Source organism: Staphylococcus sp. HMSC071G07, from assembly GCF_001811435.1.
Lineage (GTDB): Bacteria > Bacillota > Bacilli > Staphylococcales > Staphylococcaceae > Staphylococcus > Staphylococcus pettenkoferi.
On the sequence record NZ_KV804756.1, the window covers coordinates 54,747 to 112,417 of the forward strand.

Sequence of the window (57,671 nt, forward strand, 5' to 3'; positions counted from 1 at the left end):
AGCTTCAGAAGGCGCGATTTATAAGTTAGCTGAGGTGGACTCTGTTGAGCTCGACGATAGTAAAGGGTTCGCACATGTCCAATTGAATAAGCCTTTAAGTGACCGTTTCCAATATTCTACCAAGCGCATGGTGGCTTCCTGCTGTGGTAAAAGTCGTGAATTCTACTTTCAAAATGACGCAGCCGTCGCGAAAACATCAATGTCTCACATTCGCCTGCACCCTGAACAAATTCTTACGATGATGGATAACTTGCAAAGTGCCAGTGAAGTCTTCAAACAAACGGGTGGCTTGCACAATGCGGCGATTAGTGATGGGAATGATTTCTTTGAACATCGCCAAGACATCGGTAGACACAATGCCTTAGACAAATTATATGGTTATTGCCTCCAACAACATATTCCCGTACGTGATAAAGTATTAATCTTTAGCGGACGTATATCGTCTGAAATTCTAATTAAAGCAGCTAAAATTGGTGTAGGTGTGATCCTGTCTAAATCGGCACCGACCACTCTAGCAGTACAGTTAGCCCAAGATCTCAATATCACTGCAGTCGGCTTTATTCGTGATGGCAACTTTAATGTGTATAGTCATCCCGAACGTATTGAAATACCAGAAACGTGATTGAGAGTATGAGGGAACCTTGTAGATTTCGACTTTTTTCTCGTGAGAAGCGCTAGAATTCGAGAAAGCTCACCGCGCACTCTCGTTCATCGCCTCATTCGGTTACCTTCCCAATCCTCAATAAATTAAGCAGCCCGTAGATGCTAATCATCCATCTTCGAGCTGCTTATTTTTACTCTATTCAATTTCTTATTCATCCATTGATTCTTTCAAAGCTTGATACATGTAGCTTAGAAAGACGTAGCCTTGTTTCACATACATATCTTTCGCTGTGTCCTCACCATCTGCGACGAGTATCATCGTGCGCCCCTCTGCTAAACGTGCAATTTCTCGTTGGATGGCGCGGCCTATCCCTTGACGTTGGTGAGACTCAAGCACTCCGAAACCATCTAATTCCACAGTGGAAGGAGTGAAGATTAAATCCACAATGCCGAGGGGTTGCTGCTCGACATACGCCACAAACCGAGAGGGCGGCTCTTCTTCGTAATTCTCTCTTAGCTCTCGAATACTTTCTTCAGTAAATTCGTGACCAAACGGTACTAAGAATTCACGATAAACATCGATATAATCTTCCAGCGTTGTTTTATCCACTTGCATCAATTGAACCTTCTTTTGAGAAGGATTAAGTTCTAGAAACGTATCAGGTTCGACTGCATAAAGTTCCAGAATTCCGAGCTGAAACCCTTCTTTCTGCAATACATCTTTCCATGTAGCATCGAGCTCACAATTTTCAGGAAAGCTAAAGCTGAGATGTGACGAGCCTTGCCGTTGGTGCATGCGCTGCTGATCATCTCGATCCCTCTTCCATGTATCAAGGTCAGGCATTTCATGATAGACCCAAGTATTTTTATAAAATGTATGCGGCGTACTAGGCGTTAAATAAATCGTTCTACGCGCATCTTGATCAACAATCGTCCCATCGTTAAAGATGTCACGCATCGTAATCGTCGTCATATCGCTCACGTCTCCTCATATCATTGACGTTTAATGAGTTGTTGGAAACGACTATGGTTGAGTAGTATGTTACCGATTAAAGCAGCGAGTATCGCTTTAATTATGTCCCCTGGCATAAATGTCAGTGATAGATAAATCGCTTTGCCTACAGGAATGTGAGTAATGATACCCATCACAATCGCTCCTACTAAGTCCAATAATACAACACCAAATAGGAGGATGGTAATCAATAACACCAAGAAATTGATACGCGTTAAGAACATATCACGGATAAAACCAATAAGGTACGCGCAGACTGGGTACATAATCAAGAAACCAACGGATGGTCCTTGAAACACACCAATACCGCCACGTCCTCCTGATAACAGTGGCATGCCAGCTGCTACGAGTAGTAAGAAGACGATAACGCTAAGCGTGCCGTATTTACGTCCCAGTAGTACAGCGGCTAAGAAGATACCTAAATTCTGTAACACAATCGGTACAGGAATAAAGGCTAGTGGAATGGGTGGCACCATCCCTAATACAGCTATAACAGCAGTCATCAATGCTGTATAAACTAAAAATTTCGTAGACATATGTAGTTCCTCCTCAATCTCAATACTGGTATTATAGCACAATTGTAAACCTGTAAAAATATCTAGTTTACAATACTTCCAAGAAAAAGCTGAAATGCGAGCGTGCTTACCACTTTCTGCACATTTCAGCTACTGATAACATCATTTTCATACTCAATTTATTATTTTAAGAATTTCTCTTTTAAATCTTTGCGCATGTAATCAAGTGTATACGGATCGTTGTACCAATAAGTTTCAGCTTGAACTTTAATCACGTGGTTGTCTTTAACAGCTGATAAGTTGTTCCAGATATTTGTTTTTTCATATCCTGGCGCTGCTTTACCTTCACTTGTAGACACGATGTAGTCGCCAGCGAAGTCAGAGATTTTCTCTTGTTTTACTTCAGTCCAGCCTTCTTTTTTCACTGCTTTTTCTAATTCAGTTGGCATTTTCAATCCGAATGCTTGGTAAAGGACTTCTCCACCACGACCCCAGTTTGGTCCGTAAGTGTAAAGTTTTTTGTCGAACTCGTCAAAGATTGAAACAGTTTTGTCTGCACCAATTTTATCTTTGATTTCTTTACCATCTTTTTCAGTTTGAGATTTCCATTCTTTTTCCCATTTTTTCTCTTGATCTTCTTTGCCTACGATTTTAGCCAATTCACGTTGTTGCTCAAGGTATTTATGTTTACCGTAATCGAAGACGATCGTTGGCGCGATTTTTTCGTATTTTTTGATGTTTTTATCTGTTGAGTAAACGATGATTAAGTCTGGTTTCGCTTTTGTCACTTTTTCAACGTCGTTATCTCCAATTTTCGTTACGCCTTTGAACTTGTCTTTCAATAATTTGCTTTGATCGACTTGTTTGTTCACAGCTACGATGTTAGCTCCTAAGTATTTCAAACCACCAGCGTATGTAGGTGCGACAACTGCGATTTTTTGAGGATCTTTAGGAATGTCGATCTTTTTACCACTATCAAGTGTATATGATTTCGTTTCTGCTTTGCCTGTTTTGCCTGAACCGTCGTCTGATTTATTGCCACAAGCTGCTAAGACTAGCATTAACGCGATGATCGGTATTAATAATTTCTTCATATCTTTTCTCCTTCGTTGAAAATGATTATCATTATTGATATTATATTTCGTCCCGCACATTTCTGCAATACTTTTTTGAAGCGATTGTTCATTTTTTTCGAGTAAAATGATTAAATTCTTAGCAAGGCTTATAACCCACCTGTTTTCAATGTCAATACTTTATTGAGACAGAAATCTCCGATCATTACTTTAATTTTTAACAAAGAGAAATCAACTCAAATAAATCAGCTACTACACTATCTATATTTATGAATAACTCCCCTTATCATAACGTTTCACCTTTTACCTCTTTTAATACGTCATCTTTTAGGATTAAACTCTTTTCAGAAATAAGATAAATACTAAAAAAAGCCCTCCCTACCCTCGTACAGATAGGAAGCGCCTTCGCATTATCTCAAACGGTCTACTATAGACCTAATAATATTCAACTAAATTCGACCTAAAATTGACTTCGCAATATTCGTATAAGCCATATCTTCCATCGGTGGATTGTGAAGACCTGCACGCATATCGCGATAATAGCGTTGTAATGGACGTTCCATTTCAAGACTCTTCGCACCAACGATTCGCATCGCTAAGTCAATCACTTCTATACCTTGATTCATAACGAGCACTTTGCTTGCTGAAGTTTCATTCCAAAGCAGCGCGTCCTCAACATCTTCGTGATACATACGCGCAGTGCTCCATAAGAAATGACGTGCAGATATTAATAGTGATTCCATTTTACCTAAATTCTGTTGAACCGTAGTCAAATCGCCAATGGTACCTTCAATACTATTGGGACTGTATTCTTTCGCAAAGTCTACAGCGTAATCACGTGCGGCTTGTGCGATGCCTAAATACGTACTTGGTATGTGTAAGATCCAGCCATTCGGTTTCTTACCTCTTGCACCGCGAACCTCGACAAAGTTCTCTTTCGGTATTTGCACGTCGTTAAGTACGAGGTCGTGGCTCTCCGTCGCTCTCATACCTACCATATTCCAGTTGTCTGCGATTTCGACACCCGGCATATCTCTTTCTACTAAGAAGAAACCAACGTCTTGGTCGCTTTCAGAATAGGCACTCACGATATAATGCGTTAATCCTTTACTCATAGATGTAAAGGTCTTCACACCATTCAATAGATAGCCTTTTTCATTCTCAACTGCATGCGTACCTGGACGTCCGCCACGTGTAGGACTGCCTGTTTCCGCTTCACTCACCGCACGATTGACTAAAGCGCCTTGCTTCACTTGTTCGGCAAAGCGGTCAAGCATAGATTGTTCCCACATTTCTTGTTCAAATAATTGACCTACGACGCTCAAGTGCCATCCGATAGATAAAGCTGTCGCACCATCAATACTTCCAAGATAGGACTGTAGCACGACCATATCTTCAACCGTACAACCTTCACCGCCATATTCTTTCGGCAATGTTAATAATGTGTAACCTTCTTTCACAAGCCAGTCAATATTCTCATACGGAAAACGAGAGTGTAAGTCATTGTATTCCGAATGTGATTGAAATTCGTCTTTCACGCTTTCTAATTTCGCCAACCATTTACGTTGGATATCAGATTGAATTAATCCCGATTTCATTCCTTGGTTCACCTCGTTGTTAATAACTTCATTCTTAGTTTAACACTCAGCTTTACCGAATAAAAGTAGCAGCATTGTCTAATCCCTACTTTACCGATAAGAATTATTGTGGTAATTTAACCTTAATGAACTTGAGGAGGGACTTCCATGATATCAGTAGAGAATATCATCCATTATTATAGCGACAAACGTATACTCGATAACGTAAGTTTCACGCAGGACACTGGGACTGTCACTGCGATTATCGGGCCAAGCGGATCGGGTAAGACAACATTACTTAGAACGTTGAATGCTTTGACGATGCCAAAGTCAGGCGTAATTCAAATCAACGATCAACGTTTCGATACCGCTCAACATACGAAGAAAGACATCTTGAGATTGCGTCAATCCTCTGCCATGGTCTTTCAGAACTACAATCTTTTTAAAAATAAAACGATTATCGACAATATTACCGAGGGATTGGTGTATGGTCAGAAGAAATCGAAGAAAGAAGCGCGCGACATCGCACGTGACTATCTCCAACGCGTAGGCATGCTTGAGCATCAAGATAAATACCCTGCGCAACTTTCAGGTGGACAAAGTCAACGTGTCGGTATCGTTCGCGCACTCGCACTGAACCCTGAAGTCTTGCTGCTTGATGAACCGACTTCAGCACTTGACCCCGAATCGATTCAAAGTATCTTAAATCTCATCAAATCGATTGCACAAGAAGGCATGACGATGGTACTCGTTACACACGAAATTCAATTTGCGAAGGCAATTGCAGATCAAATTCTCTTTATGGACGAAGGGCAAATCCTTCATCGCGGTACACCTTCAGAAGTATTAGATCATCCAGATTCTGAACGTGTGAGCCGCTTCCTCAATAAAGTTGGAACTGAGGTGAAAGAGTGATGCGTTTGAAATCAGTCACTTATCTACTCGTGCTTCTTGCAATCATGGTTGTAGTCACTGGCTGCGGTACATCCTCTACTTCTCAGAAAGCGACGGCCAAACATCCTCGTGAAGTGAAAGTTGCTTTATCTGCAGAGGTGAACCCACCCTATCTTTATACTAATAAAAATAATGATTTCGTCGGTTTAGATATGGATTACATGAAAATGTTAGAGAAGAAATTACCACAATACAAATTTAAATACGAATTGGGTGAAGAAGAATCCAATCTCGTCGGTTTAGGTGCAGGTAAATTTGATATGGCAGTGAACTGGTTCTTCAAAACTCCAGAACGTGAGAAACAATTTCTGTATCAAGATGAACCTTATAGTTACGCCTTACCTATGCTTGCCGTCAATGAACATAATAACGATATTCATGAATTAAGCGATTTACCAGGTAAACGTCTAACACCTATGGCACCAAGTGGTGGTTTGTATTCTATCTTAACTCAATATAACAAGACACATGACCCTAAGATTTCGATAGATAAGATTCAAGAGCCTTCTAATGGCGATAACTTGAAAATGTTAAGTCAGAATCGTCGTGATGCTATGATTATCAACTGGAATACGTATAAAGCGATTCAAGAACAAATTCATACGAAAACTAAAATTGGTGGTATCGTCAAACGCGAACCGTTACATGTCGTTTATAACAAGAAGAATAAAAAGTTGCATGACGATATTGATAAAGCTACCAAAGAATTGAAAGAAGAAGGCAAACTTCAAGACTTGTCTAAGAAATATTTCGATATCAACGTCTTTGAAGATATTGATCAATTGAATAAACATAAAGATCGATTGGAGGTTGACCGTTAATGAAGACAGATTGGCCAGATTTATTCCAACAGGTATTACAAGCGCTTCCGTTAACGCTATTAATGATTGTCATTGCGCTCATCTGTGCAATCATCTTAGGACTGGTGCTTGCTATCATTCGTATTCAACGCACACCGATATTGTCACCGATTGTACGCGTATATCAATCCTTTATTCGTAGTACACCCTTACTATTGCAATTATTCCTAGTTTACTTCGCCTTACCGCAAGTGTTGATGTTAATACATATTGATATCAACCATTTTAGTCGTCTCTTCTTCGTCATCTTAGCATTTACTTTACACACAGGTGCTTACTTATCAGAAGTGATGCGTGCGGGTTACTTATCAGTGGATTATGCGCAAATTGAAGCAGGTCTCACAGTAGGCCTTTCCTATCGCCATATATTAACGCATATTATTATTCCACAAGCATTGCGCAATAGCTTACCGAACTTGACGACACAAATCATTGAACTGGTAAAAGATACATCTTTAGCCTTTACTATTGGACTCGTTGACATGATGGGTCAAGTTCAACTCATTATCGGTAACAACTACGGTTTAGGTATGCTACAAGTTTATGTTGTTATTTCAATTATTTATTGGATAATCGCACTAATTATTCAAGGTACTTTGGCGCTTGTTGATAAAAAAGCACAAAAACCTTATCAAGCTTAAGGAGGTTCCAGCATGTCATTTATACTGCATACGATATGGGAAGTGCTGAAAGGTGTACCTAACACGATAATCATTTCTATCGTCGCCATGATTATTGGACTCGTGGTAGGTACCATCTTAGCGATGATACGTTTAGCCAAGATTCCTGTATTGTCTCAACTTATCGTTGTTTACAATTCATTTATTCGAAGCACGCCGTTAATCGTGCAATTATTCGTCTTGTATTATGGTTTACCAGCTCTATTAATCTTTTTTAATGATCAATTACACACACACTTTAATCCCGATGCTTTATCGCCTCTAACTATCGCATGTATCGGTTTCTCGCTACATGCTATCGCTTATCTTTCAGAGAGCATGAAAGGTGGCTTGCAGTCTGTTGAATATAGTCAGATTGAAGCGGCAAAGACCATCGGATTGTCGAAATTTGATACGTATCGTCGTATCGTCTTACCACAAGCATTCGGCTATGCGTTACCGAATATTGAGAATCAATTTATTATGCTCATTAAAGGGACATCGTTAGCCTTTGCAGTACAAGTGACTGAGATCATGTCAGTCAGTCACGTTATCGCTAACGAAGGCTATCGCTTTATTCCTGTATATTCAGTAGCCGCGGTCTTCTATTGGTTATTAGCTATCGTGCTCGAGCTCATCTTTAGTCGATTGCAACACCGTACCGTTCGTTACTTAAAGCCATCTTCATAAACTTTGTATGATATAGATAAAAAGTGTCTCATATCACGTTGCAACTCCTCCACTCACTTTGAGGGAGCGTTACAGTGTGACGAATGAGACACTTTTCTTCTGACTTAGAACAATCAATCTATGAAATATTGTAAATCTGTAAGCAACGATTGAATCATGATGCGTTGTTCGTCTGTCACTTCAATATATATTTGACGTTGATCTATTTGACTTCTCTTTTTATCCAAATAACCTTTATCTTTAAGCTTTTGAACCGCTTTACTTAAAAAGTACGGTTTCAAGAATGATCGTTGTGCAATGTGGCGAACTGGGATGGTATTCTCATCACTTTGTGCAACGTAGTATAAGACGCTGATTTCTTCGTAAGTGAGTTGGCGTTCTTTCTTAACTCTACGGTAGAAATCTTTAATTGTCGGTGTGATATGAATGAGCTCATCCAAGGTATATTCTTCAGTCTTAATCATGTGCATCCTCCTGCTAGTCTAGTCTCGTTGCTTTAATTTAATTATAAACTGTAATGAAAATAATTCAATATCTGAAACGTTAAATTCTCAAAATTTCTTCTTATCAGAAATTTTTACTAGTTAAATTGTCAGTGTTGTTCTACTAAGTAAAAAATCGACAATTAGCAATTAACAAAAAAACTCATTTTCAATGCTTTAACTCTCGCTTGCTTGGGAGAAACACAGAAATCTTTGATTTCGTAGTGTTTCCCCCATAAAGAGAGCTAGGATTCATAAGAGTTGAACCTCTTATGAATCCAGATCTCTACTGTGTAGGATCACATTCAACTAATTTCTGTCGCTTTCCGCGCTCCAGAAATGGATTTTTATTGCAGCCATGTTCCCTCAAGCGTCTCGAGTTAGCATTGAAAACGAATCAACCAAAAGTACTGTAATTCGTATAATATTGAATTTTAAATCTAATCATTTCTTAAAAGTAAAGATAGACAATTTCTGTTTAGAACTTGATAAGTATCATCTTCATTAATAAAGAGAACGAATGTGAGAGGGAATAATTGCATTAACTATTAGAACAAATTGAGTAGATTAAAGAACTATCGCAATACGAGTGAAAAAGAGGTAGTGCGACTATTAAGCGCAGTGACAATCTATTTATAGCTTGCAACAAGCGTTATGAATTAATTGAACGTGACCTTAATAAAGCACTTAAAAAGCCCGCAGATGAACGTTAATCATTCACCTACGAGCTCACATTTAAGACGTTATTACGTCCTTATTTTTACACAAAACTCAGTGTTCTCTTATTTATCTTTCTTGCAATTTAAAGTATCTAAGAAGCTTAATGCAGCTAGTCCGCTCACGTCCATCGCATGTTTCGCGCCTTCTTTACCGTGACCTGCTTGGAAGTGTTTGAAGATAGCGCCACCGAGCACACCTAAAGTGATAAGTGAAGCTAAACGTGAAATCTTCTTGCTTGCGAAACTGAATACGAATAATACTGAACTGATTGCTTCAGCTGCACCGATGATAGGTACCATTTTAGAAGGTAAACCAAATACATTCTCAAATGTATCTTTCATGCCTTGGTCACCTTTCAATTTAGGTTGTGAAGCGTTAAATAATTCTTTAGCTACCTTTAAGTTTGTTAAATAACGTAAAATCATTCTACATACTCTCCTTACTATTTATCCTCAAAATATTTATCTACTATAGGCTTTACCCGTTTAGCGAAAAGTTTAATACTTCGTAGCGTGCGTTCATGTGGTATCGAACCTACGGGTGTGTGCAACATAAAGCGTGAAAGTTCTAGTGTTTCTACTGTTTCAATAATCTTCTTAGCTACAGTTTCAGGACTTCCTACATAAAGTGCACCATGTGGTCCCATTTCGCGATGATAAGCATTTAAGTCGTACGCAGGCCATCCTCGTTCTTTCGCAAGTTGATCATGGCTAACTTTAACGGCGTGATAGAACTCACGCTCTGCCTCTTCATCTGTTTCGGCTACATATCCCCACGAATGTGTTGCCACTGATAGTTCATTAGGATTGTGACCGTTAGATCGAGCCATCGCACGGTACATTTCAACGTTACGAGCAAAGCGTTTAGGATCACCACCAATTATAGCATACGTAATAGGTAAACCGAGCGCACCTGCTCGTAATGATGATTCTGGCGTACCACCTGTCGCAATCCAAATCGGAAGTGATGTTTGTTCGGCTCGAGGGTATACTGCTCTGCCGTCAATCGAAGGTGTTAATCGTCCTTCCCAATGCACGATTTCATGTTGATTGATGCGTAGTAAAAGCTCTAACTTTTCCTCAAAAAGCGCCTCATAATCATTGAGTTGATAACCAAATAATGGGAAAGATTCGATAAACGAACCACGTCCAACCATGATTTCTGCCCGACCATTTGACAGTGCATCAAGCGTGGCAAATCGCTGATAAACACGCACGGGATCATCCGACGACAATACTGTCACTGCACTTGAAAGTTTGATATGTTCTGTCGTTCTTGCTGCAGCCGCAAGTACTGAAACTGGATCTGAAACAGCGTAATCTTGACGATGATGCTCGCCTAATCCATAAATATCCAACCCATATTGGTCTGCTGTTTCAATTTCTTCTACTATATTACGAATACGCTCAGCTTTACTAATGGCTGGTTGAGGGCCCTCTTCTGTTTGTATTGCTGTATTGTCAGCAAAGGAAGTTAACCCTAGCTCTATTTTCATATTTATCACTTCCATTTTTATACTCGGTATAACTTTTATACTGTAAATATAAAGCTTTCTCTTTCTAAAGTCAATATTGAAAGCTCAGCATGAGATCATTTTTTAAATTATGCCTTCTTACATATCAATGAACTTCCACTCTATAATGTCTACTCCGCCACTCAGTGTCCTGCAATATAAATATTCAGTTTTATTACAAATCTGTAATATTTCGAAATTCCTTGCTTGAAAGAGAAGTCTCATAAGTGCTTTAGCTATCGCATTTCATTAGATAAAAATATTAATGAATTGACATTGTCTTTAAAAATAAATTGTTAGAGCTAAATTACAAATCGTTAACAAACCACACAAACGCAATATTTTCTGGTAGAGTAGAACGCGTCAAAAAACTTTCACTTTGCAACTAAGTACAAATGAATTTATCGTCTGGGTTCTCGATCTTTTCAAGACGAAGATGGTAGTTCAACTTTATATAACAATACTTATTGGAATATTAGGAGGATATTTTTACAATGAAAAAAATCTCTACAGCTACAATCGCTACTGCAGGAATTGCTACATTTGCATTCGCACATAACGATGCGCATGCTGCCGAGGATCATCAAGGAGGATATAATCCTAACGACCCAACATCTTACGAGTACACATATTGGATAGATGCACAAGGCAACTACCACTACACTTGGAAAGGTAATTGGAATCCAAATCAAGTAGAAGGTCAACAATCTTACGGAAACTTTGCTAACTACGGTTACGCTAACAATAACTATTCAGGCTATACTGCTAACAATAATTCAAACTATGGTCATTACAGCAACTACAGTGCGCCATCTTACACAAGCTACCAAACTGGCGGACGTGGTGCAGCACCAACAACTTCAACTTCTAGCCACAACGTACATGTAACAACTACAGCAGCACCTTCAAGTTCTGCTAACTCTATCGTACGTACTTCTGGTTCATCTGCAAACTACTACACTGCTGGTCAATGTACATACTACGTGTTTGATCGTGTAGGTGGTAAGATCGGTTCAACTTGGGGTAACGCGAACAACTGGGCTAACGCAGCAGCAGCTTCAGGTTACACTGTAAACAACCGCCCATCAGCAGGTGCAATCATGCAATCTTCAGCAGGTGCTTACGGTCACGTAGCATACGTTGAATGCGTGAACAGCAACGGTTCAATCCGTGTATCTGAAATGAACTATGGTCACGGTCCTGGTGTTGTTACTTCACGTACAATCTCAGCTAGCCAAGCAGCAAGCTACAACTTCATTCACTAATAGAGACATTTTATTTAAGCTTTAGCCAATACTTCAGTGTTGGTTAAAGCTTTTTTATATTTTCACTCAAATATTTCTAGATATAAAAAATGTTTTCAATGCATTGTTTCTCGCTTGCCTGGGAGAAACACAGAAATCTATGATTTCGTAGTTTTTCCTCCGAAAGTTGACTAGAGTTCGAGACAGCGATAGCCATCTCGAATTCAGACAACTACTGCGCAAGGCCACGCTGCATTGAAATCTAGCCATCTTCGTAATCAAAGCACTATGAAATTCAATAAATGATCCTATACAAAAAACAGTTTTGCATTGCAAAATCGCTACAAAAACACAATACAAAACTGTCTCCAAATAGATAATAGAAGGATATTTAATTATTATCTACATGACGCGAGATGACTCGCTCTCCGTTATAGTAATACCACTACTTATATTACTATGTATCGTCATCTCAACGTCTCTACTATACTTTATCCTCTTACTACTATTTTAAACTTAAATACTGCAAATCTATTTAATTTTTTATATAACCTACACACCAGTCACTCATACCGTTAATTACCACAATTTCAATTTTGAAATTTGTCCATATTCTATAAAAAAGGATTGAAGTGAAATGCCCTCACATTTACCTCAATCCCTTATTTTAATTTCATACGTTTATGCTTCAGAACCTTGTGAAGCCTTGTCTTGTTGTTTCACTTTTTTAATACCTATACCTGTAAAGCCGTAAATTAATGCGAAGGCGATACAGAGGTAACATGGTACTGTCCAAATGAAGAATTGGTCGAATGACACACCCAATTGCTTAGTATAATAAATTCCGGATGTGCCCCACGGTATCAATGGAATAATCATCGTACCAGAATCCTCTAGTGTACGTGATAGGTTCGTACGGTCAAGATTCATTTTATTATACATATCCATCATTAAGACGCCGACCATGATGATCACGACGGAAGCCACACCTGCTGCAAGCACCATCATCAAACCGCCAATGACGGTCGCTAGGATGAGCTGACCGACAGAGTGAATGTTGCTAGAAATCTTGTGCAGAATCACATCGAGACAGCCCGAACGTTCCACGATACCTGCGAAAGCGTAACCACAGAAGATGGTAACGATGATTTCAGTCATACTCATCATGCCACCCTGCTCAATCAAGGTCGCTACCTTGCCTGATACGTGGTCGTTACTGCTTACCATACCTTTGGTAAAACCATCAAATGTCGCTTTGAAACCATCGACAATATTAAAGCCATTGTTCGCCCAACCGATGATGATTGCGCTCAAGCTTGAAATGAGCATCGCTGGAACGGTATCAAATTTAAGTAATAAGCAAGCAATAATAACGATGACCGGTACCCAAGTAAAGAAGTTGATGTGATAAATGGTACTCAGTTCATGTAGCATTTCGTTAATCTGTTTCGATCTCGCACTTCCACCGAATTGACGGCCAGCAAAGAACCACACGATAAGTCCTACGATAGATGCAGGGACTGTCGTCCATACCATCGCTTTAATGTGTGCGAAGATATTAACTTTCGTCACTAAAGCGGCTAAGTTCGTCGTATCTGAAAGCGGAGACATTTTATCCCCAAAGACCGCACCGGCAATAATCGCGCCAGCTGCCATACCTTCATGTATACCGAGTTGATGAGCAATCGCCATCAGGGCAATACCGCCAGTGGAAGCTGAGCCCCATGCGGTACCTGTCGCCACGGACGTTACTGCACAAATGACGAAGGCGGAGATGAGAAAGTAGTTAGGATTTAAAAATTCTAGCCCGTAATAGATTAAAGCAGGCACTGTACCTGAATACATCCAACTACCAACAATAATTCCCACAGATAGAATGATGAAGATCGCTGGCATCGCCGTAGCTAACCGCTTCGTAATCCCTTCTTCTAAATCTTTCCAATTCAATCCTACGCGTTTCGCGATAAATACTGCGTATGCAGATGATAATATCAATAATGCTTGTATTGGTATTTCAAACACAACGAATCCTACGATGACAATGATCACCATGACGATGATCGTGGATAATGCTTCGAGTAACGTTGGTTGTCGCTTCATACACATCCCCCTCGTATTGAATTAGTCTAAGCCAAGCTTCTCTAGTCCAAGTTCTTCTACTGTTAGTCCTTCTTCAAAGAAATCCCGTTCTAGAATCGTTGAAGCAATGACGATAATCGCATCTATATTAGGCGTAGACACCCCTATTTCACGTCCTAAACTAGACCACAGAACGAGGCCATATGCGATATCTTCAGTCAGATAACGATTCTTTACTTTATTTGGGCCCGGAATATGTGAGAAGACCGGACTCGTGTTAAACAAACGATTCAATGGTTCATCTTCATATTGTCGTTCAAGGTAACCACGTTCGATACGTGCTTCTTTCGCTGTAGACAATTCGAACCCGAGTTTACGTCCGAGTGAGAGACGTTCAAGCTCTACTGCATGAAGCAAACGTACAGTATGTTTCGTAATCCCTTCTTCATACAATCTAAATTCATCTGCGTAATCGATACGTCCAACATTAAGTAGTGTTGGCCCTGGATGCACTTCAGGGTTACCATTCTCAAGATTTGTCTTCATGAGACTTTCTTCTTTCACGATGTAAGGATAAATTGTTTCAATTTTATCAAAACTATCGCTTAAGTAATCCTTATCGTATGTTGAAAAATGAACTTTGCGCACATTTAATGAGAGATCTACGAGCGCTTTGTCAAAGTTCACGCGTGTACCATACGTGAGCGTGTTCGCTTCAGCAAACTTTGGCATCGTATCAATATGCATATCTTCAAGCACGTTGATAAAACGGATTGAACCCATAGCTGCAGCCATATTAAAGAAGATCAGCTGCTCGTTTGTGACAAACGGTGCCATCGTATAAGCATAATGTTCAATAAATGATGAAGGAATAATCACTTGAACAACTTCAGCTCCTTCAAGTACGTATTCCATGTCATCACTAATATCAGTGAACTCTACAAACTGTTCGTCTCCTTCGTTATTAAAGGTAAAGCCACCCTCTTCAAAGGCTTTATCAAATTTATGTAGCGATTGATTTCGACAGTAGAGTCTCACTTGATGTCCTTTCGTGTACATATCGAGTGCAGCAGTCACTGCCCCGTTACCAGAACCTACAATTGCAATCTTCATGTATTATTCCCTTCTTTCTTTATATATGGCAATAAAATATTTCACTATAGGTATTTACCTTTCTGACTTGAAGATTAAACCACCTATCTGATGTTGTTAAACATATGGGGTATTCTAACAACAAGTTCACCTCAACGTAAGTGCTTTCACAACATTTAACTTTCTAAATAGTTATACATAAATTCAGAGTCTTTTGGTATAGTTATAGTTACTACAACAGAAAGGATGGCAACAATGACAGAACAACAAGAAACTTCGCTTCAGAACGAGACTGATCGGAGCAAGCCTGGTCAAAGCAAGACTCAAAAACCTCAAATGCAACCTGATATTAAAGAACTACTCATAGGAGTAGACCTTTACTTATCAATTCTTGTCTTCGGCTATATTGTGATGAAGCTTTATAATAAAATGACTTATGTAGACACATCTTTAGATATGTACAAAGATTTTTTCATCAGCATTATCGTTAGTTTTTTGTCGCTTTTGGAATTTCTTTAGTGAGTTGGCTCTTTATTCGAAAGCATTCTACGTTCGTCAATCAAATTGGTAAGGCTTACTTTAATTTCTGTATCTCTATGGTTCTCTGGAACTTAATTATTATTTTAGCTTTAGGGCTAGCATTTTTAGCCGTTGGTAAAGTAATCGATACTCAAGAATTAGAGCCGAGTATCCTTTTTATCATATTCTCTGCGCCAGTTTTTATGTTGTTTTTCGTGTTTTTATTTTTGATATTTTCACTTATCGGTGCAGTCATGGCTGGTTTTGGAAAGGTATTTCAAGTGCCTATGTCTTTTAAAATACTGAGATAATATTTGAAATTCAAAAACACAGAGAGGAGAGCGTCTATGGCAAAAGTTCAAAATAACAAACAACAAGAAGAATTTGAGTTTTCAGTTCAACGTCCTACTAAAAGCGAGAAGTTCATAGCTCTAATATTTTATCTGCCTACTCTCTTAGTCCCTCTTGATTTCTTCGGCTTGGTTAACATGAATTATATATTACCTCAACTAAATAACCTTGGCGATTGGGTAATAATAGCTATATTTATAATATGGATAGCCTTACCTTATATCATAGCGATTGTAATTTGGTTCGTTATACGAAAGCGGTCAACCTTTATTAATGAAGTGGGTAAAGCTGCATTTAATTTCGGTTTTTCTTTTTTATTTTGGTTAACCATAATGATTTTATCGATATTTGCAGTTATGGTGATACTTAATAGAAATTATCATGCTGATGCAAACTTGCTTAGTATATTGATAGGCATACTGTTCTTGTTCTTTGTTCTTCCCTTTTGTTTACTTATCATATTTGGAATGACTATTGCTGGTATAATAATGACCCTTCAAGGTATAGTTCCAAAGTTCCCTTTACTCTTTAAATTTTTTAAATATAAGAACTAAACTTCTTAATTCACTCAATCTTTTACGCGTTTCGCTACATTCAAACGCTCAAGATTGAGTTTTTCATTTTATCCAAAAGGGTTAAATTGCAGTTTGCATAGGAATTTGAGAAAATAGCAAAGTTGGAAGAAGGAGGTAATTAAGATGCAATGGTTAAAAGTCTTTCTAGCTGGTCTCATCGAAATCATGTGGGTCACTAGTATGAATCATGCACATAATATACCAACGTGGATTGTAACGCTCATCTTAATTGCGTTAAGTTTCTATCTTATACTTTCAGCAAGTAAACACTTGCCTGTCGGTACTGCTTATACCGTCTTTGTGGGTATGGGCGCAATTGGTACAGTACTAGTCGACATTTTTATTCATGGCGATACCTTAAGTTTCAGTAAGGTCGTCCTTCTCATCTTACTCATCGTCGGCATATTAGGTCTTCAAATGACGACAGAACAGGAGGAATCATAATGGCTTGGATTTATTTAATGATTGCTGGTGTGTTCGAGATTATCGGTGTGGTTATTCTCAACGAAATCAACCGCACTAAGAAACAATCTTTAATCATCTTATTAGGTCTGGCCTTCATCTGTAGTTTCCTCATACTCAAGTTAGCGATGTATGATATCCCAATGGGTACAGCTTATGCGATTTGGACAGGTATCGGTACATGTGGCGGTGCGATTATCGGTATGCTCTTTTATAACGAATCACGCAGCGCGAAACGCATTTCCTTTATTGCTTTAATCATTGTAGCGGTTATAGGTTTAAAGCTCATTAATTAATGATAAATATATAGTAGAAGGCTTATTTTTTAGACTTTTCATCTACTCATGGTAAAAGTCAGTAGTGTAAACATCCGCTAGAGTCATTTTAAAATGAGCTAAAGTTAAAATGCATAAGAAAATCAACCCTGCATCACACGCGTTGAACTATGACTACCAACTAAATGCATTACTATAATTACGCTACAAAATATATTTCTAAACCAAAAACGCTGTGAAACAATATAGATTTATTTGTTTAATCAACAGGGTTTCGGTATACTTAACGGTAAAGGAAGTGATTATAATGGTAAAAGTATATATCGCAGGAGCCATTCCTCAAGAAGGCTTAGATCTTCTCCAAGACCAAGGGTATGAGGTCGATGTTTACGATGGAGAAGGTATCATTGATAAAGAGACGTTGAAAGAAGGCGTGAAAGACGCTGATATCTTAATCAGTTTATTGTCTACCAATGTAGATAAAGAAGTCATTGATGCAGGTAGTAACTTGAAGATTATCACTAACTATGGTGCCGGCTTTAACAACGTTGATGTAGATTATGCACGTGAAAAAGATATCGACGTTACCAATACGCCGAAAGCATCTACGGCTGCAACTGCTGAATTAACATTCGCACTTGTTCTAGCTTCAGCACGTCGTATTGTTGAAGGTGACCAATTATGCCGTACGAAAGGTTTCGACGGTTGGGCACCCCTATTCTTCCGAGGACGTGAAGTTTCAGGTAAGACAATTGGTATTGTAGGTTTAGGTGAAATCGGTGGTGCTGTTGCCAAACGTGCGAAAGCATTCGATATGAATATTCTTTACACTGGTCCACATCAAAAACCTGAAAAAGAACGTGAAATTGGTGCGAAATATGTAGACTTTGATACGCTCATCGAAAAATCTGATTTCGTGACAATCAATACAGCTTACAAACCAGAATTACACCATAGTTTCGATACAGAACAATTCAAGAAAATGAAATCTACAAGTTACCTCATTAACGCAGCACGTGGTCCTATCGTTAACGAACAAGCATTAGTAGATGCATTAAAAGCGAAAGAAATCGAAGGTGCTGCACTAGACGTGTTCGAATTCGAACCAGAAATCAATGACGAACTTAAATCACTTGATAACGTGGTCATTACACCGCATATCGGTAACGCGACATTCGAAGCACGTGATATGATGGCACGAATCGTTGCTAACGATGCGATTAGTAAGATGAATGGTGAAGAACCGAAATACGTAGTAAATAAATAATTGATTTCAAACGCTATTGAAATGATAAAAGACAGGTAAGGCGCAAATTCCTTACCTGTCTTTTTGTATCTTTATTTCGCTTTACTTTTATACAAGAACTTCGTCTGACGTGCACCATAGGAATTTGGTAACAACTTCGCGATAAAGTTACGCACGGCTACCACGAACGGATTGGTATGCTGCGCGAGTTTACCAATCTTTCTAGAACGCTTAATTACTTTCGCAGTATGACCCACGCGCAACTTGTTATACCGCTTTAAGCTCTCATTAAAGTCATAGTGTTTAAAGCAGTTCGTTAACACGATCGCATCTTCCATCGCTTGACCTGCACCCTGTCCCATATTAGGCGTCGTCGCGTGTGCTGCGTCACCGAGCAAGATCGTACGTTGATAGACGAAATCGTTCAACGGTTTCAAATCGTACATATCGTGTTGTAAGATGCCAGTTTCACTTTGTTTATCTAACACTTGGCGTACTTCATCTGGATAATGGTTAAAACGCGCTTGTAAATGTGGCTTTCCATAAGCACTCAACGCCACGTCGCGCTCTTTCGCATTGATCGAAATGAACCAATATGCTTGGTTATTTAGGAGAGGAACGATGCCTACGCGCCCTTTTGTACCCCAATATTCGCGTGCAATATGCGTATCCTCAAGTTGAACATCTTCAACCATGCCGCGGAACACAGTATAACCTTGGTAGTTCAGTTTCGCTTTCGGTGCGACTGTCTCACGAATGATGGAATGAATTCCATCTGCACCAATGCATAAATCGAACGTTTCTGGTTCTTGATTCGCAAAATGAAGCGTCACTTTCATATCGCTATTCTCCATTTTAGTAACACGGTGATTTGTATATATAGCGTGATCTGGTACGTATGAAGCAATCACATCGATAAGTGTTTGTCGCTTTAATGTGAGATTGACGCTATTCTTTTTCAACTCTACTGTAGAAAGTGGATGTTGTGCTTCATCGTAAATCGCCATTTGTTTAATAATTTGTCCCGCATTTTTAATCCCTTTAGCTAAATCATGATTGCCTAATTTATCTAAGACATTGTCACCTATACCGATACCGGCACCTAGCTCTTTGATTTCAGGCTCTTTCTCAAATACTTTAACCTCATGTCCTTGTTCATGAAACAGTGCTGCTGCAGTGAGGCCACCGATACCGGCGCCAACAATACCAATTTTCATATTCCAAACACCTCAATTAATATGTTCACTCACATTCTATCACAATCGCTCGCACAATTAGAGAGGGCAAAGCTATTTCGATTCACTATCTGCTGTAGCAACGCCCTCTCTGCTATATCACTTATTACTTTTTATAGTAATCTTTATGAATATGATCTTTCTTTATCCCATATTTATCATAATATCTCGCCATCAACTGAGCAATGTTATCATCCCAACCAATATCACTGGCATACTGATTTGTACCAGGATTCTGAGGGTTCCAACGCATCTGATAGAGAGACATTTGATGATGTTTAAAGTAATTGTAGCGAACGAAACGTGCACCACCAATAATCGCTTTACGTGGGGAAGTCCACTTCTCTTTCTTCGCATAACTATTACCATGCTTTAACGCATTCGCATCGAAAGCACCGATACCGAAGAAATTATAGTAACGTTTATGGCCTGACTTAAGTCCATGTGCAAGTTCAGATTGCCCGTTACCTGTTTCCACCAACGCGTGACTCACTAAATAAAGTGCGTTGACTTCGTATTTATCTTGCGCATCTAAGAAGGCTTGACCTTCCCCCTCTAGAACACCTTTACCTTTCAGTAGACGATTAACTTCACTTTTACTCAGAAGCACCTTCTCAGAGATATCCATGTGCTTTAGATTATGATGCTGACTATCTACGGCCATCGCTTCTTCAACATCTTTCTTAGATGCATTCACGAAGCGACCGTCTTTCTCTTTCGTATTAATCACACCGTCACTTGTCTGCTTCTCTACCGCTTCGTCAAAGGTATGCGTCTTACGGTGCTCAAACAACGATGTATCATAGATTACGAACAGTATCGCAAAGATGACGAGTAACCCTGCGGCAACGAGAAGTGTAGCTCGTTTCTTTATCCATTCCATATTAACTCGCGCTCCTCTTCCCTTACTCTATTTCAGTACGAAGAATGCGACCATAATCGCAATCAACACAATCGCAAATGAAATATTGATGACGACCTTCATACCTGTACGATGTCTAAAGAAGACATTAAACATCACTAAACTAATCGCCAATGAGACGACGAACATCGTGATGGCCATAACGAGATTCTTCATGACGAGTAAGATGATGCCGATAACGAGAAAGATATTAGAAATAATCGACAGTACTTTCATCATTTGTGGATTGATAGGTCTTCCCTCCCATTTCTACATTGATTATATTACTCAAATTGTACCATATCTCCTAACCTCACGACGACGTTTATTCCTCACTGTAGTAAAAGACTTGTCCAACGTCGACATATAGAAAAGCTATCGACAAGATGGTCCCTGCCGACAGCTTTCTACTAAATAGTATTGATTTTACTTAGCCCAATATTATATGAGCGCTTCTTATTCTATAGTGCAGTCACGTCCGCGACTTATTCTTCGCGCGACATACCTTTTAATAAGTTCAACATGTAAGTTAAGCCACGGTTAATTTCATCATCACGCAACACTTTGAAAAGTCCAGTGATTGATGTCTTCTGATTAGGGTTAGCTGAGTTCGCCACACGTAACCCTCTGTTCACTTTATTAAGCACATGACTCAAATCGTTCACATCTAAGTCACCAAGTAAGAAGACTAGTGATGCCATGTTTGAAATTAAACCTGTATATTGTTCTTTATTTAACTCAGTCGCAAATTTATTCGCAATGACACCGCGACCTTTGACCATGCCAGATAAAGCATCTAAGATCTTCGCATCATCGAGCGCACTCACGAGATTAATCGCTTTAAGAATGCTTTCTTTATTCTCGGAAATCGCTGATGTCACTTCTTCTAAGTTCTCTTGTTTCACTTGTTCTTTCGGTTTCTCAACACGTCTAATTTTAGTAATACGTTCTGCCATTATTGATCCACCTGACTTCCTGGGAATACGTAATCTTCACGATTCCATTTATTTTGCACTTGAACACTGTATTGTGGTTTGCGTTGTTTATTGACACGGAAGTTAGTTGGGTTCAATGGTGACTTACCTTTACGTGTCTTAATTTCCATACGACAGCTTGTACGTTTGTAAGATGGTGTATCTGTATCTTTATCAACGTCACTGTTTGTCAATGCGTTAATCGCATTAATATCACCGTTTAACATCGCATTATTGTTCAACGGAATGTAAATTTGCTTACCTTTTACGCGATCAGTAATATGCACGACAAGTTCAGCTTCACCCGCATCAGAAATCAATTTGACCTCTGCACCTTCGTGTAAGCCACGGTCTTCAGCGAGTTCAGGAGATACTTCGACGAATGCGTTTGGCATCTTGTACTCTAAACCTTTCACGCGGTAAGTCATGTTACCTTCGTGGAAGTGTTCAAGAAGACGACCGTTGTTAACGTGTAAGTCGTATTCTTCACTTTCTTTATAGAAGTTGTCGAATGTTAATGGGAAGAACTTCGCTTTCTTGTTCTCGAAGTTGAATCCATTCATATAAAGCGTTGGCTCGTCAGTACCATCTTCAGCTACTGGCCATTGTAAACTGTTGTAGCCTTCGAGGCGTTCGTAGTTCACACCAGCGTATAGTGGTGTTAAACGTGCGATTTCATCCATGATTTGAGATGGGTGAGTGTAACCCCAATCGTAGCCCATTTCTTTCGCAATCGCTTGGATGATTTGCCAGTCAGGAAGTGAGTCTCCCTTAGGTTCAAGTCCTTGATAGATACGTTGGATACGACGTTCAGTATTAGTAAAAGTACCTGTCTTCTCTAACGCTGGACTTGCTGGTAATACAACATCCGCATATGTTGCTGTGAAAGTGAAGAAAGCATCTTGTACGACTAAGAAGTCTACTTTTTCTAAAGCAGCTTGAACAAAGTTAATGTTAGAGTCTACGATACCTGTATCTTCACCGTAAAGATATAAGGCATGGATTTCGTCGTTATGAATACCTTCCATCATTTGGTGGTTGTCACGACCTGGCTCTGCAGGAATTTCTACGCCGTACTCGCGTTCGAACTTCGCACGAACCACGTCATCGTCCACTTTCTGATAACCAGGGAATTGGTCAGGCATACTCCCCATATCACTACAGCCTTGAACGTTGTTGTGACCACGTAATGGGTAAGCGCCTGTACCTGGACGACGATAGTTACCTGTAGTTAAGAGTAAGTTTGAAATTGCAGTAGATGTATCACTACCGATGTCTTGTTGTGTTACACCCATTGCCCAGCAAATCGATACAGATTCAGCCGCAATGACTTGTTCTGCAAAGTCGATTAAATCTTCTTTCGGAATGCCTGTTGTTTCTTCGGCAAATTCCATAGTGAAGTCTTCTAATGATTTGTAGTACTCATCGAAGTCGTCTACCCATTCATCGATAAACGCTTTGTCATGTTTATCTTGATCGATGATGTATTTCGTAACTGCAGATAACCATACAAGGTCAGTACCTGGTTTCGGTTGATAGAAGTTATCTGCACGTTGCGCCATTTCGTGTTTACGGATATCGAAGACGTTCAACGTGTTGTTAAATAACTTCTGACCACGTTTGATCTTAGAAGCGATAACTGGGTGTGCTTCTGCTGTATTTGTACCGATGAGCACAACCATGCTCGCACGCGCTAAGTCTGAGATTGAACCAGAGTCCCCACCGTGACCTACTGTACGGAAGAGCCCTTTCGTCGCAGGCGCTTGGCAATAACGTGAACAGTTGTCGACGTTATTCGTACCTACAACTTGGCGTGCTAACTTCTGCATTAAATATGATTCTTCGTTTGTCGCTTTAGAAGAAGAAATGAATGATAAGTGACTTGCGCCTTTTTCATTCTTAATCTTAGTGAAATTATCACTGATGACTTTAAGTGCTTCGTCCCACTCAACTTCAACAAATTCGTCACCTTTACGTACAAGTGGTTTCGTCAAGCGATCTTCAGAGTCTGTGTAATCCCAACCGAACTTACCTTTAACACAAGATGAAATTTGGTTCGCAGGAGATTCGTGTTGAGGTTGCACTTTAAGGACTTCGCGACCTTTCGTCCAAACGTCAAATGAGCAGCCTACACCGCAGTATGTACATACTGTCTTCGTCTTCTTGATACGTTCTTCACGCATCGCTGCTTCTGAGTCTGAAACTGCGAATAATGGACCATAGCCTGGTTCTGCCTTTTTAGTTAAATCAATCATAGCTGCTAATGAGCCTGGTTCTAAATCTGTCATGTAACCTGCGTTACCTTCCATGTTCACTTCCATCATCGCGTTACATGGACAAACTGTCGCACATTGACCACAGCCCACACAAGATGAGTCGTTAATTGAAACATCATTATCCCAAATTACACGTGGTTGTTGTCTTTCCCAGTCAATCGTTAACGTTTCATTAACTTGAACGTCCTGACACACCTCTACACAACGTCCACAAAGGATACATTGGTTAGGATCATAACGGTAGAATGGGCCGTAATCTTTCTCATATGGTTTCTCTTTGTACTCGTATGTTTGATGCTCAAGACCCCATTGGTCCATCGTATTATGTATTTCACAGTCGCCGTTATTATAGTCACATACTGTACAATACAATTGGTGTTTTTCTAAAATGCGATCGAGTGCTTCCTTTTGACTTGTTTGTACACGATCGTTCTGAGTATTGACCACCATTGGACGATCCACGATAGTGCTACACGCACGTTGAATTTCTCCATCAATTTCAACTGTACACGTATCACACGTTTGGATTGGTCCCAATGATTCGTTATAACAAATCGAAGGCACAAACGTGTTCTGCGATTTGATGAATTCTAATAAGTTTGTTCCAGGTTCCACAAGATAATCTTTGCCGTCTAAAGTGACAATCAAATGCTCTTGCATGCAATTCACCCCTAATATATATTAATACCCGTGTTATATCTGCTAAGCGTTGTCGATTCTCTTTTTAACAATGCCCACACATGTATAAAAACAGAATGCCTTGAGTATATTCTATACTCATATATGTAAAATGTTAAGTGTTTACACACGGTTTTATTAATAAATTTTAATTAAGCAAACTTGGCTATATCTTGCGCGACATAAATGATTATCATTATCAAATACAAAGGGTCAGCGAACTTATTTAATCAGGTTAAAAAAACTATATTTCATATGTCTTCACTTTCTTATAACATCTTAATAATGTATACACTATAGAACTTTTCTTCCTAAAAGAAGAAGTCGATGTACCACCATCTAGCAACTCTTCTCAAAGCAAAAGACCACCTCCCTCGTAATGAGAGAGATGGTCAGCGTATTAAACTAATTTAAATTAGATGTTATTGCTTGAGAATTCTCTTGAAGTGAACTATCACTTGGGTGGAAGTAGTACAAGCCATCATCTTCAATACCACCAGAACCTTCGAGTTGGTGACGGTGAACAGTTTCATTTGCATCTTTATAATGACTACGTACTTTGTTTAAGTCGCTTAAAGATAAGTCTGTCTTCACATTCTCTTTCGCATGATTCATCAATGAATTGAAATGAGTGAGTGAACGCACGCTAGATAACTTATTTGCTAAGCCTTGAATGACAAGTTGTTGACGTTCTTGTCGACCAAAGTCTCCGCCTGCACCTTGTTCTTTACGACTGCGAATAAATGCCATCGCTTGCTTACCATCAAGATGCGTCTTTTCACCTTTCGTAAATGATTGACCATCATAAGAGAATGTCGCGTTACTTACGACATCGATGCCGCCTACTGTATCAATCATATCTTTCATACCATCCATATCAATCGTTGCATAGTGATCAATCGGAACGTTCAATAATTTTTCTAAAGATTTCACTGCCATATCTGGGCCGCCGTATGCATATGCATGGTTAATCTTCTCAGTGGAATCCTTGCCCACAATCTCAGCTTTTGTATCACGCGGGATACTCAATATTTCAGTCGTCTTCTTCTCAGGATTGATTGAAAGTACCATAATCGTATCGGTACGTTGACCGCCACCATTGGCTGAACGTTTCGCATCTGAATCTACACCAAAGAGCGCAATGGTAAAAGGGTCACCTTTCCCTAGATCAACTTTATCACTTCGTAGTGACGATTTATCACGATTCAAAGGATCGTGAATTGACCCTCCAACCGCAAAGACTTTGTATCCGATATACAAAGCGAAGAGCACCAGTGCGAGTACGATAATCCCTACAATCCAAAGTAATACTTTACCGGGCCCACCTGATTTTTTCTGTCCATAGTAATCTGAGCGTTTCACTCACATCACTTCCTATCTTATTTAATTTTCATTCTTAATGATTGCTCACTTTTCTATTTGTTCCTTCATCTTATTTGTCGTTCGCTTTCTTTGTTCATTAAAAGCATGTGAGCCACACCGAAATGTAGTACTACTCTCAAAGCGCATTTTTTAAGTAGCGATTTTGCTACACTGAAATAAGAACTGAACAATGAAGCACGACAAAGGAGTCAAGCTATTATCCTCTACTAACCATTTAGACTGTTAAGTGACAGCTTGAGGCGCGGAGTGAATCATTGAGAAGTAGCGATTTTACTACATGTAAATGAGCAATGAACAATGATTCACGACAAAGCAGTCAAGCTATTAATTAACAGTATAAACTTTATTGAAAAGAAAGGTATCCAACCAAAGACCTATATCTCATAACCTTCGCCACGTTGAAGCACCTTTAGTACCGCTTCGTGACATCCAGGGTTACTGATAATAAATGGCCCTGCTTTCGTAAAGTCCAACGCTTCCCCTCTTAAACTCGTCATCTTCAAGTTAAGTTCACGAGCAAATAGAAACTGCGCTGCGATATCCCACGGTTTCGGGTTCGTATTAAAATGCGCACCGAACTGACCTGTGATAACACGAACGGAATCTAAACCACAAGAACCGATAATGCGATGGCTGAAAGAGGCATCAAAGAGATTACGCAACGTTGCATTATTTACAAACTGTGCTCCGAATGAGAGTATCGCATCTTGCAGTTCAATTGTAGCTGGTGATTGAAGTTTCTCACCGTCTTTATATGCACCTCGATTGCGTATTGCATGATAGAGATGACGGTGCGGATAGTCATAAATATAAGAAAGCATTGGTTCACCGTCTATGAAATAAGCGAGAATTACGCAATAATCCTCTTGTTGCTTCACTAAATTCATCGTGCCGTCGATTGGATCCATCATCCATGTATGTCCTTGACGTGCATCAATATGCTCGTTGGACTTTTCTTCAGCAAATAATTGATGTTCAGGATAATGTTCTTCCAGAAATGTCTCAAACTGTTCTTGTATCGTTTGATCGACATTTGTAACCAAGTCGAAGCGACCTTTTTTCGTTGATGTATGCATCTGTGAGATAAGTTGCGGAATCGTTTCATCTAATGTATGTAACCACTCACGAATACGTTGGTCTAATTCGATTAAGTACTGCTGATTCATTATGTCACCTCTTTACTTAAGATTTATATGTATGAATGTATTTATTTTAGCATACTCTCTATCACGAAATGTAGCACTCTTATAACAATGTCTATCTACATTAAAAAACCGACTAGTCATCGCTAGTCGGCAAATAGAAAGGAAAGTAAGTAATAAATATTGAAGATGTTTGAATAGTAACGCATACGAACAAGAGATTGTAACTATTATATTATGTAATAGCCTACCCCTAAATCACCTTATTCGTTATCCCCTTGTTACTACAACAACTATAACACATGTTAAAAGAGAATGTAAGCGTTTTCTTGATTTTTTTGTAATTTTTTTGTCAAAATATCGCTTAAATGTTGTCGTTACGCGTTTTATGCTATACTAAGTGTAAATAGTAAAGGTAACAGGAGGTGGCATCGATGGACAAACGAGAACGTCAGAATCGTATTATTGAACTCATTCAATCGAACAATCAAACGAGTGCATCTAAACTTGCGCAAACACTTAATGTGTCTAAACGTACCATTCTGCGTGATATGGCCGATCTTGAGAATCAAGGCGTGAAGATTGTAGCGAAACAAGGTGTGCGCGGCGGTTATCAGATTACTGAAACGCACAATCAATACACTATGAATTTCACAGAAGATCAAATGATTGCGCTATTCTTAACATTGAATGAAAGTCAATCTTATTCAACATTACCTTTTAAAGAGGATATCAAAGCGATTATTAAGAAATGTTTAAATATCCCCTATACGAAATTAAGAAATACGCTGAAACGTCTCGACAACTATATTAAATTCGAAGATTATGATGAAGCGTTATTACCTCAATTCTTCACTGACATTCTCATTTATAGCGCTGAACGTAATGTCATGGCAGTCGAACATACGACAAGCGACCATGATGTGCATACAGAGAACGTCATCTTCATCGGTATGTTATGTCAGCATGGCACTTGGTACGCGATTATCTTTGAAATCGGCACAGGCCAAACGACGATGTTGACAGTGAGCGAAATTCAAGATATTGCCTACTCTTTCCAGAAGACCGTTCAGACGCACGATATTACTATGCACAACTTTGAGTCTTTTTTAAAAGAAGTAGAATAACGCAAGCCAATCAATATCTAATGAAATAACGAGATACATGTGAGGATAAAGGCTACAAAGTTATTGAGCATATGCATTTCTATGACGGGCAGCAGACGTCGCCCTGTATTCAAATAAACAATGACGATGGCGGCACCCATAATGAGATAACCTCCATACTCGAACGGCGAACTCGTGGGATCTAAATGAATCAACGCAAAGAGCAGTGCCGAAATTACACCCATAACTATGAAATTGAATTTCTTGCCTAACTCGCCAATCAGTAAATGTCTAAAAGCGAGTTCCTCAACTATAGGACCCACGATGACAGCGAGAATAAATGTAAAGGGTAAGAAGGCTTTCTGCTTAAACAATTGATCCAGTGCTTCCTCGTTCTTCGTTTCACTATAACCCCAGTTATTCGGAAGATGTTGAATCACTTGATCGTATAACATCGCTAATAAGAACATTGCCACAAAGCCGATTAACACCCACCGCCATTGCCGTTTCAAAGTTTGCCAATTGTCACTTAAGATTGTTTGAAATTGCTGAATATATAAAAAGTAATAGCTCAAAACAACGACCACATAAGCAAGCAACTGTATTAAAGCAGTCAGCATATCCATGGTGGTGCTGTCGCTTTTCTCTATAACGAAACTATATACCACACCTATAATAAAAAAGATAAAAAATGACACAATGAATATAGGAATGAGTAAGAAATCGCGCCACTGAATATCTCGAAAGCGATAAATTGAGTTAGGCATGCCCTATCGTCTCCTTTATTTCTATTTCTACTATAATTGTGTGCTAATAACGCTTTTACCCTCTAAGACTTGAATCAACCGTAGAACTTGAAGAACTTTATTCTACCTATTTAACTCACCACGACACAATACATCACGAACAGGAAGGATCAACTATGAATTACCAAGAATTACTACATTTACATCAATGCATACACGATTTAGTGCAACACATCGAACTTTACCATTATGCCATACATGAAGATAGTAAGCACAAAGCGTCTTATCGTCAGAGGATTGTTGATTATGTGGAAACGGAACGTGAGAGGCTCAATCAACTCTCTCCCTCAACTTTAACTTTCTATCATCATAAATACCTCCACCATCTCAACTATCTAGCTGATCATCCTTTAGACGAGTTACAGGCTGGCCATAAATCTGCGTACATCGTTGATACGCAACGCCAATTTCTGTCACTTTATCATCAGATTCATGCAGTGCTATTTGATTAGTATAGTTTAATATTTATACTACGCTATTGGATTGCGCATAATTTTATATGCATTATGTATAGAATTGTAAAGTCATACGAGTTATTGTAAAATGAAATCGATTACAAGTAAGGAGGAAGACTGCTTATGTCCAGCTTTTCAGTTTATTTGGGAGAAGAAGCTGATTGGTCTTATATTCAATCGATGATTCATCTCGGATACGACACCTTATTCACCTCATTGCAGATACCTGAAGAATCCGATGAGGTTAAGTTGCAATACTTCAAAGAACTATTACATCAACTTCAAGACGCGCCTTTGACGCTCATCATTGATGCAAATCCTTCTTTACTGAATCACACCTTTTATCAGTTACTTTCTTTCTATTCTAATGGGAATATTGTGATCCGCATTGATCACTCAACTTCAATAGATGTTATTAATCAACTTACTCAAGCAGGATTATCATGTTGTTTAAATGCGAGTACACTTACTGAAACGTTGTTAACTCAACTGAAACAGCAAGTTACTTATTTTCATAAAATTGTTTACTGTCATAATTATTATCCACGCCCAGATACAGGACTGTCTCACTCTTTCGTTCAAGCGCAAAATGCTTTGATTCGTCGCTTTAATACAGAAGCCATCATTTACGGCTTTATTAGTGGGACGAAACGACGTGGTCCATTGTATAAAGGGCTACCCACTTTAGAAGATACGAGAGATGCACATCCAGTTTATAGTGCGCAAATGCTGATTGACACTGGCGTCAATCATGTTATTGTGGGGGATATTCAACTTCAAAGGAAGTATGCACAGCAACTCATTCAAGCTGTTACAGAACGGCATTTTACCCTTAGATGTAAAGTGGCGAGTACGGATAGCCAAGTGCAAGCTTTACTACAAATGACGCACCGAGTGAGAATGGATACGCCTGAAGCAGTCATTCGCTCTCACAATGCGCGTCAATGCGTTGAGCAATCTATCCCTCCTACTCAGACAACGACCAGAACACGTGGAATGATTACAGTGGACAATGAATGCAATGGACGCTATCAAGGTGAGTTACAACTCATTAAACAACCTTTACCTGCACACCCTAACGTGAATTGTATCGGAGAAATGATTGAAGAGGACATCGCTCTACTCGATTGTCTAAGTGGTAATGATACGTTCAGCTTTGAACTTAATACATAGGGAGATGAAATAATGAATCGAATGACTACTGAAACACGTAATCCTAAGACGATGCGTTTAGATGAAATGTCTATTGAGGAAGCGCTACGTACGATGAATGAGGAAGATCAACAGGTACCTCATGCCATCGCACCGCATATTCCTCAACTGGCTCAAATCATTGAACGTATCATTCAACGGATGCAAGACGGTGGCCGCCTCATCTATATTGGTGCAGGAACGAGTGGTCGCTTAGGCGTCCTTGATGCTGCGGAGTGTGTACCTACATTCAACGCAAGTCCGAATGAAGTAATTGGACTGATTGCTGGTGGACAACGTGCGATGACTGAAGCGGTGGAAGGTGCAGAAGATAGCGCAGAGATGGCTGTTGAAGATTTGAAAGCCATTCATCTCACTGCTAAAGATGTCGTGATTGGTATTGCAGCAAGTGGTAAAACGCCTTACGTTCTCGGCGGTCTACATTACGCCAATGAGCTAGAGGCTATGACGGTGGCACTCAGTTGCAATCAGCAGACACCGATGAGTGAAGTCGCAGATTATCCACTTGAAGTTCACGTAGGACCTGAAGTCTTGACGGGTTCAACACGTTTAAAAGCAGGAACAGCGCAGAAACTCATGTTAAATATGATCTCTACTCTTTCAATGGTAGGTTTAGGAAAAGTCTATAGCAACTTGATGGTCGATTTACGCCCAACCAATCAGAAGTTGATTCAACGCTCTATCGGTATTATTCAAGACATTTGCGATTTATCCGAAAGTGACGCCGCTTCACTTTACGAACAAGCACAACAGCAATTGAAAGTCGCTGTCGTCATGCATCTTGCGAACTGTTCGCGTGAAGAAGCAGAAACACGTTTACAAGCTAATCAAGGACAAATTAAACGCGCAATTCAGTAGTCATCATTACAAGATAACCATAATGATTTGAAGGAGGTCATTTCATATGGCGAATACCCAAGAATTAACCGACCAGATTGTGCAAGCAATCGGAGGTATAGAGAATGTAGACAATGTGATTAACTGTATGACACGCGTACGCGTTCAACTCCATCATCATGATCAAGTTGATTTCGAAGAGTTAAAAGCCATCGATGGCGTGCTCGGAGTGGTACAAGATGAACGTTTACAAATTGTCGTAGGACCAGGTACCGCTTCAAAGGTCGCGAACTATATGGAAGAACTGCAACAATCTCATTCATCTACTATTTCCAATAACGACTTAGGCGGATCAGCCAAACAACGTGCAGAAGCGCGTGCGCAAGAGAATAAGCAGAACTATCAATCTCAACAGAAATCAGGTCCTTTCCAAAAGTTCTTTAAAACTATAGCCAATATCTTTATCCCATTGATTCCTGCCTTTATCGGAGCGGGTCTCATCGGAGGTATCGGTGCAGTTATCGAGAACATGCTAACTGCTCATGTGATCTCTGGTGCTTTCTTCACTCAACTCGTCACGATCTTTGGTGTGATTAAAGATGGTATGTTAGCTTATCTTGCTATCTTTACAGGTATTAATGCTGCAAAAGAATTCGGTGCGACACCAGGTCTCGGCGGTGTCATCGGTGGTACGACGTTACTTACAGGTTTAGGTGATGATAAAGCAATCACTAACCTCTTTACGGGTGAGCACTTACAAGCTGGCCAAGGTGGTATTATTGGTGTCATCTTAGCAGTTTGGCTTTTGAGTTTAATTGAAAAGAGACTGCACAAAGTGATTCCTAACGAAGTCGATATTATCATTACACCGACAATTACTTTACTGATCATCGGCTTACTCACTGTATTCGTCATCATGCCGCTCGCTGGTTTCGTATCTGATGGGCTCGTCGGTGTTATCAATTGGATTATTAGTGTAGGAGGCATCTTTAGCGGCTTTATCATCGGTGCTTTCTTCCTACCATTGGTTATGTTAGGATTACATCATATATTTACACCTATTCATATTGAAATGATAAATAAAACGGGAGCAACTTATTTATTACCGATTGCTGCGATGGCAGGTGCAGGACAAGTAGGCGCTGCACTCGCTTTATGGGTACGTTGTCGTAAGAATAAGACCTTACGCGATACGTTGAAAGGTGCCCTACCTGTAGGCATACTCGGTATTGGTGAGCCTCTGATTTATGGGGTTACGTTACCACTTGGACGACCATTCTTTACTGCATGCTTAGGTGGCGGTGTTGGTGGTGCTGTTATTGGCGGCATCGGTCACATTGGTGCTACTGCAGTAGGCCCGAGTGGATGGTCCCTCCTCCCGCTCATTTCAGATCATATGTATTTAGGTTATATTGTAGGTCTCTTTGCTGCATATATCGGTGGCTTTGTATTCACATACTTATTTGGCACGACGAAAGCAATGAGAAACTCTGATACTTTAGGTGATTAATATGACCAACGTACTCTATAAGATAGAAGATGAATATACCCGATTGACTAAAAGCGAAAAGAAGATTGCTGATTACATCTTGAACCGACCTCACTATATCGTCAAAATGTCAGTACAAGAATTTGCTAAGGAGATTGGCACTAGCGCTGCTTCCATCGTCAGATTTAGTAAAAAGATGACCAGTGGGGGCTTCCAAGATTTAAAGCTAGAGCTTTCACGCTATTTGCCTGAAGATACAACGAACAATACACTATTAGAACTCGTCGATCATGAATCTATTGAGAATATTTCATCTAAGTTACTTTCACGCGCAAAGGATACGCTTTATGACGTGTCTGCTCACTTGGATGCCCATACGATCGGTGCCATCTGTGATCAATTTAAACAAGCACGCACGATTTTCTTATTCGGTTATGGCGCATCTTATGTCATTGCGACGGATTTATTCCAGAAATTCTCACGTATTGGTTTAAATGTTCGTTTCATCACAGAAACACATCAACTCACTTCAACGCTCGCAACACATGATCAACGCGATTGTGTCGTATTTATTACCAACCATGGTAGCCACAGTGAGTTACAAGCCATGGCGAAAGTAGCAACGGATTATAATATCTCCATCATCACGATTTCGAGCACAGCAGACAATCCGGTAGCTGAAATTTCAGATCATGTGCTGACATATGGTCAAACAGATGAGAACGAATTACGTATGGCTGCAACCACTTCACTGTTTGCGCAACTCTTTACTGTAGATGTCTTATATTATCGCTATATTGCGCTCAACTACCAACATTCATTAGATTCAATTACGCAATCTAAGATGGCTTTAGACAATTATCGCAAGCATATTTCAAATATTCATTTTAAACATTAAGTTAGTAAAAAAGACTTAAGTTGCACGTAACGTCAACTTAAGTCTTTTTATTATTTATTCAATTGATTCATTTAGAAGCGTTGTTTTTCTTCACTCATTTTATGATAACCCTTAATGAAGTAATAAGCTGTCATAAACGCGAGGAAGACAACACCGATTAATAATGAAATCACTTGTTCTTTGTTGAACAACATACCAATCAATACAAGTATAAAGAAGATGATTGTAATAAATGTACCTACGGCGCCTCCTGGCATTTTAAAAGGATGGCCTTCAACTTGATCAGGATGAAGCTTTCTAAATCTCAAGTGACTAATCAAGATCATGAACCAAGGAATCATACCTGGTAAGATAGACGCACTGTAAACGTATACGAACACGTTGTCTGCGCCTGGAATCAATTTCGGTAAGATCACATTAAGCAATGCGCCGACTAAGATACCGACAGAAATTGCAGCAACTGCAAAGGCTGGCACACCGTTCTTCATTACTTTAGTGAATGACTTAGGCATTTGCCCTTTCTCAGCTAGTGTGAAGATCATACGACTCGCACTAAAGATACCTGAGTTACAGCCTGACATCGCTGCTGTAAGTACAACGAAGTTAATGAGTCCTGCTGCAAATGTAATACCGACTTTCGCGAATGTTGCTACGAATGGACTACCGATGTGACCTAATTGGTCCCAAGGATAAACAGTAACGATGACGAAGATGGCACCGATATAGAAGATCAAGATACGCCAAATGACACCATTAACTGCTGATTTAATATTTTTCTGTGGATCTTTCGTTTCACCTGCTGTAATCCCTATCAATTCAACACCTTGGTAAGATGCCACAACGATAGAGAGTGCGAAGAAGAAACCAACCCAACCATGTGGCATAAATCCGCCGTGTGTCCAAAGGTTAGATAATCCTGTTGCATGTCCTGTACCTAAACCAAAGAAGATGAGTCCAAGACCTGCAATAATCATTAAGATGATAGTGACAACTTTAATCATTGCAAACCAGAATTCAAATTCACCAAATGCTTTTACAGAAACTAAGTTCGCTGCCGCAAGCAATAGAATTACAATGACACCTGGAATCCACTGTGGTAATTCAGGAAACCAATAGTTCATGTACTGACCTACTGCGATAACTTCACTCATACCGACGACGATCCATTGGAAGATGTTACTCCACGCTGTGATGTAACCTGCCACAGGATGGATGTAGTCACTCGCAAAGTGTGCGAATGAACCTGTCGTTGGATGTAAGTAAACCATCTCACCCATTGCACGCATAACTAAGAATAGGAACATACCTGCAATGAGATATGCAAAGATAACAGATGGTCCTGTCTTGTTAATCGTATCGGATGCTCCCATAAATAATCCGACACCGATTGTACCTCCAAGTGCGATCATGCGCATTTGACGCGCAGTCAATCCCCTTTGTAATTTATTCTTCTCTGCCATAATTCAACCCCATCTCTTCCTAATTCGTTATTCTCGAATCTTAGATAAAGATTCTATCTATTCAGAAGATTGATTTGATTTAAAATTCATGGCTTCTGACGATAAATTCTTTCTCAAACGTGAGTTGTTCGAACTGCCCCAGGAACTCACAGTTCAAGAGAATAATATCGTACTGTGCTGCCATTAATCATTGATGAGCAAATCAATCTTAGAATGCACCCTTGTCCCAATTTAATTAAACGCTATTGACTCAGACACTATTATATTACATTTTATGTAAGGGCTTACATTCTTTTTATATATTCTATGTGATTTGTACGAAAAATGCAAAATAAATTTCAAAGAATCTTCACAATTTTAAGTCATTCACATGCACTCAATGTGATGCTCATGCGATTGTTAGCTTTTCTAACTTTTTTAAAATTGTCAGTGTAAAAGATACGCAAGTCTTAACAGTGTCTTTTTGAGAAATACAGTGATACTTTCTGTATAGAATATGCTTATTCTATCATACTTTTAAAAGAAATGGCAGAGGTCTAATAAATTTAATAGATATGATATAATTTGAGTAATTCAGTTAAAGGAGTTTCTCGTATCAATATGAAACAGAATCTTAAATTACGTACGCTGATCATAGCTATCATCTTCGGCGTCCTTTTCTTTTTAATCAATATTTTTAGTAAGCATGAAACATCAACGTTAGGTATTATTGGCAAATCTGTACTTGCTGCACTCGTCTTTGCCCTGCTTTATTATACTTTATTTGCCTTGCTCAACACGCCTGAGCGTAAATTCAAATTCGGTGTAACGATTCCGATAGCAATGCTTCTCGGCATCATTCTCGGTGCGATCGTTGCGACGATTAAGATCGGTATTATCGTCGGTTTAGTAGTGGGTATCATTGCAGGTTATGTATGGGAGTTTATCGCTAATAAAAGTGGAAATGGGGGCAAATAATGAAACTTATCATTGGAATTGTTCTTCTCGTTATACTGCTAGGTAGTGCGTGGAATAACTATCGTGGTCTGAAACATGCTACGGCTCAAGGTGCGAATACGACGCGTTATAAAATTATTCTAGGCGTCGACGTCATTTTATTCGTTCTCATATTGTTAACGATTGTGCTACAGCTCATGCACTAAACAAACTAAAGTCGACCTTTAACGCGGCGACTATTTTACTTTTACAACTACATAACGACAAAAAGACTTCAACACGTGACAGTGGACATAACTTAAATGCCCAACACGTTCGTTGAAGTCTTTTAATATGGCCATCACACGTAATGTGACAGTACAAAATAGTAGAATAATCCAGCAAGAATCAAATAAATTGCTGTTGCTACGATAAAAGAGCGGAAATGGACACGCATAGGAATTCGACGGTTAAACAACGGTCCTAACACTAAATTACCAATCGCAAAGACCAAAGGGCCTCCGACAAAAAACAAGAGAATATAACCTATCATCGCGCTACTCCTTCGTAAAATAATGTTGAATAATGTCGTCCGCACTCATATCTTTGCCCACGTAATTAAAGGAACTGAAATCGTGAGCTGACGTCATTTGGTTCGTCTGCACAATAACATCAAGACCAGCTAACGTAGCCGCTTCCGCTCCATTCGTTGAATCTTCAATTGCCAGACAATTCACCGGATTATAATTGAGCGCTTGGACGGCTCTTAAATACAATTCAGGACTCGGTTTAACTTCATCGACATCCTCTTTGCCGATAATCACTTCAATGTAATCTTCTAAACCAAGTTGATCAAATGCGGGTTGAATATCGCGGCGATAGCTACTCGTCGCAATAGCCATAGGAATATGACGTTGTTTCAACTGCTTCATCAAGGAATGAATTTCTGGGAAGATTTCTAATTCTGTACTGCTTTCATGTACATCTTGATAGACGCGTTCAGTCCCCTCTTGTCCCACAACTTGATTTAAATAATCTTTCAAAACGTCGTCGGAACCACCAATCGTTTGTCGGTAGAATTCTGTGGAAATAAGTTCAGCTCCCACCTCTTTTAAATGACGATTGATTGTCTCAAAAATATGTTGTTCTGTATCAATAATTGTGCCGTCAAAGTCAAATATGACTGCTCTATACATATTTAAACGCCTCTCTTAATCTAAATCCTTTAAGTTTATTTCTATCTCACTTCTGTCTTGTTCTAGAAAGTCAGGTAAATTAAGATGTTTGCCTAAATCTTCGACTGCAGTGTCCACTGTAAAACCAGGATCAGTCGTCGCAAACTCAAATAATATCGAATTCTGGCGATAATACAACGATTTAAAGAAATAACGATCAATAATACCAGAATTTTTATGTGGCAACTGGTCAATCATGTGGTAGATCTCTGCTAATGAATTAGCGTTTGGTGTAGCCAATGCAATATGATGCACATAGCCTCGTCCTGGTTTCGTCATAGACCCATCTTTCTGAATTAGTACAATATCACTATATAAGCCTTCTGAATCTAACGTATAAACTAGCGGATTCTGACTTTTTAACTTATAACCTAACCGTGACTCTAGAAACTGCTGCGTAGGCTCTAACTTTTGTAAAGTGAATTCAACAGGTCCCATTCCCATGATTTGGTACTCATGAGGTACTGTACTTTCACTAGACGGTTGCCAAGCGTGTGGATAGTTATGCGTGCCATTCGCTACAAGCACAAGTGATAGTCCATCTCTATCTTCAAAGTAGAGCGCCGGTAAACCCAGATACGTATCGCGTTGTGTTGTGATATCATAGGAGGCTAAACGCGCTTGATGGTAATCTAAACTCTGTTCATCAGGGACGAGCAAACATAGACGAGAGATATAGTTTGTTGACTTGCGCATAGCACCCGCCATCGGTATTTCGAAAAATGTTAACAGCGTACCAGGTTGTCCTGATTCATCTCCGTAGAATAGATGATACATCTTCGGATTATCCTGATTCACTGTCTTCTCAACTAACTTCAATCCCAACACATCAGTATAGAATTGCTTATTCACACGTGCATCTTTCGTATACATTGAAATATGATGATGCCCCGTAAGTTCAACCATAATACGTCCTCCTATAATACTTTTAAACAAGTGTAACATATGAGATTCAAGATTGAATTCCGAATCAACTTACACTACCGCTTAGACCAATATTTCGCGAGTATCGGCCCTGTAATGTTGTGAATGAGGCTGAAGATAGCCCCAGGTACTGCCGCTAGCGGCGTGAAATGAACTGTCGCTAACGACACAGCTAAACCTGAATTCTGCATCCCTACTTCAATAGAGACCGCTTTCTTGTCTGGTCGTTCCAATCTCACAAGGTGACCGAGCACATAGCCTAAGCCATAACCGATGACGTTGTGTAGAATAACGACACCGATGATAGGTAGTCCTGTTTACAAGATTTGTTCTTTACTTCCTCCAACTACAGACGCTAGAATCAATGAAATTGCGATAACTGAAACAATAGGTAATGCTGTCGCTGCTTCTTTCGCAAAGCGATGGAACAATTTTTGTAAAATAAACCCAATGACGATCGGAATCAGTATGACTTGAACAACCGACCAAAGCATGCTGAGGAATGAAACCTGCAACCACTCATGCGCAAATAAATAAATGAGTGCTGGTGTTAAGATTGGCGCTAATAGCGTAGACACACTCGTAATCGCCACAGACAAGGCTACATTGGCGTTGGCAAGGTAACTCATGACATTACTTGACGTCCCTCCAGGACAGCATCCGACAAGAATAACACCAATCGCAACTTCGGCAGGTAAATGAAATAATTTTGCGATAAGATAGGCAGAAATCGGCATAATTGTATACTGCAGAATGACACCGATGATTACGGAACGTGGTGCTTGAAAGACAATCTTGAAATCTTTGGGATCAATCGTCAATCCCATCCCTAACATGACGATGCCGAGAAGATACGGCACATATCCTCCGAGTTGAGCTAAAGCTTGCGGAAAAATAAATCCAATCACCGCAGCTACTAGCATCCATATTAAAAATGTATTCGTCGCAAATCGACTCGCTTTTGCTAACCTAACTCCCCTTTGTAACTGATATAACATTGAATTTAACACAAGCGAACACGAACGACAATATTGTTTTCTGAAAATTCTTTCCTTTAGTAATAAAAATACTTTCCACTTTACTCAAAATCTGTATATCAATTCTCTATATAACTCATAATTTATTTTAATCAAATTGTAACTTTTATTTAACTTCATCCTAAAGACCGAGTGCTATAATCATTAAAGAGTGGTACAATTTAGTATAAATCATAAGAGATAAATGTAACATTGCGCCGTTCACAATGGAGCGTTTGACCACTTTGAGCGGCCAATTGAAATGATATATTTCGCTTAGATGAGGAGGTCCCCCCTATGTTCTTGGATAAGACAGAAACGTTCGTTCTCAATTTGGACGGACTCCACAAACGTAGCGTGCGTAAACGCTTAACTAAACTTTGTCGTCAAATTCAATTTTGCGACCCTTTTCAATTTAATATTATGAAAGACAATCAACAATATGCTTTGGAAATCAATATTCCGAAGCGTCAACTTCCTTATGTTGTCAGCTTTCTCAGTTTCCATAACTATGCGATTTATCAAATCGTCACAGCATCGGAGGGCGTTGAGCTGCTAGACTCTAATCATATTATGCACTCATCTAAGCGGTTTGAGCTCAATGTGGATGGTATGCACGATGCGTTTGTGAAGGATAAGATTATTGATATTATGACGATGTTGGATAATACTGAGCATATTACGTATACGTTTACGAAGCATCGTATTGATGTGTGTTGTACGCCTGAGGTGTTCTCGAAGTTGATTTATCAGCTGGCTACGCATCATGTGGATGTGTTGAGTGCGACGTATTGTCCTCGCGTGGCTGTGAAGAGAATTTCGTAGTGGATGTGTAGGTCTGCAGATGTGTTATCGTCTGTGGGCTTATTTTTTGTGGGTAAAATTTGTATGGTTCTAATTTGTATTCGTTGGATTATTGTATTTGTACTAATTTGCTTTTTAGTAATTTTAATGTCTACTACTAATTTGCAATACTGCATATTGGCTGGGGCGCTTTCTTAGGGGGTCGCTTCTCAACTAATTCATAACGCTTGATGCGCGTTATGAATGGATTTTCGAAACGCCCTTGTTCCCTCAAGAGTCGCCCCACCTTACTTGTATTGCTAGAGTACTTTATTCTTTATTACCTTGTCATAAAGTTAAATTCTTATCCACACATACTTACACATTCTCTTCTGTTTGTTTTAATTTAAGTGTTTCGAGGAATTATAGCGCATCTTTTAATCTTTACATTAGCGTTTCTAATAAAGTATATATTTTAATCATTTTGTGCCTATTCAGCTTATATCCGATCTTAATGTGGGCTTAAATAATTCCGTAATCTTGCTTGATAACGGACAGTTCAAATAAAATATTCTCCTCGCATTCGTTCTCAATGTTGAACAGAAAAATCGTAAAACTGAAACCTCTATGCTCGGCACCTTCATAACAACATAAAAAGCCAACCTATGACTTCCGTGAATCATAGATTGGCTTCTCTAATATATTATTCTTCTTCGGATTCGTACTCAGCTAATACTTCGTGTAAACGGTCGAACATGTTTTCAAAACCATGTGCTGTTGAATCGTGATATTCTTTCTTAAGTTGTTTGTATTCAAGTGTCGTTAAGCGACGTTCTTTCGGTACGTAGGCTGTGTAAGTAAAGATCATATGGGTCTTGCCTGGTTCGCGTTCTAGGAATTCCACTGTGATATTATCTTCTGAATCACTGATGTCAGGCATACCAATTGTCATTTCAATCCAAGCGTTCTCTTCTAGAGCGACGTAGGAACCTACGACACGATTTGTTTTTCCTTTTCTGACATCTACCACTTCGTAGCGCCCTTCGACTTCAGGCTGCACTTCTAGCTTCTTATTTGTGCGTTCGGTTGTCATGAACCAGTGTTTTAAGAAATCTTTGTCTATCCAGGCTTGATATACTAGTGCTGGATCCACTTTAAATATACGTTCAATTTCAATTTCTACATATTCATTCTCAACGTTATACTGTGCCACTATTGTCACCCACCTTCCATCACAATCATTTTAACTTAATTTGCTTAGTAACAACAATTATCTAAGCTAGTTCCATAAATGTCTCAACTTATTCATTTTACCTTTAATGTTAAAATGCCGTCAATGTTAACGGTAAAAGACACCGTAGTAAAATCACGCTAACTATAAACAAACACTGATAAGACACATGAATGTCCTACCAGTGTTTCTCACTCATTAATGACGTTCTTTTAACTTTGGAAATTTGAAGAAAATGGCAAGTAAGCCACAAACGCCGAGTAGTATCGGATAAATACAATATGGTACGAGAGCAACGGGCGAAATGCTTGCTACTCCGGCAGCTGCGATTAACTGTGGACTGTAAGGTAGTAGTCCTTGGAAACATCCACCGAAAATATCTAAAATACTCGCTGATTTGCGTGGATCTAGTCCGTATTCGTCTGCGATATCTTTCGCTAGCGGTCCAGACATCAAGATAGAAATCGTGTTATTTGCAGTGGAAATGTCTGCAGCACTCACAAGCGTCGCAATCCCATACTCTGCGCCACGTTTCGATTTCACTTTACTGCGCACAAAGTTGAGCAACCACTGAATTCCGCCGTAATATTCAATAATCGCTACTAAACCACCAATCAACAGTGCAAGAATCGCAATATCTTCCATACTTTCGATACCTTTGGCCAGGGATTTTAACAAGCCTACCCAAGAGTAGGAACCGTCAATCAGTCCAATCGCGGCTGAAAGTACAGTACCGCCGATGAGTACGACGATCACGTTCAGACCAACGAGAGCAAGGATGAGTACGAGAACATAAGGAATGACTTTAACTAAATCGTAGTGATAGCTACCTGTATGCGCAAGATGTACACCACGCGTCATCCACCAGAGAATAATCATCGTCAAAATAGCACCCGGCAAGACAATCTTGAAGTTAACTCGGAATTTATCTTTCATATTTGTATGTTGGGTACGTACTGCAGCAATTGTCGTATCTGAAATCATGGATAGGTTGTCACCAAACATTGCACCACCTACGACAGTGGCCATAGTGATCGCTGCTGAGACATCTGTCGCTTGCGTTAAACCGAATCCTACCGGAGCAATCGCAGCAACTGTGCCTACGGATGTACCCATTGAGATAGAGACGAACATGCAGATGACGAACAGTCCTACAATCAAGAGGTTCTCAGGTATGAGTGTTAGACCTAGATTAACCGTCGATTTCACACCGCCCATATCTTCCGTTGCTTGTGAAAATGCACCTGCAAGTAAATAGATGAGCACCATCAATAAGATATTTGAATGTCCTGCCCCTTTCGTGAACACTTCCACTTTTTTATTAAAAGGCACTTTACGATGGATGATTAATCCAAATATTGCAGCGACAATGACTGCTACGTTGAGTGGCATAATCGTAAAGTCACCTGTCGCTATTCCGACTCCTAAGAAGAGCACGATAAATAATATGAGTGGGGATAAGGCCCATAAACTTCCTTTCTGCCCGTTATCCATTTACATCTCACTTCCTCTTTCTACTTAAAAAGCTCTTTTCTCACAAGAAGAAAAGAGCTTTGAATTCGTTATCAACCTTATCTTCAAGCAAATCATTGCTACTGGAATTGGCACACGCGTGACCATGCTGCCGAAGCTTCGTCGGGCCAGTCCCTCCACTTCTCTTGATAAGCTATATAATATTTAATCTTACATTACATGAATTTATATCTTGCGTCAATCCTAAGTGAATATTTATCTTCATTATTACTATATTGCTGTGTGTTTCTTCAATTCCTGCACGACTTTGAGGATGGCTTTAATTAGTCCTCCACTTGATATTTACGTAAATAATACACGAGCACAAATGTGAAACTAACAAAGATTATTGTGCTAATAGTAATTGTTGGCCAGTTTGTATAATATATCCCTATCAAGATAGCAATCAATGATGCTCCTAAGATGATTAATATTGAGCCTAACCAGCGCTTCGCTTGTTGACTGGAAATCATTTTAACCTGAATGACATCACTTAAATTTGCTGATACCTTTAAAATATATTCGAAAATGACAATAACGAAAGTAACTAACGCTGTTAAATAGAGTATTGGAGAGTCTTCGTCTCTTCCAACATAATAGATAAATGATCCCAGTAGCAGCCCATAAAGCACTGACGTAAGGATAAGTAAAATGTAAGCTGAGCCGCTCGATAGCCTTAAGTGACCTTGTGATAAGTTCCAGCGTACTTTAATAAAGTTTAGCGCCGTCATACTTAACAAGAACACGATAGCTATTATGATAGATATACTGCGCGGTAGAAAAATAGCACTACAACCCAACAGGCCTAAACCTATGATCCATACTCCGAACTTCCATAAAGCATAATATTTAATCACACTATTAAAGTTCATAGCACTTTACTCCTTAATGTCGTAACGGTTGGCTAAAATTGAAGAACTAAATATTAAGGTAAGCCAAAGTAGTAAACCAATTATTCCTAATATTGTATAATCCACACTCATCATATAACTACTACTAAGAACTAAAAGCGGATTGCCAACCAAGACTACAGGTAATAATCTTCGCACGATCTTACGAGAAACCACTTTCTTCGCTGATTTATGATTATTACCCATCTTTAAATAATATTGAAGTGCAAAAGCATTTAACATAGCTGATGGAAGTATAAATGATACAGTCTCTTGATACTGCTTAAACATTACAAATAAAAATCCAATAAAAATCGCCCCCATCATTATTTCTAATATCACATACCATAGATAAATTAATTCCAGACGTTCATTGATAACATGATTGGCGATATTGGATCTTATTTCTTGCCATCCAACGAAAATTATTAAAAGATAACACATTACTGCTAGTAGCGTTGTGAGCCATAAGATATGGGTTAAAAAACCTATAGCTAGAAAAACGATTAATAAGATGACAAGTAAGCCGTACAACGGATGTCTCTTCTCCACGACCATAACCTCCTATAGCGTGTACTCACCCATAGGATAGTTGAAAGCCTACATCATTTACAAGTTGTCTTCCAAACTTATAGAATACAATGTATTTAGCACTACTATCTCCTCAACTTCGAATATAATTTCTAACCGCTTCTAATCATTAGCTTTCTGGTCGTTCAATCGTAAACTGTTCACCTAATTTCGAATAATTTGAGCCAGAAAGCCGTGCAATCGCATTGAGTTTCTCCGCATCAATTTTAGTATCATCGTAATAAATATCATCATCAATGTGATAGTGAACGACCTCACCAATAATTAAATCTGAACCTTCGATTTCATCACCTAATGGAATTAATTGATGTAAACGACATTCTAAACGAATCTTCGCCTGTTTCACTCCAGGCACTTTCACAGATTCTGAAGGTACAACTTCTAGATCAGTAAAGTTCAGTTCGTTAACTGAGCGTGCATGGGAAGCGGCAGTCGTATTAACGGCTTCAATAATCTCTTCGTCAGTAATATGTACGACAAATTCCTCATTATCGAGAATATTTAAGGTCGTATCCTTACGTTCTCCATCCTTTCTACCTACAGAAATCATGACCATGGGTGGTTCTGCACATACTGCGTTAAAGAAACTGAATGGTGCCGCGTTCAACGTTCCTTGTTTATCATGTGTAGTCACAAACGCAATTGGTCGCGGTATAATCCCTCCAGTAAGTAACTTGTAGTTCTGAGTCTTTGATAATTCCACTGCTAAAAATTGTTTCATCATACATCCCCTCATTCCTAACAAATTTCTTCTACACCTACATTGTTTATAAAAAACGTATCGATACAGAATGCATTTCTATACCGATACGAATGTCAAAGTACTTCTTAAATTATGAAATTGCTTCTAGGTTGTATTAATCGATTTGAGCGCCGCCTGTTACACCATAAACTTGTCCAGTTGTGTAGCTTGCTTCTTCAGATGCTAAATGAACGTAAATACCAGAAAGTTCAACTGGTTGACCGGCACGGCCCATCAATGAATTCTGACCGAATTCTGGAATCTTAGATTGTGGTTGACCACCAGAGATTTGAAGTGGTGACCAGAATGGACCAGGTGCCACACAGTTCACGCGAATGCCTTTTTCTGCCAATTCTTCTGAAATACTTTTAGTCAAGGATATAATGGCTGCTTTAGATGCTGCGTAATCGTGTAAAATAGGATTCGGTTTATAACCTTGAATAGAAGACGTTGTCGTGATTGTTGCACCAGGTTGAAGATAGTCTAAGGCTTTTTGAACCGTCCAGAATATAGGATACACGTTCGTTTCAAATGTCTCTGTGAAAACTTCAGTAGAGAACCCTTTAATATCATCGTGATATTGTTGGTGTCCTGCCACAAGTGTCACGTTGTCTAATCCGCCTAATTCGTTATACGCTTGTTCGACTAAATCATAATTAAACTGCTCATCGCGAACATCGCCAGGAATTAAGACGGCTTTGCGCCCTGCTTGTTCGATGACGGATTTGACTTCTTCGGCATCTTCTTGTTCTGCTGGAAGGTAGTTGATTGCCACATCCGCACCTTCCTTCGCATAAGCAATCGCTGCTGCACGACCGATAGCTGAGTCACCGCCAGTCACTAACATTTTGTAATCAGTGAGTCGGCCATGTCCTTGGTAAGATGTTTCACCGCAATCCGGTTTCGGTTCGAGTTTACTTTGTAAGCCAGGTACTGGTTGTTCTTGTTTCGGATATTTCTCACTTGAAAATTTCGTTCTAGGATCTTGAGCTGCCATCATCAACACTCCTTCATAGTATGATTTCTTTATCTATTTACCCATGTTTAAGTTTGATTAATACATCAAATATGAAGCGATAAGGTATATTTGATTTTTATTGAAAATGACAACTAGCATGACAGCACGCTTTATGATACTGTTTTGCGTCCTAGCAACTACTGATTCTCGTCTCTGATTTTACCAACTCACCCATCTGTTTTAACCAGTTGGGCTGACTCAATCCCCAATCGCATTGGTCGCAGATGTTGGCGTATAACATCTGTTTTAACCGGTTGAGCTGATTCAAACTACATGTTTAATCCAACTATTTTACCACCTTACTCGTCTAAAAGTTGACGTATTAAAGTCACGAAATAGTCTGGTGCTAACTCGAAGATACGTTCATCCGGATCATATTTCGGATGGTGCAAGTCGTAATCACTTTGTGAACCAATCAATGCAAAGACGCTCGGATAATGTTTCGAATAGCCAGAGAAATCCTCACCAATGGTTAACGGCTCATCCAGCATTGTCACGTCATATCCGACCTCTTTAGCTACACTAACGGCTCGGTCTGTCAGATCATCGTCGTTCACGACAGCCCCAGGTAGATAATCATACGATACCTCAATATCGACATCGAAAGTCTGTGCTAAGCCATCAGCAATCGTATTTAAGCGTTGCTTGATCTTCGTTCTCACTGACTCATCAAAGGTACGAACTGTACCTTGCATGTAGGCTTGATCAGCGATAACGTTCCATGTACTACCACTTGAAACCTCACCTATAGTCAGCACGGCATCATCGAAAGCGGATAAATTACGACTCACGATAGATTGAATACTCGTGATCAGTTGACCGAGCACAATTACAGGGTCATTGCCTTGTTCAGGTTTGGCAGCATGTGCACCTTTACCCTTAATCTTAAATTCAAAGCGATCGACAGCTGAAGTCAACACACCTGGCTTAATCGCATATTCTCCAACTTTCATTGATGGATAGTTATGGAAGCCAAGTACTGCTTTCACCCCATCTAACGCGTTCGTCTCAGTAATATAAGAAGCGCCGTAACCTAGTTCTTCAGCAGGTTGAAAGATTATGCGTACTCTACCATTCAACTCATCTTCAACCTCTTTCAACTTCATCGTTGTTGCAAGTATCGTTGCCATATGAATATCATGTCCGCATGCGTGCATGACACCTTCATTCTGTGAAGCAAAGTCATGCGTTACTTGTTCATGTATAGGCAACGCATCAATATCTGTACGTAAAGCTACAAATGAATCTCCGTGACCCACTTCTGCAACTAGTCCGGTTTTTAGTGGCAAATCTAACACATGGACATTATGTTCCTCTAATATGTGTTTCAGACGTTGCGTTGTGTCATATTCATTCTCAGATAGCTCGGGATATTGATGGAACGTTCTCCTCCATTGCACGATATCTTGATATTGGACCATCTTATCCTCTCCTCTTTGTGTTATTGAATATAATACTATACTAACACAATTTTCTAAATATTTGTTAGATTCGAAATACAATTGCACTTTTTTAGTGCATAAAAACAGAGGGACCTTCTCCTGGAAAGTCCCTCTACACATCTATTCTCAAGCATGTGTTATATTCTACTGCTTTTTTCGTCGAAAGTCGTCACTTTCTCAACTTATTTAGCATCGATGCTAAATGTGTTGTCAGCAATCATTTTACCATTCTGAATCACGTATTGTGCATGGTTGATACCGTAGTGGTATGGAATATATTCATGGTTTGGCGCATCCCATACAACGATATCTGCAGTGTCACCTTCGTTGATTGTACCTGCATCTGCATCAATAGCTTTCGCAGCGTTGACTGTCACCGCGTTCCAAATTTCGTTTGGCGTTAATTTCAATTTCAATGCCGCGATAGACATTACGAGTTGAAGGTTGTTTGTTACACAACTACCTGGGTTGAAGTCTGTCGCAATCGCAATGGCACCATTGTTGTCGATCATGCCACGTGCGTCTGCGTATTCTTCTTTGCCAAGATAGAATGTTGTACCTGGTAATAAGACTGCTACTGTTTCACTGTCGCTTAACTTCGCTTTGTCTTCGTTACTTGAAGCAACGAGGTGGTCACCTGAAATCGCACCTTCGTCGATTGCTAAGCCTAAGCCACCTAATGGATCGATTTCATCAGCATGAATTTTTACTTTGAAACCTTGTTCTTTCGCTGCTTGCATGTAACGTCTAGATTCTTCTACTGAGAAGACATCTGTTTCACAGAAGATATCTGCGAAGTCCGCGTATTCTTTCATTTCTGGTAAGAGATCAATCATCTCTTGTAAGAATGCTTGGTTAGATTCAGCATCTTTCGGCACAGCGTGTGGTCCTAAGAATGTGTGTTTGATTCTTAAACCATATTTGTCAGCTAAGCGATGAGCGACACGTAATTGTTTCAATTCGTTCTCTCTGTCTAAGCCGTAACCACTTTTACATTCAATTGTTAACACACCGTGTTCTACCATAGTTAAGATATCTTTCTCAGCTTTCTTGAACAGTTCATCTTCTGAAGCGTTACGTGTAGCTTCAACTGTAGATAAGATACCGCCACCTTGCTCAAGGATTTCTAAGTAAGAAACACCTTGGCGTTTCAGTGACATTTCATGTTCGCGAGAGCCTCCGTGCACTAAGTGAGTGTGCGCTTCAACGAGTGCTGGAGATACAACTTTACCTGTCGCATCAATTGTCTTCTCAGCTTCGTACTCGTCAGTGTGTGGTCCTGAGTAAACAACTTTGCCGTCTTTGACAACGACTGTACCATTTTCAACAATTTCTAGCTCGTCTAATTCTTTACCTTTTAGCGGTTTGTCTGTTGACTTTGGTAAAAGTAATTGGCCGATATTTTGGATCAATAAGTCGTTCATTATTTATCACCCTTGTTAGTAATTGTTGGTATTTGGATACCTTTTTCTTTAGCCACTTCGATAGCTTTTTCATAACCAGCATCAGCGTGACGTACTACACCCATACCCGGATCTGTAGTAAGTACGCGTTCTAAACGACGTTCTGCTTTCTCAGAACCGTCAGCTACGATAACCATACCTGCGTGTAGAGAGTAACCCATACCTACACCGCCACCATGGTGGAATGAAATCCATGAGCCACCTGCAGCTGTGTTGATAAGTGCGTTAAGTACAGCCCAGTCACCTACTGCGTCTGAACCGTCTCTCATAGATTCAGTTTCACGGTTTGGACTTGCTACTGAACCAGAGTCTAAATGGTCACGTCCGATAACGATTGGTGCAGAGATTTCACCTTCACGAACTAAGCGGTTTAATGCTAAGCCCATCTTCGCACGATCTCCGTAACCTAACCATGCGATACGAGATGGTAAACCTTGATATTCGATCTTTTCAGAAGCTAAGTCTAACCAACGATTTAATTTCTCGTCTTCAGGGAATAATTTCTTCATTTCTTCGTCCGCACGTTCGATGTCTTTAGGATCACCACTTAATGCAGCGAAACGGAAAGGTCCTTTACCTTCACAGAATAATGGACGAATGTATGCTGGAACGAATCCAGGGAAGTCGAACGCATTCTCTACGCCATTGTTGTATGCAACTTGGCGGATGTTGTTACCATAGTCGAATGCGATAGCGCCACGTTTTTGGAATTCAAGCATGTATTCCACGTGTTTCGCCATAGATGCTTCAGATTCTTTCACATAGCTCTTAGGATCTTCTTCACGATATTTGTTTGCTTCTTCAACACTGTAACCTTGTGGTACATAACCATTTAATGGGTCATGCGCACTCGTTTGGTCAGTGATGATATCGATGTGGAAGTCACGGTCTAAGATTTCTTTGTGTACATCTACTGCGTTACCTAATAAAGCGATAGAAAGTGGTTCGCCTTTGTCTTTCGCTTCTTGAGCCATACGTAAAGCTTCGTCTAAGCTATCTGTCTTCACGTCACAGTAACGTGTCTTGATTCGTTTGTCGATACGACTTTCATCCACTTCAACAGCGATGACTACCCCACCGTTCATCGTAACAGCGAGTGGTTGCGCACCGCCCATACCGCCGAGACCAGCAGTTAAAGTGATTGTACCGTTTAACTTACCATCATAGTTTTGGTTAGCAAGTTCGCCAAATGTTTCGTAAGTACCTTGTACGATACCTTGAGAGCCGATGTAAATCCAGCTACCTGCAGTCATTTGACCATACATCATTAAACCTTTTTTATCTAATTCGTTAAAATGATCCCAGTTTGCCCATTCAGGTACGAGCACTGAGTTTGAGATTAATACGCGTGGTGCTTCATCATGTGTCTTGAAGACTGCGACAGGTTTACCTGATTGAACAAGCATTGTTTCGTCTTTCTCTAAGTTTCTCAATGTTTCTTCAATCGCTTCGAATGATTCCCAGTTACGTGCTGCACGACCAATACCACCGTATACGACTAAGTCTTCTGGTCTTTCAGCTACCTCTGGGTCTAAGTTATTGTATAACATACGTAATACTGCTTCTTGTTCCCAATCTTTACATTCGATGTCTAAACCTTTCTTTGCTTGAATCTTTCTCATGATATACACTCCTCATCTGATTGTAATTAACCCTTTGTTCCGTGAGTGAAAGCTTTCAAGTCATCACCGGACAACTCAACTCTCACTCTCCTGCTGCGTTAACTTGATGCTTAGTGACATTAACGTGTTGCGTGAAATGATAAGCGACGAGTACAAATTCATAAATTTCTAACTATTCACTTTTTCTCGTTCACTTATTTTTCAGTGCGTTACGCTTTTATTATATCGCAGTTAGATATAGACTACCAATATAAATAAACTAACTATTTATAAACATAAACTATAAATACTTTAGAGGTGCTTTATGATAAAAATTCTTCAATTAGAATATTTCATCGCAGTCGTTGATAATAATAGCTTTACTAAAGCGGCTGATTTCTTACATATTAGCCAACCTTCTCTTACTGCTACGATTAAAAAAATGGAAGAACGGCTTGGCTATGATTTATTTTACCGAACGACGAAACGAATTCAGATCACAGAAAAAGGCATTCAGTTCTACCATCACGCCATCAAGCTTGTACAGAATTACAAACAAACGATGGAGAAAATGTATGATTTGAACTTGAGTGATACACCCAAGATTAAAATTGCGTTACTAGAGTCGACGAGTCAGTGGATGTCTCAAGTGCTCGCACGTCACCACGCAGAATATCAAGATCAACGCTACATGATATCTGAGGTTCACGATATGAATGAAGTGACCGACAGCTTGCTCAACTTTAATCATCATGTTGCGATTTCAAATGAAGAAATTAAGCATGAACATATCGCCTCAATTCAGCTCTACAAAGAATCTTACGTCTTGCTCACACCTAAAGATGAATTCCCACGTAAGCAGTCGATATCGATTGAGAATTTGCCGCTCATCGTACCGAATAAAGGTTCACAAGTAAGAAAACATCTAGATGATTATTGTACACGCATTGGGATTCACCCCAATATTATTGTGGAATCTGACCGCTTCGAAACTGCACTGAACTACGTACACCGTGGCATGGGCTACGCCGTTCTCCCACGCGTGTACTATCAATCCTATAATGCACGCGATTTAGATGCATTTGAGATTAAGCCTAAAATGAGTCGAGCATTGTACATCAATTATTTGAAGAAACGTCAGCATTCAGATAACGTCAAATCAATTATTCGATATAGTAAAGAATATTGGGATATATAGTAGAAAGAATCTGCAGCATGAGATCGAATAAAAGCTATGAGCGTAGAGTGGGCGAATCATTAATACAGCATAAGGTGCTATTTCTCACTTCCACTCAACAGTTATTAATAAGTGCGCGATATTTTAATATTCGTCGCTGCTAACTTCATCTAAATGCAAAAAAAGGAGCAGAAACCCCACATGATTTCTGCTCCTTTTTTACTATATTATCTAATAAAGTGATGGAAGAAATTCGCCGTCAACTTCGCCGTACGATTGTCCACATCATATGTTGGATTCGTTTCAGCAATGCTGATTGTTGACACCTTATCGCTTGGAATGATGCGTTTGGCTAACTCTAATACGATGTGCGGATATAATCCTAATACTGCCGCTGCACTCACACCAGGTGCAAAGGCACTATCAATGACATCCATACAAATCGTAAACATAATCACATCATGGTCATGAATATAACGTTCAATCTTGTCCTTAACTGGAGGAGAAACTTGATGTAACAGCTCGTCTACGAAGACGTAAGAGACATCTTTCTCATCTGCGTAATCAAAGAGTCCTTGCGTATTCGCACTTTGTTGTATACCAAGCACGAAATAATCAGCATTATCATCTTGTTCAAGGATCTGTCTGAAGCTCGTACCAGACGTTGAACCAGACTCTTCTCGTGTATCGAAATGCGCATCAATGTTAATCACACCTATTGATTCATCCGGATACGCATCTCTGATTCCTAAATATTGAGCATACGCAATATCGTGTCCGCCACCGAGCAAGAATGTCTGACGATGACGTTGAATAGAACGAGAAACGAGTTGCGCAAATTCTTGTTGAGTCTCTTCTAATGGTCGATCATCTTCGTGCTCAACATTACCGTAATCCGTAACTTCAGTGTCGCCAAACATCGGTAGCGAAGCGAATGCACCTTTAATCGCATTCGGACCTTCTTTCGCACCTACACGACCTTTATTGAGTTTAACCCCATAATCTACTGCGTAACCGATCATTCCAACCCCACTGCGTTGAGATGATGGCGCATCTTCTTTCAGATTACCAAAGTTCACTGTTTGGAAATGACGGAACTGTCTCGGGTTCGTTTCACTGTCTAAACGACCTGTCCAAAGATCTTTTTGTGGTTCTTTATACATAATGCTCCCCCTTTTAATCTTTACATCTCTCAGTATACGCTTACACCATTGTATTTACAATTTCTAATTTCCCGTCTTCAAGGTGACTAAACCCAGCCACTATTTATGCAAAGAACGACCGTGATAACCGTCTTTTAATCTCCCGTTCCCTAAATATTTCATTTAGGTAAAATTTTGTTAACACTATTACATTTCAATGATAAATTCGCTATTCTGTTTTATTTAAAACGCACTGTTATGTATAATTAACAATAAATGAATTTTTTTGAACACCTTATTGGAGGGTACATAATGAAACAGACACGAATATCGGGATTCCAGTGGGCAATGATGGTCTTCATCTTCTTTATTATTACAGAAGTGCTCCATATGATTCTCGGCGATTTCCAACGCGCCATCCATGTGAAGCGCTATTTATTTGATATCCGTTCCATTGCACCACTCGTGGCAGCAATCATTTGTATAATTATTTTTAAACATCGACAAATACAACTACAAAGCATGAAATTTACTTTGAGCTTTAAAGTAATCGAACGCATGATTCTCGCGTTGATACTCCCTGTACTCATCTTTATCTTATGCATGGTCAGTTTCAACGTGTTCGCAGATAGCTTTATCCTTCTTCAAGGAGATGACTTATCTGTATCCGTCACTTCGGTATTAATCGGTCAATTGATTATGGCCTTTATCATCGAACTTGGCTTCCGTTCTTATTTACAGAACGTTTTAGAAACGAAACTCAATACATTCTTTGCGTCTATCGTGGTTGGTATTATTTACGCCATCGTTAACGTGCACTTAGAATTCAGTTTCACTTACACGCTTTATAGCATACTCTATGCCTTTGCTTTCAGTATGTTAGTAGGTGAACTCATCAGAGCTACGAAAGGTCGCACGATTTATATTGCAACGCTATTCCACGCAGCGATGTCCTTTGGCCTCGTCTTTCTATTCAACGAAGAGTTAGGCAACGTCTTCGCCATGAAAGTGATCGCGTTAGCTACTACAGTTGTGGCTGCAGGATATATTCTCTTAACGTTAATCATTCGTGGTGTGACTTATCTCTTCACACGTAAAAGTTTAGACGAAGTCGAAGCCAACAATTACATGGATCATTTAAATGAAGACAGTGACTTAGAAACAGCTGATGCTCGTAAAAAGGCGAGCGCTAAACACAAGAAAGCATCGTCTACTACTGACAAAAAAGATAAGACAACTTCAGGTAATGACCAAGCTAAGACTACAACCGCTGGCGTCGCAACTGCTGGCGCTGTATCAACAAAAGCTAACAAAGAACAAAACAATAAAGACGCATCAGCTCAAGAACAGTCGCAAGAAACAAAAACACAAGAGAAAGCAGCAACGTCTGAATCGCACAAGTCAGATGACGCCGCTACTTCAACTGATTCAGATGCACTCGAACGTGCACAAGCTTCAGTGGAACACAGTGAAGATACGATTCAACGTTCAACTGATAAAGATAGAACTGACCAAGATAAGGCTGAAAGCACAACAGACACACACGGTGAACGTACATCTTTTAACTTAAAGAACGAACATGATCATCGCCGTTAATCACACATTTGAAGCATACGAAAGCACTCAACCCATGATTTCGAGTTGAGTGCTTTTCTTCTATTTATTCATCTTTATACTGTATCTTCACACCATCTTGTGTACCGACAATAGCCTCTTCTGCCGTATCCAAGAAGTAGCCTGTTTCCAACACACCAATCAAATGGATAAGATACTCATGCATTTCATAAGGGTTAATCTTGTCATAAAGCACTAAGTCGAGAATGTAATTCCCATTATCTGTAATAAATGGCACATCATCAGCCATTCGACGAATTGCTTTGACATTCTTATCTTTCTCAATTCTTTTCGCTATCAAGAGCCAGTTAAATTTGTCCACCTCAACGGGCAGCTTAAACGTCTGTCCTAAGTAATCGACTGTCTTTGATTCATCCGCTACGACGATGAATTTACGCGCCATTGAATCGATCACTTTCTCTCTAAATAAAGCGCCCCCGCCACCTTTAATCAGATTGAGATGACCATCGATTTCGTCTGCGCCATCAATCGCGACATCGACATGGTCGACATCATTGACATCCACGATCTTCAAACCGCGTTCTTTCGCGATATAAGCCGTCTTATTCGACGTACAAACGCCTATGAGATCTAAACCTTCACGCTCAACTTTGTCCGCAATCTTAGGCACGAGCAGCTCTATCGTTGACCCAGAGCCAATGCCCAACACCATATTGTCGTGAATGTGATTCAAAGCATCGTCAAATGTGCTCAATTTCAGTTGTTTCGAATCCATTATGCTTCCCCTTTACCATGCGTTATTTTACCTTTATTGTACATGAGAATGTGTGAAAGTCCTAGACGAAACCTTACTTTTTTGTAATACGATATGACGTTTTTGAGTAAAATGGTTGCTCTGCTTCTAAAATACTTTTAGCTTCCTCACCAAAAATATTAATATCGTTAGGTAAACATTGCGTTTCTAATGTGAAACCTGAATGCGGCTTATAGATATTGAAACTACTGTGCCAATCTTTACTGTCATTTAAAGTATAAACTACGATATTCGGCATATCTGTTTCTACTTCTAAAGAAAAGTTATTATTCTCTATTGTCATCCGACCTTCTTCTGGAGCGAAGGGATGATCTAAACCACCGAACTGATTAATCTGATCACAAATATTCGCGCCACCACAATTAAAGATATCATCTAGTTGAATGCGTGACGTATGGAATTCTTTCGTTAAATCAATGGGTTGCGTAGATTGAACTAAACGTTCTTTATTTAACGGATACATGTTCAATTTATCGCTCACAAGATAATGATTATCAATCACGTTATTATCTCGATTTAAATTGAAATAGACATGATTAATAGGATTAAATAATGTACGTTCAGTCGAAGTTGCTTTGTACTCTACTGACCATCGATGTTCCATATCATACGTATGGATGACTTGAATATCCATATCTCCTGGATACCCATCTTCTTCACTACGAAGTTGCGTCGTAAAGATAATCTTTACGCGGTTGGCTTCCTCTTGAATGTCATAGTCGAAAAAGCGTGTATCCAAACCGTTCATACCACCATGTAAATGATGTGCTCCATCATTCTGCTCGAGTTGGTAAGTCGTATCGTTCAGTTGAAACTGACCATTCTCAATACGGCCACCATAGCGACCTACAGTAGCACCAAATTTGAATGGATTCTCTCGATAGAATTCATCCGCTTCGACGACATTCCCTAGCACGATATTGTTGTCATCGTATTTCCATGACACAATACGTGCACCGTAATTCGTAAAGACAATCTTCGTTTCCTCGTTGTTGATCTTGATCAAATCTAAGCCATCACGTTGGTGTTCAATTTCAGCAAACATAACCTTACTTCCTTTCAATCAAACTCTTCAAACATCTTCTGAAACTTCTCTTTATCTTCAGTATTTAATTGTCAGATTTATTTTACTTACCTTTAACTATATTGTAACAATTTAGTCAAATTTAATTCTAGGCGAACATGCAAATTTTAGTATGCAATTTTTCTATATATTGAACTTATAAAGCGCTTTCTTATCATATACAACAATCCTGAAACCCTAGACTCTCCATTTTTTAAAATAATCAATGAAAAATCTAACATTTCAGGATTGCTAACTAGAAGATACTTAATTTCGAGTCGTCTCCATATTGTGCCGATGGATATTTCGTGCTTTCACCGTATTTATTACGTCCCTTTTTACTATCTAAACAAGCAATGATGATAAAATAAATAAACATAATGAAACTTAAACATTGGGCAATCATACCAAGAATATCGACTACCAAAGAGATAGTCCCACTTTCCGCGATTGAAGTCGTGCTATAAGCATGTAAACTAAACAAACCTGAACCGCCTATATAAAGAAATAATGCAGAATTTAAAATAAATGTAATCGCAAAAAGACTTATCGGTACAATACCACGTTGCCCTATGTCATGAAAACGTCGTAAAAGTAAGCTTAAATTAGGAATAAAGGTGACAGTGATATACATAAGTACATACGCTACCACTGCGCCAAATGTATCGATTAAAATCCATATTAATGATTCATTAATCGTTGATATGGTAACGATAAATGCAATAGGCCATAGAATAAAGTACAAAATAATTGGTAAGAGTATCAAAAAGTTCCACAGTGCCATCCACCAGACTTCACTGGATCGTGCACGTCCTTTGAAATTAGCATAATTCTTCCAATAACTTTTGAAAGCTTGCCCAAATCTCATAGAATTTTTCGCTCCTTTACGAATTTAAATATCTACTTAAAATACTGTAACTTTCGATTCATCTCCATATAATTCAGAAGGATATTTCTTACTTTCACCATATGGATTACGGCCTCTTTTACTATCTAAACAAGCAATGACAATCGTGTAGACACCCATAGCAAGACTAATAACAGACACAATCATTAGAACTATAATGTAGTCTAAAGTTAAATCTGGTCCAGAAAGATTTCCATATACTTGTATAAAAATACTCAAAACTACACTAATAATGAAAATTATCATTGGAAGTACTGTACCGCGTCCTGCATCATGG

At 39.4% G+C, this 57,671-nt stretch carries 58 protein-coding genes, 1 pseudogene and 1 riboswitch (2 of these 60 cut by a window edge); of the genes and pseudogenes, 23 read left to right on the plus strand and 36 right to left on the minus strand.

Going from position 1 to position 57,671, the window contains the following annotated elements; all coding sequences use genetic code 11:
- Window positions 1-622, plus strand: the 3' portion of a protein-coding gene (gene fdhD / locus HMPREF2802_RS02630; protein WP_070502660.1) for a formate dehydrogenase accessory sulfurtransferase FdhD. Its footprint begins 176 nt before the window's first position; only the last 622 of its 798 coding nucleotides appear in the window; its start codon lies off the left edge, out of view; the stop codon is at window positions 620-622.
- Window positions 623-811: 189 nt separating this feature from the next.
- Here the strand turns inward: fdhD and HMPREF2802_RS02635 are convergent, their stop codons facing one another.
- The 4 genes from HMPREF2802_RS02635 to HMPREF2802_RS02650 all read right to left on the minus strand — a co-directional run bounded on the left by HMPREF2802_RS02635 (window position 812) and on the right by HMPREF2802_RS02650 (window position 4,801).
- Window positions 812-1,576, minus strand: coding sequence for a GNAT family N-acetyltransferase (locus HMPREF2802_RS02635; protein WP_070502661.1), 765 nt, complete (start codon window positions 1,574-1,576; stop codon window positions 812-814).
- Window positions 1,577-1,596: 20 nt separating this feature from the next.
- Window positions 1,597-2,151 (minus strand): biotin transporter BioY, encoded by a 555-nt coding sequence (locus HMPREF2802_RS02640; protein ID WP_070502662.1) that lies wholly within the window; start codon window positions 2,149-2,151, stop codon window positions 1,597-1,599.
- A 161-nt stretch (window positions 2,152-2,312) separates the two neighbouring features.
- Window positions 2,313-3,224, minus strand: coding sequence for an ABC transporter substrate-binding protein (locus HMPREF2802_RS02645; protein WP_070502663.1), 912 nt, complete (start codon window positions 3,222-3,224; stop codon window positions 2,313-2,315).
- 428 nt (window positions 3,225-3,652) lie between these two features.
- Window positions 3,653-4,801 (minus strand): acyl-CoA dehydrogenase family protein, encoded by a 1,149-nt coding sequence (locus HMPREF2802_RS02650; RefSeq protein WP_070502664.1) that lies wholly within the window; start codon window positions 4,799-4,801, stop codon window positions 3,653-3,655.
- Window positions 4,802-4,948: 147 nt separating this feature from the next.
- Between HMPREF2802_RS02650 and HMPREF2802_RS02655 the strand changes: the two genes are divergently transcribed.
- From HMPREF2802_RS02655 to HMPREF2802_RS02670, 4 genes are read left to right on the plus strand one after another with little or no spacing between them, the layout of a single operon-like run.
- Entirely contained in the window at window positions 4,949-5,695 is a 747-nt protein-coding gene (locus HMPREF2802_RS02655) for an amino acid ABC transporter ATP-binding protein (RefSeq protein ID WP_070502665.1), read from the plus strand.
- Complete coding sequence (locus HMPREF2802_RS02660; RefSeq protein ID WP_070502666.1) at window positions 5,695-6,555, plus strand: amino acid ABC transporter substrate-binding protein; 861 nt, start codon at window positions 5,695-5,697, stop codon at window positions 6,553-6,555. The genes HMPREF2802_RS02655 and HMPREF2802_RS02660 overlap by 1 nt, the downstream gene beginning before the upstream one ends.
- A complete protein-coding gene (locus tag HMPREF2802_RS02665; RefSeq protein ID WP_002471246.1) occupies window positions 6,555-7,235 on the plus strand; it encodes an amino acid ABC transporter permease in 681 nt (226 codons plus the stop codon). The genes HMPREF2802_RS02660 and HMPREF2802_RS02665 overlap by 1 nt, the downstream gene beginning before the upstream one ends.
- A 12-nt stretch (window positions 7,236-7,247) precedes the next feature.
- On the plus strand, window positions 7,248-7,943 hold the full coding sequence (locus tag HMPREF2802_RS02670; protein WP_070502667.1) for an amino acid ABC transporter permease: 696 nt from the start codon (window positions 7,248-7,250) through the stop codon (window positions 7,941-7,943).
- A gap of 113 nt (window positions 7,944-8,056) precedes the next feature.
- On the opposite strand, the gene HMPREF2802_RS02675 is transcribed toward HMPREF2802_RS02670, so the two are convergent.
- The 3 genes from HMPREF2802_RS02675 to HMPREF2802_RS02685 form a co-directional block, all read right to left on the minus strand.
- Window positions 8,057-8,407, minus strand: a complete 351-nt coding sequence (locus HMPREF2802_RS02675; protein ID WP_049407589.1) for a transcriptional regulator, SarA/Rot family — start codon at window positions 8,405-8,407, stop codon at window positions 8,057-8,059.
- Window positions 8,408-9,207: 800 nt separating this feature from the next.
- Window positions 9,208-9,570 (minus strand): DoxX family protein, encoded by a 363-nt coding sequence (locus tag HMPREF2802_RS02680; protein WP_002471336.1) that lies wholly within the window; start codon window positions 9,568-9,570, stop codon window positions 9,208-9,210.
- A 17-nt stretch (window positions 9,571-9,587) separates the two neighbouring features.
- Entirely contained in the window at window positions 9,588-10,640 is a 1,053-nt protein-coding gene (locus tag HMPREF2802_RS02685; RefSeq protein WP_070502668.1) for an LLM class flavin-dependent oxidoreductase, read from the minus strand.
- Between the two features lie 512 nt (window positions 10,641-11,152).
- Here HMPREF2802_RS02685 and HMPREF2802_RS02690 point away from each other — a divergent pair.
- Window positions 11,153-11,923 carry a CHAP domain-containing protein gene (locus HMPREF2802_RS02690; RefSeq protein WP_070502669.1) on the plus strand — a complete coding sequence of 257 codons (771 nt, stop codon included), beginning with the start codon at window positions 11,153-11,155 and terminating at the stop codon, window positions 11,921-11,923.
- A 660-nt stretch (window positions 11,924-12,583) separates the two neighbouring features.
- Here HMPREF2802_RS02690 and nhaC read toward each other — a convergent pair.
- Entirely contained in the window at window positions 12,584-14,002 is a 1,419-nt protein-coding gene (gene nhaC / locus HMPREF2802_RS02695; RefSeq protein ID WP_070502670.1) for a Na+/H+ antiporter NhaC, read from the minus strand.
- A gap of 21 nt (window positions 14,003-14,023) precedes the next feature.
- The gene (locus HMPREF2802_RS02700; RefSeq protein ID WP_049407578.1) at window positions 14,024-15,094 is read right to left on the minus strand and encodes an NAD/NADP octopine/nopaline dehydrogenase family protein; all 1,071 of its coding nucleotides are present in this window, start codon (window positions 15,092-15,094) and stop codon (window positions 14,024-14,026) included.
- A 234-nt stretch (window positions 15,095-15,328) separates the two neighbouring features.
- Here HMPREF2802_RS02700 and HMPREF2802_RS02705 point away from each other — a divergent pair, with 234 nt between their 5' ends.
- The 6 genes from HMPREF2802_RS02705 to HMPREF2802_RS02730 all read left to right on the plus strand — a co-directional run bounded on the left by HMPREF2802_RS02705 (window position 15,329) and on the right by HMPREF2802_RS02730 (window position 18,522).
- Window positions 15,329-15,592: a hypothetical protein gene (locus HMPREF2802_RS02705; protein WP_070502671.1), complete on the plus strand. Its 264-nt coding sequence runs from the start codon at window positions 15,329-15,331 to the stop codon at window positions 15,590-15,592.
- Window positions 15,592-15,903 carry a magnetosome magnetite crystal formation protein family gene (locus tag HMPREF2802_RS12445; protein ID WP_070502672.1) on the plus strand — a complete coding sequence of 104 codons (312 nt, stop codon included), beginning with the start codon at window positions 15,592-15,594 and terminating at the stop codon, window positions 15,901-15,903. The genes HMPREF2802_RS02705 and HMPREF2802_RS12445 overlap by 1 nt, the downstream gene beginning before the upstream one ends.
- A gap of 36 nt (window positions 15,904-15,939) precedes the next feature.
- On the plus strand, window positions 15,940-16,497 hold the full coding sequence (locus tag HMPREF2802_RS02715) for a DUF4870 domain-containing protein (protein WP_070502673.1): 558 nt from the start codon (window positions 15,940-15,942) through the stop codon (window positions 16,495-16,497).
- Window positions 16,498-16,641: 144 nt separating this feature from the next.
- Window positions 16,642-16,962, plus strand: a complete 321-nt coding sequence (locus tag HMPREF2802_RS02720) for a DMT family transporter (protein WP_002471344.1) — start codon at window positions 16,642-16,644, stop codon at window positions 16,960-16,962.
- On the plus strand, window positions 16,962-17,276 hold the full coding sequence (locus HMPREF2802_RS02725; RefSeq protein WP_070502674.1) for a DMT family transporter: 315 nt from the start codon (window positions 16,962-16,964) through the stop codon (window positions 17,274-17,276). Before HMPREF2802_RS02720 ends, HMPREF2802_RS02725 begins: the two co-directional genes overlap by 1 nt.
- A 286-nt stretch (window positions 17,277-17,562) precedes the next feature.
- On the plus strand, window positions 17,563-18,522 hold the full coding sequence (locus HMPREF2802_RS02730) for a 2-hydroxyacid dehydrogenase family protein (protein WP_070502675.1): 960 nt from the start codon (window positions 17,563-17,565) through the stop codon (window positions 18,520-18,522).
- Between the two features lie 71 nt (window positions 18,523-18,593).
- On the opposite strand, the gene HMPREF2802_RS02735 is transcribed toward HMPREF2802_RS02730, so the two are convergent.
- From HMPREF2802_RS02735 to HMPREF2802_RS02765, 7 genes are all read right to left on the minus strand, one after another.
- Window positions 18,594-19,718: an FAD-dependent monooxygenase gene (locus tag HMPREF2802_RS02735; RefSeq protein WP_002471373.1), complete on the minus strand. Its 1,125-nt coding sequence runs from the start codon at window positions 19,716-19,718 to the stop codon at window positions 18,594-18,596.
- Window positions 19,719-19,842: 124 nt separating this feature from the next.
- Window positions 19,843-20,619 (minus strand): N-acetylglucosaminidase, encoded by a 777-nt coding sequence (locus HMPREF2802_RS02740; protein WP_070502676.1) that lies wholly within the window; start codon window positions 20,617-20,619, stop codon window positions 19,843-19,845.
- Between the two features lie 27 nt (window positions 20,620-20,646).
- Complete coding sequence (locus tag HMPREF2802_RS02745) at window positions 20,647-20,877, minus strand: hypothetical protein (RefSeq protein WP_002471329.1); 231 nt, start codon at window positions 20,875-20,877, stop codon at window positions 20,647-20,649.
- A 245-nt stretch (window positions 20,878-21,122) separates the two neighbouring features.
- Window positions 21,123-21,593 carry a helical membrane plugin domain-containing protein gene (locus tag HMPREF2802_RS02750; protein ID WP_002471346.1) on the minus strand — a complete coding sequence of 157 codons (471 nt, stop codon included), beginning with the start codon at window positions 21,591-21,593 and terminating at the stop codon, window positions 21,123-21,125.
- The gene (fdhF, locus tag HMPREF2802_RS02755; RefSeq protein WP_002471270.1) at window positions 21,593-24,547 is read right to left on the minus strand and encodes a formate dehydrogenase subunit alpha; all 2,955 of its coding nucleotides are present in this window, start codon (window positions 24,545-24,547) and stop codon (window positions 21,593-21,595) included. Before fdhF ends, HMPREF2802_RS02750 begins: the two co-directional genes overlap by 1 nt.
- 423 nt (window positions 24,548-24,970) lie before the next feature.
- Window positions 24,971-25,927 (minus strand): LCP family glycopolymer transferase, encoded by a 957-nt coding sequence (locus tag HMPREF2802_RS02760; RefSeq protein WP_070502677.1) that lies wholly within the window; start codon window positions 25,925-25,927, stop codon window positions 24,971-24,973.
- A gap of 395 nt (window positions 25,928-26,322) precedes the next feature.
- The gene (locus HMPREF2802_RS02765) at window positions 26,323-27,114 is read right to left on the minus strand and encodes an inositol monophosphatase family protein (protein WP_070502678.1); all 792 of its coding nucleotides are present in this window, start codon (window positions 27,112-27,114) and stop codon (window positions 26,323-26,325) included.
- Window positions 27,115-27,524: 410 nt separating this feature from the next.
- Here HMPREF2802_RS02765 and HMPREF2802_RS02770 point away from each other — a divergent pair, with 410 nt between their 5' ends.
- Entirely contained in the window at window positions 27,525-28,217 is a 693-nt protein-coding gene (locus tag HMPREF2802_RS02770; protein WP_070502679.1) for a helix-turn-helix transcriptional regulator, read from the plus strand.
- A 17-nt stretch (window positions 28,218-28,234) separates the two neighbouring features.
- Here HMPREF2802_RS02770 and HMPREF2802_RS02775 read toward each other — a convergent pair whose 3' ends face one another.
- A complete protein-coding gene (locus HMPREF2802_RS02775) occupies window positions 28,235-28,963 on the minus strand; it encodes a CPBP family intramembrane glutamic endopeptidase (protein WP_070502680.1) in 729 nt (242 codons plus the stop codon).
- A gap of 155 nt (window positions 28,964-29,118) precedes the next feature.
- On the opposite strand from HMPREF2802_RS02775, the gene HMPREF2802_RS02780 reads away from it, so the two are divergent.
- The 5 genes from HMPREF2802_RS02780 (at window position 29,119) to HMPREF2802_RS02800 (ending at window position 33,893) form a co-directional block, all read left to right on the plus strand.
- The gene (locus HMPREF2802_RS02780; RefSeq protein WP_002471337.1) at window positions 29,119-29,454 is read left to right on the plus strand and encodes a hypothetical protein; all 336 of its coding nucleotides are present in this window, start codon (window positions 29,119-29,121) and stop codon (window positions 29,452-29,454) included.
- Window positions 29,455-29,580: 126 nt separating this feature from the next.
- Window positions 29,581-30,630: a MupG family TIM beta-alpha barrel fold protein gene (locus HMPREF2802_RS02785; protein ID WP_070502681.1), complete on the plus strand. Its 1,050-nt coding sequence runs from the start codon at window positions 29,581-29,583 to the stop codon at window positions 30,628-30,630.
- A 12-nt stretch (window positions 30,631-30,642) separates the two neighbouring features.
- Window positions 30,643-31,527 (plus strand): N-acetylmuramic acid 6-phosphate etherase, encoded by an 885-nt coding sequence (murQ, locus tag HMPREF2802_RS02790; RefSeq protein WP_070502682.1) that lies wholly within the window; start codon window positions 30,643-30,645, stop codon window positions 31,525-31,527.
- Between the two features lie 46 nt (window positions 31,528-31,573).
- Window positions 31,574-33,016: a PTS transporter subunit EIIC gene (locus HMPREF2802_RS02795; RefSeq protein ID WP_070502683.1), complete on the plus strand. Its 1,443-nt coding sequence runs from the start codon at window positions 31,574-31,576 to the stop codon at window positions 33,014-33,016.
- Window position 33,017: 1 nt separating this feature from the next.
- Window positions 33,018-33,893, plus strand: coding sequence for a MurR/RpiR family transcriptional regulator (locus tag HMPREF2802_RS02800; protein WP_049412346.1), 876 nt, complete (start codon window positions 33,018-33,020; stop codon window positions 33,891-33,893).
- A 71-nt stretch (window positions 33,894-33,964) separates the two neighbouring features.
- On the opposite strand, the gene HMPREF2802_RS02805 is transcribed toward HMPREF2802_RS02800, so the two are convergent.
- A complete protein-coding gene (locus HMPREF2802_RS02805; protein WP_070502684.1) occupies window positions 33,965-35,353 on the minus strand; it encodes an amino acid permease in 1,389 nt (462 codons plus the stop codon).
- Window positions 35,354-35,953: 600 nt separating this feature from the next.
- Between HMPREF2802_RS02805 and HMPREF2802_RS02810 the strand changes: the two genes are divergently transcribed.
- Together HMPREF2802_RS02810 and HMPREF2802_RS02815 are read left to right on the plus strand one after the other, a co-directional pair.
- On the plus strand, window positions 35,954-36,310 hold the full coding sequence (locus HMPREF2802_RS02810) for a hypothetical protein (protein ID WP_002471321.1): 357 nt from the start codon (window positions 35,954-35,956) through the stop codon (window positions 36,308-36,310).
- The gene (locus HMPREF2802_RS02815; RefSeq protein ID WP_002471278.1) at window positions 36,310-36,495 is read left to right on the plus strand and encodes a hypothetical protein; all 186 of its coding nucleotides are present in this window, start codon (window positions 36,310-36,312) and stop codon (window positions 36,493-36,495) included. Before HMPREF2802_RS02810 ends, HMPREF2802_RS02815 begins: the two co-directional genes overlap by 1 nt.
- Before the next feature lie 134 nt (window positions 36,496-36,629).
- Here HMPREF2802_RS02815 and HMPREF2802_RS02820 read toward each other — a convergent pair whose 3' ends face one another.
- The 4 genes and pseudogenes from HMPREF2802_RS02820 to HMPREF2802_RS02835 all read right to left on the minus strand — a co-directional run bounded on the left by HMPREF2802_RS02820 (window position 36,630) and on the right by HMPREF2802_RS02835 (window position 39,425).
- Window positions 36,630-36,818: a hypothetical protein gene (locus HMPREF2802_RS02820; protein ID WP_242249979.1), complete on the minus strand. Its 189-nt coding sequence runs from the start codon at window positions 36,816-36,818 to the stop codon at window positions 36,630-36,632.
- Between the two features lie 7 nt (window positions 36,819-36,825).
- Complete coding sequence (locus tag HMPREF2802_RS02825) at window positions 36,826-37,464, minus strand: HAD family hydrolase (RefSeq protein ID WP_070502686.1); 639 nt, start codon at window positions 37,462-37,464, stop codon at window positions 36,826-36,828.
- 15 nt (window positions 37,465-37,479) lie between these two features.
- The gene (locus HMPREF2802_RS02830; protein ID WP_070502687.1) at window positions 37,480-38,409 is read right to left on the minus strand and encodes a VOC family protein; all 930 of its coding nucleotides are present in this window, start codon (window positions 38,407-38,409) and stop codon (window positions 37,480-37,482) included.
- Between the two features lie 74 nt (window positions 38,410-38,483).
- A pseudogene (locus HMPREF2802_RS02835) lies at window positions 38,484-39,425 on the minus strand (bile acid:sodium symporter family protein).
- A gap of 315 nt (window positions 39,426-39,740) precedes the next feature.
- On the opposite strand from HMPREF2802_RS02835, the gene HMPREF2802_RS02840 reads away from it, so the two are divergent.
- On the plus strand, window positions 39,741-40,268 hold the full coding sequence (locus HMPREF2802_RS02840; protein WP_002471290.1) for a hypothetical protein: 528 nt from the start codon (window positions 39,741-39,743) through the stop codon (window positions 40,266-40,268).
- A 661-nt stretch (window positions 40,269-40,929) separates the two neighbouring features.
- On the opposite strand, the gene HMPREF2802_RS02845 is transcribed toward HMPREF2802_RS02840, so the two are convergent.
- The 9 genes from HMPREF2802_RS02845 to hutU all read right to left on the minus strand — a co-directional run bounded on the left by HMPREF2802_RS02845 (window position 40,930) and on the right by hutU (window position 50,737).
- Window positions 40,930-41,439, minus strand: a complete 510-nt coding sequence (locus tag HMPREF2802_RS02845) for an SRPBCC family protein (protein WP_002471842.1) — start codon at window positions 41,437-41,439, stop codon at window positions 40,930-40,932.
- 216 nt (window positions 41,440-41,655) lie between these two features.
- Window positions 41,656-42,951 carry a Na+/H+ antiporter NhaC family protein gene (locus tag HMPREF2802_RS02850; protein WP_070502688.1) on the minus strand — a complete coding sequence of 432 codons (1,296 nt, stop codon included), beginning with the start codon at window positions 42,949-42,951 and terminating at the stop codon, window positions 41,656-41,658.
- Window positions 42,952-43,025: 74 nt separating this feature from the next.
- Window positions 43,026-43,125, minus strand: a riboswitch (SAM riboswitch).
- Between the two features lie 128 nt (window positions 43,126-43,253).
- Window positions 43,254-43,841 carry a hypothetical protein gene (locus HMPREF2802_RS02855; RefSeq protein ID WP_070502689.1) on the minus strand — a complete coding sequence of 196 codons (588 nt, stop codon included), beginning with the start codon at window positions 43,839-43,841 and terminating at the stop codon, window positions 43,254-43,256.
- 6 nt (window positions 43,842-43,847) lie between these two features.
- Window positions 43,848-44,411, minus strand: a complete 564-nt coding sequence (locus tag HMPREF2802_RS02860) for a hypothetical protein (RefSeq protein WP_070502690.1) — start codon at window positions 44,409-44,411, stop codon at window positions 43,848-43,850.
- Window positions 44,412-44,559: 148 nt separating this feature from the next.
- A complete protein-coding gene (locus HMPREF2802_RS02865; protein WP_070502712.1) occupies window positions 44,560-45,171 on the minus strand; it encodes a flavin reductase family protein in 612 nt (203 codons plus the stop codon).
- A gap of 136 nt (window positions 45,172-45,307) precedes the next feature.
- Complete coding sequence (locus tag HMPREF2802_RS02870; RefSeq protein WP_070502691.1) at window positions 45,308-46,189, minus strand: SDR family oxidoreductase; 882 nt, start codon at window positions 46,187-46,189, stop codon at window positions 45,308-45,310.
- Window positions 46,190-46,509: 320 nt separating this feature from the next.
- Complete coding sequence (locus tag HMPREF2802_RS02875) at window positions 46,510-47,631, minus strand: amidohydrolase (protein ID WP_070502692.1); 1,122 nt, start codon at window positions 47,629-47,631, stop codon at window positions 46,510-46,512.
- 203 nt (window positions 47,632-47,834) lie between these two features.
- Window positions 47,835-49,076 carry an imidazolonepropionase gene (gene hutI, locus HMPREF2802_RS02880; protein WP_070502693.1) on the minus strand — a complete coding sequence of 414 codons (1,242 nt, stop codon included), beginning with the start codon at window positions 49,074-49,076 and terminating at the stop codon, window positions 47,835-47,837.
- Window positions 49,076-50,737, minus strand: a complete 1,662-nt coding sequence (gene hutU / locus HMPREF2802_RS02885; RefSeq protein WP_049412315.1) for a urocanate hydratase — start codon at window positions 50,735-50,737, stop codon at window positions 49,076-49,078. The genes hutI and hutU overlap by 1 nt, the downstream gene beginning before the upstream one ends.
- Before the next feature lie 307 nt (window positions 50,738-51,044).
- Here hutU and HMPREF2802_RS02890 point away from each other — a divergent pair, with 307 nt between their 5' ends.
- Window positions 51,045-51,914 carry a LysR family transcriptional regulator gene (locus HMPREF2802_RS02890; RefSeq protein WP_070502713.1) on the plus strand — a complete coding sequence of 290 codons (870 nt, stop codon included), beginning with the start codon at window positions 51,045-51,047 and terminating at the stop codon, window positions 51,912-51,914.
- Window positions 51,915-52,120: 206 nt separating this feature from the next.
- Here HMPREF2802_RS02890 and hutG read toward each other — a convergent pair whose 3' ends face one another.
- On the minus strand, window positions 52,121-53,056 hold the full coding sequence (gene hutG / locus HMPREF2802_RS02895; protein ID WP_049407523.1) for a formimidoylglutamase: 936 nt from the start codon (window positions 53,054-53,056) through the stop codon (window positions 52,121-52,123).
- A 291-nt stretch (window positions 53,057-53,347) separates the two neighbouring features.
- Here hutG and HMPREF2802_RS02900 point away from each other — a divergent pair, with 291 nt between their 5' ends.
- A complete protein-coding gene (locus HMPREF2802_RS02900) occupies window positions 53,348-54,631 on the plus strand; it encodes a peptidoglycan release complex CPBP-like subunit SdpC (protein ID WP_070502694.1) in 1,284 nt (427 codons plus the stop codon).
- Between the two features lie 64 nt (window positions 54,632-54,695).
- On the opposite strand, the gene HMPREF2802_RS02905 is transcribed toward HMPREF2802_RS02900, so the two are convergent.
- From HMPREF2802_RS02905 to HMPREF2802_RS02920, 4 genes are all read right to left on the minus strand, one after another.
- Entirely contained in the window at window positions 54,696-55,385 is a 690-nt protein-coding gene (locus HMPREF2802_RS02905) for a ribose 5-phosphate isomerase A (RefSeq protein WP_002471854.1), read from the minus strand.
- A gap of 73 nt (window positions 55,386-55,458) precedes the next feature.
- Window positions 55,459-56,469, minus strand: coding sequence for an aldose epimerase family protein (locus tag HMPREF2802_RS02910; protein WP_070502695.1), 1,011 nt, complete (start codon window positions 56,467-56,469; stop codon window positions 55,459-55,461).
- 274 nt (window positions 56,470-56,743) lie between these two features.
- Window positions 56,744-57,355, minus strand: coding sequence for a DUF805 domain-containing protein (locus HMPREF2802_RS02915; protein WP_070502696.1), 612 nt, complete (start codon window positions 57,353-57,355; stop codon window positions 56,744-56,746).
- 36 nt (window positions 57,356-57,391) lie between these two features.
- Window positions 57,392-57,671: the end of a DUF805 domain-containing protein gene (locus HMPREF2802_RS02920; protein WP_070502697.1), read on the minus strand. The gene runs 311 nt beyond the window's last position; only the last 280 of its 591 coding nucleotides appear in the window; its start codon lies off the right edge, out of view; it ends in the stop codon at window positions 57,392-57,394.

Coding starts and splice junctions, on each gene's coding strand:
- HMPREF2802_RS02750 (WP_002471346.1), bottom strand. CDS start 21,593: ATGGCAGAACGTATTACTAAAATTAGACGTGTTGAGAAACCGAAAGAA.
- nhaC (WP_070502670.1), bottom strand. CDS start 14,002: ATGAAGCGACAACCAACGTTACTCGAAGCATTATCCACGATCATCGTC.
- murQ (WP_070502682.1), top strand. CDS start 30,643: ATGAATCGAATGACTACTGAAACACGTAATCCTAAGACGATGCGTTTA.
- hutI (WP_070502693.1), bottom strand. CDS start 49,076: ATGAACGACTTATTGATCCAAAATATCGGCCAATTACTTTTACCAAAG.
- HMPREF2802_RS02730 (WP_070502675.1), top strand. CDS start 17,563: ATGGTAAAAGTATATATCGCAGGAGCCATTCCTCAAGAAGGCTTAGAT.
- HMPREF2802_RS02915 (WP_070502696.1), bottom strand. CDS start 57,355: ATGAGATTTGGGCAAGCTTTCAAAAGTTATTGGAAGAATTATGCTAAT.
- HMPREF2802_RS02775 (WP_070502680.1), bottom strand. CDS start 28,963: ATGCCTAACTCAATTTATCGCTTTCGAGATATTCAGTGGCGCGATTTC.
- HMPREF2802_RS02690 (WP_070502669.1), top strand. CDS start 11,153: ATGAAAAAAATCTCTACAGCTACAATCGCTACTGCAGGAATTGCTACA.
- HMPREF2802_RS02665 (WP_002471246.1), top strand. CDS start 6,555: ATGAAGACAGATTGGCCAGATTTATTCCAACAGGTATTACAAGCGCTT.
- HMPREF2802_RS02770 (WP_070502679.1), top strand. CDS start 27,525: ATGGACAAACGAGAACGTCAGAATCGTATTATTGAACTCATTCAATCG.
- HMPREF2802_RS02640 (WP_070502662.1), bottom strand. CDS start 2,151: ATGTCTACGAAATTTTTAGTTTATACAGCATTGATGACTGCTGTTATA.
- HMPREF2802_RS02875 (WP_070502692.1), bottom strand. CDS start 47,631: ATGGTCCAATATCAAGATATCGTGCAATGGAGGAGAACGTTCCATCAA.
- HMPREF2802_RS02715 (WP_070502673.1), top strand. CDS start 15,940: ATGGCAAAAGTTCAAAATAACAAACAACAAGAAGAATTTGAGTTTTCA.
- HMPREF2802_RS02900 (WP_070502694.1), top strand. CDS start 53,348: ATGAAACAGACACGAATATCGGGATTCCAGTGGGCAATGATGGTCTTC.
- HMPREF2802_RS02850 (WP_070502688.1), bottom strand. CDS start 42,951: ATGGATAACGGGCAGAAAGGAAGTTTATGGGCCTTATCCCCACTCATA.
- HMPREF2802_RS02785 (WP_070502681.1), top strand. CDS start 29,581: ATGTCCAGCTTTTCAGTTTATTTGGGAGAAGAAGCTGATTGGTCTTAT.
- HMPREF2802_RS02815 (WP_002471278.1), top strand. CDS start 36,310: ATGAAACTTATCATTGGAATTGTTCTTCTCGTTATACTGCTAGGTAGT.
- HMPREF2802_RS02870 (WP_070502691.1), bottom strand. CDS start 46,189: ATGGCAGCTCAAGATCCTAGAACGAAATTTTCAAGTGAGAAATATCCG.
- HMPREF2802_RS02865 (WP_070502712.1), bottom strand. CDS start 45,171: ATGAAACAATTTTTAGCAGTGGAATTATCAAAGACTCAGAACTACAAG.
- HMPREF2802_RS02810 (WP_002471321.1), top strand. CDS start 35,954: ATGAAACAGAATCTTAAATTACGTACGCTGATCATAGCTATCATCTTC.
- HMPREF2802_RS02840 (WP_002471290.1), top strand. CDS start 39,741: ATGTTCTTGGATAAGACAGAAACGTTCGTTCTCAATTTGGACGGACTC.
- HMPREF2802_RS02825 (WP_070502686.1), bottom strand. CDS start 37,464: ATGTATAGAGCAGTCATATTTGACTTTGACGGCACAATTATTGATACA.
- HMPREF2802_RS02795 (WP_070502683.1), top strand. CDS start 31,574: ATGGCGAATACCCAAGAATTAACCGACCAGATTGTGCAAGCAATCGGA.
- HMPREF2802_RS02800 (WP_049412346.1), top strand. CDS start 33,018: ATGACCAACGTACTCTATAAGATAGAAGATGAATATACCCGATTGACT.
- HMPREF2802_RS02780 (WP_002471337.1), top strand. CDS start 29,119: ATGAATTACCAAGAATTACTACATTTACATCAATGCATACACGATTTA.
- HMPREF2802_RS02855 (WP_070502689.1), bottom strand. CDS start 43,841: ATGAACTTTAATAGTGTGATTAAATATTATGCTTTATGGAAGTTCGGA.
- HMPREF2802_RS02830 (WP_070502687.1), bottom strand. CDS start 38,409: ATGGTTGAACTTACGGGGCATCATCATATTTCAATGTATACGAAAGAT.
- HMPREF2802_RS02685 (WP_070502668.1), bottom strand. CDS start 10,640: ATGAAAATAGAGCTAGGGTTAACTTCCTTTGCTGACAATACAGCAATA.
- HMPREF2802_RS02670 (WP_070502667.1), top strand. CDS start 7,248: ATGTCATTTATACTGCATACGATATGGGAAGTGCTGAAAGGTGTACCT.
- HMPREF2802_RS02805 (WP_070502684.1), bottom strand. CDS start 35,353: ATGGCAGAGAAGAATAAATTACAAAGGGGATTGACTGCGCGTCAAATG.
- HMPREF2802_RS02740 (WP_070502676.1), bottom strand. CDS start 20,619: ATGGAATGGATAAAGAAACGAGCTACACTTCTCGTTGCCGCAGGGTTA.
- fdhF (WP_002471270.1), bottom strand. CDS start 24,547: ATGCAAGAGCATTTGATTGTCACTTTAGACGGCAAAGATTATCTTGTG.
- HMPREF2802_RS02660 (WP_070502666.1), top strand. CDS start 5,695: ATGCGTTTGAAATCAGTCACTTATCTACTCGTGCTTCTTGCAATCATG.
- HMPREF2802_RS02905 (WP_002471854.1), bottom strand. CDS start 55,385: ATGGATTCGAAACAACTGAAATTGAGCACATTTGACGATGCTTTGAAT.
- hutG (WP_049407523.1), bottom strand. CDS start 53,056: ATGTATAAAGAACCACAAAAAGATCTTTGGACAGGTCGTTTAGACAGT.
- hutU (WP_049412315.1), bottom strand. CDS start 50,737: ATGAGAAAGATTCAAGCAAAGAAAGGTTTAGACATCGAATGTAAAGAT.
- HMPREF2802_RS02700 (WP_049407578.1), bottom strand. CDS start 15,094: ATGAAGATTGCAATTGTAGGTTCTGGTAACGGGGCAGTGACTGCTGCA.
- HMPREF2802_RS02745 (WP_002471329.1), bottom strand. CDS start 20,877: ATGATGAAAGTACTGTCGATTATTTCTAATATCTTTCTCGTTATCGGC.
- HMPREF2802_RS02635 (WP_070502661.1), bottom strand. CDS start 1,576: ATGACGACGATTACGATGCGTGACATCTTTAACGATGGGACGATTGTT.
- HMPREF2802_RS02725 (WP_070502674.1), top strand. CDS start 16,962: ATGGCTTGGATTTATTTAATGATTGCTGGTGTGTTCGAGATTATCGGT.
- HMPREF2802_RS02675 (WP_049407589.1), bottom strand. CDS start 8,407: ATGATTAAGACTGAAGAATATACCTTGGATGAGCTCATTCATATCACA.
- HMPREF2802_RS02680 (WP_002471336.1), bottom strand. CDS start 9,570: ATGATTTTACGTTATTTAACAAACTTAAAGGTAGCTAAAGAATTATTT.
- HMPREF2802_RS02705 (WP_070502671.1), top strand. CDS start 15,329: ATGACAGAACAACAAGAAACTTCGCTTCAGAACGAGACTGATCGGAGC.
- HMPREF2802_RS02650 (WP_070502664.1), bottom strand. CDS start 4,801: ATGAAATCGGGATTAATTCAATCTGATATCCAACGTAAATGGTTGGCG.
- HMPREF2802_RS02720 (WP_002471344.1), top strand. CDS start 16,642: ATGCAATGGTTAAAAGTCTTTCTAGCTGGTCTCATCGAAATCATGTGG.
- HMPREF2802_RS02645 (WP_070502663.1), bottom strand. CDS start 3,224: ATGAAGAAATTATTAATACCGATCATCGCGTTAATGCTAGTCTTAGCA.
- HMPREF2802_RS02735 (WP_002471373.1), bottom strand. CDS start 19,718: ATGAAAATTGGTATTGTTGGCGCCGGTATCGGTGGCCTCACTGCAGCA.
- HMPREF2802_RS02910 (WP_070502695.1), bottom strand. CDS start 56,469: ATGTTTGCTGAAATTGAACACCAACGTGATGGCTTAGATTTGATCAAG.
- HMPREF2802_RS02765 (WP_070502678.1), bottom strand. CDS start 27,114: ATGAATCAGCAGTACTTAATCGAATTAGACCAACGTATTCGTGAGTGG.
- HMPREF2802_RS02655 (WP_070502665.1), top strand. CDS start 4,949: ATGATATCAGTAGAGAATATCATCCATTATTATAGCGACAAACGTATA.